This window comes from Blastococcus sp. SYSU DS1024, from assembly GCF_054050795.1.
The window spans coordinates 57,011-103,192 of the sequence record NZ_JBJHAA010000016.1 but is presented as its reverse complement, the minus strand read 5'-3'; the positions used below and the strand labels follow the sequence as shown (position 1 = coordinate 103,192).

The following is a 46,182-nucleotide window of genomic DNA, read 5'->3' as shown; positions in this document are numbered from 1 at the left end:
GGGGCCCCGTCCGAGCCGGACGGGGCCCCGCTGCGTCCGGCGCCACCCTCCCCGTCACAGCCTCGTGAAGGGATCGGCGTACCGGAAGGTGCCGCCCAGCGGGTCGCCGCGGAGCAGCCGCGCCTGGAAGTGCTCGCCCCAGGCCGGGTCGGGCGGGTCGATCCCGAGCCCGGACGCCGGCACGAAGCCGAACCGCCGGTAGTAGGCCGGGGCGCCGAGCAGCGCGACCAGCCACTCGTCGGCGGCCTCGGCCACCGCCACCAGCGCGTGCACCAGCGCGCTCCCGATCCCCCGGCCCTGCCGGTCCGGTCGGACGCCGATCGGCCCGAGGCCCAGCACCGGCGTGCCGTACGGCTCCAGCCGGCCCCGGGTCGCGAGGACGTGCCCCACGACCTCCCCGTCGTCCTCGGCGACGAGGGACAGGTGCGGGAGGAAGCCCGCGTCCTCGCGGAGCTCCGCCACGAGACGGGCCTCGGGCGCTTCTCCTCCCGCGCGGGCGGCTCCGGTGCCCGTGCCGGCGAAGGCGGCCCTGTGCAGGGCGTGCACGGAGGCGTGGTCGGCGGGGCGTTCGCGGCGGACGATCACCGCCGCAGTGTGCTGCTCCCCGGCGCCGCCGGCCCACCGGATTCAGGGGTCAGTCGAGCACGACGGCCGTGCCGGTGAGCCGGTCGTGCAGGCCGCGGCCGTCGGCGTCGACCAGCAGCGCCGGCACCAGCAGCATCAGCAGGGCGGTGCGGACCACCGCCCGCCACGGCGCGAGCCGCGCCCCGGGCCTCGGGTGGGCCAGCCGCATGCCGAGGACCCGGTGCCCCGGGGTCTGGCCGAACAGCACCAGGGTGACGACGGTCAGGACGCCGAACACCAGCAGGCTCCAGTTGCCCGGGGCCTCCGGGGCGGTGAACCCCCAGGCGATCAGCGCGGATCCGCCGGCGTCGACGAGGTAGCCGCCGACCCGCCGGGTGAACGGGGCCAGCGAATCCGACCCGGTGGCCGGCAACCCCAGGGAGGCACCGCGGGCGGGGGCCTGAGAGGGTTGACCCGTATCACTGACCATGACCACCAGCGTAGTGAAAGGACCACCCTTCCCCCCACGCCTCGCTCCGCTCGGCGCGGGCCCTTGAAGGGTGGCCGTGGCCTGCGACACGCCCGGCGCGTTGTTACCGCCCCGAAACACTCGGGACACGGCGGGGCAACTCCCCGCTCGTAGCGTGCCGTTCGGCAGTCAGCCCACACCCGGAGGATCGATGTTCACCAGTCCCGACGAGGTCGCCGCCTACATCCGCGACAACGATGTCGAGTTCGTCGACGTCCGCTTCTGCGACCTGCCCGGCGTCATGCAGCACTTCACCATCCCGGCATCGACGTTCGGTGAGGACACCTTCAGCGAGGGCCTGGGCTTCGACGGCTCCTCGATCCGCGGGTTCCAGGCGATCAACGAGTCGGACATGCTGCTGCTGCCCGACGCCAACAGCGCCTTCGTGGACCCGTTCCGCAAGCACAAGACGCTGAACGTCAACTTCTTCATCCACGACCCGATCACGCGCGAGGCCTACAGCCGCGATCCGCGGAACGTGGCGAAGAAGGCCGAGGCCTACCTGGCCGCCAGCGGCATCGCCGACACCGCGTACTTCGGCCCCGAGGCCGAGTTCTACGTCTTCGACTCGGTGCGGTACGACACCTCGATCAACGAGGGCTACTACCACATCGACTCGGAGGAGGGCTCCTGGCGCACCGGAGCTCGCACCGAGCTCGACGGCAGCCCGAACCGCGGGTACAAGGCTCGCCCCAAGGGCGGCTACTTCCCGGTCGAGCCCTACGACCAGCAGAGCGACCTGCGCGCCGACATCATGCGGAACCTCATCGGTGTCGGGCTCGAGCTCGAGCGCGGGCACCACGAGGTGGGCACCGGCGGCCAGGCGGAGATCAACTACAAGTTCGACACGCTGCTGCGCTCGGCCGACAGCCTGATGCTGTTCAAGTACGTCGTGAAGAACACCGCGTGGGCCGCCGGCAAGACCGCCACCTTCATGCCCAAGCCGCTGTTCGGTGACAACGGCTCGGGCATGCACTGCCACCAGAGCCTCTGGAAGGACGGCGCACCGCTCTTCCACGCCGAGACCGGGTACGCGGGGCTGTCCGACACCGCCCGCCACTACATCGGTGGCCTGCTGGCCCACGCCCCGTCGCTGCTGGCCTTCACCAACCCGACGGTGAACAGCTACCACCGCCTGGTGCCCGGCTACGAGGCCCCGATCAACCTGGTCTACTCGGCCCGCAACCGCTCGGCCTGCTGCCGCATCCCGATCTCGGGCGACAACCCCAAGGCCAAGCGCATCGAGTTCCGCGTGCCCGACCCGTCGGCCAACCCGTACCTCGCCTTCTCGGCGATGCTGATGGCCGGCCTCGACGGCATCAAGAACAAGATCGAGCCGCCGGCCCCCGTGGACAAGGACCTCTACGAGCTGCCGCCCGAGGAGGCCCTGGGCATCGACAAGGTGCCCGCGTCGCTGGACGCCGTCCTCGACCGGCTCGAGGTCGACCACGAGTACCTGATCGACGGCGGCGTCTTCACGCCCGACCTGATCGAGACGTGGATCGAGTACAAGCGGGAGAACGAGATCGACCCGATCCGCCTCCGCCCGCACCCGCACGAGTTCGCCATGTACTACGACATCTGATCTCGCCTGCTGACGCCGCGGCCCCCGACCTCCTGGAGGTCGGGGGCCGCGGTGCGTCCCGACGACGGTCAGTCGCGGTCCCGCCACGGCCCGGGCGCGAGACCGTAGCCCCCGTCCGCGCTGCGGCGTAGCGTCCGGAACCGTCAGGCGGATGTGCATCCGGCGGCGGGCTCCCCGACGCCGGTGGCCATCCCGGTCACGGGGGTCGTGTCGTGGGACGTGTACGTCGGAGCGCGCTGACGATCGGCAGCGTCGTCGCCCTGCTCACCTCCTCCGTCGCCGTGACGCTGGCGACCGGCGCGACGGCCGATGCCTGCCCGGACGTGGCGATCGTGGGTGCCCGAGGATCCACGGAGCCGGTCACCACGGCCAACCGCGGGATGGGGACGAACGCCGACTACTTCGCCGACGGGCTCGAGCGCGAGCTCAGGGCCAGGCACGGCAGCGGGCTGGTGATCGCCGACGTGGCGGTCACCCACTCCCCCACGTCGGTCACCGTCCTGACGCCGACGCGGGCCGAGCTGACCGCGCTGGCGGATCCGGCCCGGCGGGCGCCGGCGATGGAGCGCTACGCCACCGAACGCCTCGGGGCCTACACGCGCAGCGTCGACCAGGGCGTCAGCTCCGCCGTCGACCAGATGGTCGGGCTGCACACCCGGTGCCCGGGCACGGGCTTCGTCCTGGCCGGGTACTCGCAGGGCGCCATGGTGGTGCACCAGGTCATGGCCCGTCTCACGGACGACGGTCGGGCGGGGCTGCTGTCGCGCATCAGCGCCAGCGTCCTCGTCGCCGACGGAGACCGGGTGGGCCAGACCGCCGCCACGCGCCGCGGCACCGCGCCCGCCACCGCGCAGGGCGTCCGCACGGCCCTGCAGCCGGGCGGACCGGACGTGGTGACGACGTCCCCGGTCTTCGATCTCTGCCTCGCCAGGGACGTCGCCTGCGACTTCGACCCGGTGCGCCTCCTGCAGCGGGGCGTCTCCCCGTCCCTGGCGGCGCTCAAGGAGGCGTCGCAGATCCACACCGGGACCGGCTACCGCGCCCTGATGCTGCAGGCAGCGAGGGAGATCGCCGCGTCCTTCACCCCGGCGCCGTCCCCCACCCCCACACCCATCTCCTCGGCGCCGACCACCACGGCACCGACCACCACCACCACCCCCACGACCACGCCACCCACGACCACCACCACCGCCCCCGCGACCACGCCCCCGTCGGGCGGGACCGAAGCGCTCGCCGCCTTCCACGCGGCCCGTGCCGACAGCGCCGCCGGGCGCGGCCCGCTCGATGTCGTCGTCGTCGGCGACTCCGTCACCGAGGGTCGTGACGTGGGCAAGGGCAACCGCTGGGTCGACCACCTGCTCGGGCTCCTGCGGGCCCGCCACCAGCCGCCCGGTGTCACCGGCGGCGAGGGCTACGTCCCCGCCTACTACGCCGCCGGCGGCATGGTCGACCGCTTCTCCTTCGGCGGCGCGTCCACCCTCGGTTCCCAGTACGGCTTCGGGATGCGGGCCAACCACATGCCCTCCGGCGCGGGCAACTCGATGACCGCCGGCTTCACCGGCACCTCGTTCGAGCTGCACTACGCGAGCAGCCTCAACACCGGGACGATCACCGTCTCCATCGACGGCGCGGCAGGCATCCCCGTCCCGACCGCCGGTGGTGGCAACACCCCGAGCGACGGCGGCAGCTGGACCTCTCCCCCACTGCCCCCTGGCTCGCACACGGTCACCCTGACCAACACCAGCGGCCGCACCGTGCTGGTCGAGGGCATCAGCGTGTACGACGGCGACGAGGCCACCGGCGTCCGCCTGTGGGAGGCCGGCCACTCGGGCTGGCAGGCCGAGGACTACGCCAACCGGCCGACCGCGCCGCAGCACGGCCAGGCGGTCGCCGCGGCCGCGCCGCACCTGGTCGTGGTGGCGCTCGGCTACAACGACGTCGTCGCCGGGTTCACCGCCGCCCAGTTCCGCGACTACCTCACCGAGACCATCGGCCACCTCCGCGGGCCGGACGCCGGCCCCGACCCGTCGGTCCTGATCGTCGGGTACCCGCGGCGCACCGACGTCTCCGTCGCCGCCTGGGACGCCTACCTGCAGGCCATGGCCGACGTGGCGGCCGACCAGGGGTACGCGTTCGCCGATCTCTCCGCGTTGCCGGACTTCGGCATGTCGGGCGACGGCGTCCACCCGACACCGACCGGGCACCGCCAGATCGCGGAGGCGCTCGACCGGTTCCTCGCCTCCACCTGAGCCACCGCCGGTGGCGGCGCCGGGCTCAGGTCCGCATCGAACCGGCGTCCTCCGGAGCGGTGCACCAGCGGCTCGACGACACCCACCACTCGGCGTCCAGCCGCCGGACCACGATCTCCCCGACCTCGAACGGCACCTCCGCTCCCCTCCCCGCAGCGCTCAGCGGGTCCCGACGGGGAACCGCTCGCGGGCGGATGATGACAGGACTGTCGCTCGACGCCGGCGAGCACCGGGTTCACCCGTCCTGGGCCAAAGCGCTGCTGAGCGGGCCGATCCGAGGGGAGAACGGCTCACGTACGTCTACGATCACCGCCGGCGACGAGAGGCGGGGCGGCGTGACCGAGGTTCAGCAGGAGGCGGGTGCCACGGCGGCCTCGGCAGCCGAGGGCGCCCCGCCCGAGGGGGCGGACGGGAGCCACCGGGCGCCGGCCTGGTCCGACCCCCGGCGCATCTTCCTGCTCGGCGGGGCGCTGGTCGCCGTGCAGCTGCTCGTGCGCGGCTGGGTGGCGGCGTCCGGGTACTTCGGCCAGGACGACCTGATCCTCATGGGTCGGACCGCCTCGACATCCCTGTCGGCGGACTTCCTGCTGGGCGCTCACGAGCGGCAGGTGATGCCGGGCGGCCTGCTGCTGACCGAGGCGCTCACCTCGCTGGCCCCGTTGCGATGGGGGGCCGTCGTCGCGGGCATCGTCGTGCTGCAGCTCGTGGCGTCCCTCGCCGTCTGGCGCCTGCTGCGCCTGCTGCTCGGTGACCGGCCGGTGACGCTGATCGCCCTCGGCCTGTACCTGTTCGCACCGCTGACCCTCGCGGCCTTCTCCTCCTGGTCGACGGCGGTGCTCACCCTCCCCCTGCACGCGGCGCTGGCCTGGACGTGCGGCGACGCCCTGCAGATGGCCCGCACCGGGCGCCTCCTGCACGCCCTCACCGGCACCCTGGCGTTCGCCGCCGGCCTGGCGTTCACCGAGCGCTCGCTCGTCGTCCCGCTCGTGGCGTTCGCGGTGACGGCCGTCGTGGCCGGCCAGTCGGGCAGCACGGCGCCGGTGCTCACGGCCCTGCGGCGCGGGCTCTGGCTGTGGGGCGGCCTGCTGGCCGTGGCCGTGCTCTGGTTCTGGCAGTTCTCCTCGGTGGCCGGCCCCCTGGTCCTCTCCCCGGACCGGGCCGGCTCGGTGGCCACGGGCGTCGACGCCGTCGGGCTCGGGATCTTCCACGGCGTGCTGCCCGGTCTCCTCGGTGGGCCGCTCTTCTGGACCGAGAACGCCTGGGCATCGCCACCGACGGCGGTCGTCGTCGCGGCGGCCGTCGCCGCACTGCTCGTGGTGGCGCTGAGCTCCTGGCGCAGCCGTGGCGCGGGCGTCGTGTGGTGGCTGGTCGCCGCCTACGTCGTCGGCACCGTGGTGCTGCTCGTCCTGCGGCAGCTCAACCCGGCCGCGCCGGCGGAGCTGGTGCTGGGGCTGCGGGACCTCTCCGACATCGCGGTGGTGGTCGCCGTGGCCCTCGCCCTGGTCGTCCGGGCGCCGGCCAAGGACGACGGCCGGCACGCCGTGCTCGACGGGACCGAGCGCCGCGACATCGGTGTCGTCGCGCTGGCGGTGTTCCTCGGCGCCACGCTGTGGTCGACGCTCACCTACACCCAGCAGCTCGACAACACCCGTACCCGGGACTACCTGACCACCGCCACGGAGTCGCTGGCAGTGCTCGACGTGCCGCTGCTCGACGCCGCTGTGCCCATGGACGTCGTGTGGCCGGTGGCCTATCCGTACAACACGGTGTCCCGGGTCTTCGCGCCGGTGGGGGTGCCGACCGCCCCCACCACGCCGGAGCTGCTGATGCTCGACGGCGCGGGCCGGCTCGTGGCGGCGCGGGTCACCGACGAGCGTGAGCTCTTCCTCGGGCCGGTGCCCGACTGCGGCCACCTGGTCGAGGGCCCCGCCCGTACCGCCGTCCCCTTGAACGGACCGCTCATGTCCCTGGGGTGGACCGTCCAGCTGAACTACGTGGCCAGCGAGGACGGGGAGATCGACGTCTCCCTGGACGAGGGCGAGACCGTGCGGGTCCCGGTGAGCGCCGGCGCGAACAGCGTCTTCGTGCGGCTCTCCGGCTCGGGGAGCTCGCTCCACGTCACCAGCCGCGAGTCGGACCTCGCCGTCTGCATCGACACCGGCCTGGTCGGCCTCGTGGAGCCCGACTTCTGACCCTTCGGAGCACCGCCCGGGTTCGCAGCCGGCTCACACCCGGCGGCGCACCGCTCGCTCCGCCGCCGCCCGGATGCGGCCGGCGTTGGCCGACAGCACCCGGTCCAGCAGGCGGTCCACCGGGGGCAGCTCCCCCAGCCGGGCCAGCCCCGACCAGCGGGGGACCGAGATCGTCCGCGCCCGGGCCGAGGTCAGGCACCCGGCCACCCGGTCGGCGACCCGTTCGGGCGCGATGCCGCGGGACAACCGCCCGCGCGCGTCGGCGTCCGACACCGGGGCGTGCCCGTGGCCGCGGGCCAGCCACTCGGTCGACACGAAGAACGGGTTCACCGTGTGCACGCGGACACCCCGGGCGGTGACCTCCCGTCGCAGCCCCGACGCGAAGCCCTGCACCCCGGCCTTCGTCGCCGAGTACACCGTCAGCGGCGGCACCTGCGACCAGGCGGCGACCGAGGAGACGATCACGACGTCGGCACGGCCCCCCTCGGCGGCCGACCGCAGGAGGTGCGGGAGCGCCAGCCGGGTCAGCTCGACGACCGCGACCAGGTTGGTGGCGACCACGCCGTCGACCACCTCCCCGGGCATGTCCTCCAGCAGGCCGGCCCAGCCGAGGCCGGCGTTGTGGACGACCGCGTCAAGCCGGCCGTGCTCGGCCAGCACCCGGTCGACCAGCCCGGCCCGGTCCGCGGCGGCGGCGACGTCGGCCTCCGTGGCGGTGACCCCGGGCAGCCCGGCCACCGTCGCCCGCAGCCGCTCGCCGTCCCGGGCGCAGGTCACCACCCGCGCGCCGTCCGCGGCGAGCCGGGCGACGGTGGCGCGACCGATACCGGCGCTGCCGCCGGTGACGAGGACGACGCGCTCGGCCAGGCTGGTCATGGCCCGGGCCTACCCGCGGGGGACATCACACCGACCGGCGCTTCGAACCGGCGTTCGTTGGGCATGCTCACGATCATGCGCCTGCCCGAACCCCGGGGCCCCCTCAGCGACGCCCTCGCGCGCGACCTCGCCACCCGCGCCGACCTGTCGGCCGCGACGCAGGAGTGCGCCGAGCGCCTGGAGCCGGGCCACGCCGAGGCCCTCGCCGACGACGACCTGCAGTTGGCCCTCGCGATCTGCTACGAACTGCACTTCCGCGGCTTCGACGGTGTCCCGGAGCACTGGGAGTGGGACCCGGAGCTGCTCCGGCTGCGCGCGGGGCTGGAACGGCGGCACCTCGCCGCGCTGCGCCGGCTGGTCGGCGAGGTGGCGGTCACCGGTGAGCCGATCGACCGGCAGCTGACCGCCCTGATCGCGGCGGACGACGGGCCGTCGCTGTCGGCCTACATGGCCAAGCAGGGCACGCTGGAGCAGTGGCGGGAGTACCTGGTCCTCCGGTCGGTCTACCACCTCAAGGAGGCCGACCCGCACACGTTCGCCATCCCCCGGCTGAGCGGGCGGACGAAGGCCGCCATGGTCGAGATCCAGGCCGACGAATACGGCGGTGGCTCGGCGGAGCGGATGCACAGCGAGCTGTTCGCCGGGCTGATGCGCGACCTGGGGCTCGACGCCGGCTACGGGGCGCTGTGGGACGACGCGCCCGCCGTGGCCTTCGCCTCGGTCAACACCATGTCGTTGTTCGGGCTGCACCGCCGCTGGCGCGCGGCCGCCCTGGGGCACCTGGCGACCGTGGAGATGACCTCCTCCGAGCCCAGCCGGCGGTACTCGGCGGGGCTGCGCCGGCTGGGGTTCGACGAGCGGACCACCGTCTTCTACGACGAGCACGTGGAGGCCGACGCCGTGCACGAGCAGATCGCCTCGGTGGACATGTGCGGCTCCCTGGTCGCCGCCGAACCGGAGCTGGCCGCCGACGTGCTGTTCGGGGCGGCCAGCTCGCTGGCCATGGACGGGCTGGCGGCCCACCACCTGCTGGGCGCGTGGGAGGCCGGCCGGTCGAGCCTGTTCCAGCGATCGGCGCTGGCGGCCTGACCGGTCGCCCCGCCTACCGGGAGCGGCCGGTCACCTCGCCGACGCCCGCGGGGTCGTCCCGGCCCGGAGCGGCGGCACGGTTCCGGGTGATCGCCCAGCCGAACGTCGCGGCGACGGGGAACATCAGCACCCCGTAGACCGCGGCCGGCACGGCCAGCTCGACGCTGCCGAGCACGCTGACGGCGACCGCGATCGCCAGGGTGCTGTTGTGCACGCCGATCTCGAAGGAACTGGCGATCGCCTGCGCCCGGCCGATGCCGAACAGGCGCGGCACGGCGAACCCGATCGCGAGGCTGCAGAGGCAGAAGATCAGCGCCGGCAGCCCGACGTCGCGCAGGTAGCCGCCGACGTTCTCCCGCTCGGCCACCATCGTGCCGACGATGACCAGCGCGAGGACCAACGCCGACAGGGCGCGCACCGGCTTGTCCGAGCGGTCGGCGAAGGCCGGGGCCGACCGGCGCACCAGCATGCCGAGGGCCACCGGGACGAGCACGATCGCGAAGACCTGCAGCGTCTTGCCGAACTGCAGGCCCAGGCTGCCGCCGCCGGCCGGCTCGAAGAAGCCGATCGCCAGGTTGGTGACCACCGGCAGGGTGACGACGGCGATCACCGAGTTCAGCGCGGTGAGGCTGATGTTCAGTGCGACGTCACCCCGGTAGAGGTGGCTGAACAGGTTGGCCGTGGTGCCTCCCGGGGAGGCCGCGAGCAGCAGCATGCCCACCGCCAGCAGCGGGGGGAGGTCGAAGAGGAGCACCAACCCGAAGCAGATCACCGGCAGCGCCAGCAGCTGCAGGGCCAGCGCGATCACCACCGCCTTCGGCTGCCGGGCGATGCGGGTGAAGTCGCCGGGGGTGAGCGAGAGCCCCAGGCCGAACATGACGACGGCCAGCGCCAGGGGCAGCGCGACAGCGGTGAGCGCGGAATCCATCGGTCCTCCGTTCGGGCACCGGCCGGGGAGCCCGCCGGGCAGCACGTTGCGCGCATCCTGTGCGATGCCGGTCACATCCGGCAACCGTCCTCGCCGCAGAGCACCCGGCGGGGGTGCGGAATCAGTCCTCCCGGCGCCCGTCCCGGAGGATCCGCGCAGCCGGTCGCGGCCTGCTCGGCGCGCTCGGCGCGGAGAAGCCCGAGCGCTTGTGGGACCCGTCGCAGAACGGTTTGATGCCGGACTTCCCGCACCGGCAGAGCGCGATGGTGTCGCGCCCCGGGTCGATCTCGGCGCCGTCCTGGTCCAGCAGCCGGAAGCTGCCGCGCACGATCAGCGGTCCGTCGCGGTAGGGCGTGATCGTGGCCCCGTCGGCCGGCCCGCCGCCGGGATCGGTGCCGGCGGTGTCCTCAGGGGGCTCGGGCTCGGCCGACGGTGGTCGCGACACGCCTCCAGCATGCCCTGCCGGCTCCGGGCTACACGGTGCCGGCCCAGCGGATCAGGTCTCGGTGAACTCCAGCGTCTCGACCATGCGGTCCAGGACCCGGACGTTGCGCGCGTAGTCGAACTGCGGCAGGCCCACCGTGTTGACCACGAGGGTGCGCGGGCCGTCGTCCCCCTCGCCGAGGTCGACGACGTAGCTGGTGGTCCGCACCCCCTCCGGCCAGAGGCCCTCACCCGAGGAGACCCGCTCCATCCGCACCGCCGGCCGGCCGCCGACGGTGGTCTCGGTCCGGCTCAGCTCCTCCGCGCCCCCGGGGTCCGCGACCCGGTCGAACGGCGCGGGCTCGACCGAGGCGGTCACCGCGCCCACCCGGGCGTCGGTGCCGGGCGGCACGGTGAACGGGTCGGGCGCGAACCGCGTGCACGCGGGGACCGTGTCCCCCGGGTTCACCGACCACGACTCCGGATAGGACAGGGCGAACCCCGCGGGGCTCTCGCAGCGCTGCGACAGCGCGACCGGCGCAGCCGGCTCCTCCGCGAGGATGTCGACCACGATCCGCTGCGGCGAGTTCAGCAGCCCGACCGCGAACGGCCGTTCCCGGTCCACCCCGGCGAAGAAGGTGTAGTGGCCCTCGAAGAGGGTGTCCTCGACGAGGGTGTCCAGCACGGTCGCCCCGGCGATCGACTGCTGGTCGGGCCCCTCCCAGGGCTGCACGCCCTCGGGCGCGTCGAACGGCAGCGCGATGTTGGTCAGCGTGATGCCGAGGACTGCCTCACCGGGCACCTCCACCGGGGCTCCGGACCCCTGGGCGCGTGGCTCGTCGGTGTAGCCGACCCGCCAGCCGGCCTCGCCCTCACCGGCGACCTCGAAGACGATCCGGTCGAACCCCTCGTGGGCCCCGAGCCGCACGTCGGTGAGAGCGACGAGCGGCCCGTCGCCCGCGGCGATGGACTCGGCGGTGTCGCCGTCGCCGACCGGCTGCAACGTGTCGTCCTGCCCGTCGTCCGACGGGTGACGGACGTCGACCACCAGGCGCGGCGGGTCCGAGAAGGTGGCCACGCCGAACGGCGCCCGCTCCTGCAGGCCGACCGTCCACGCCATGTTCGCCTCGAAGTCCCCGGTCTGGACCACCTCCGTGACCACGGACCCACCCGGCGGCTCGATCCGGTCGGCGCCCTCGTACACCTGCTGGGGGCGCTCGCCGGACAGGTCGACGGTGCTGGCCGGGGTGGTCCGGACCTCCAGGAAGGCGTTGCCCTCGATCTCCACCGGCCGCCCCGAGGCGTCCTGCGTCACGGGCGGCTCGACGTAGGACACCCGGTAGCTCGGCACCCGGTCGCCCTCGAACTCCAGGACCACCCGGTCGAAGCCGTCGTGCCCGGCGGCCCGCACATCGGCCAGGTGGGCGACCGGTCGGCCGGCATCGGGGAAACCACCACCCTGCACCGCGGCGGTACCCGGGTCGCCGACCGGTTCGACGGCCCGGTCGTCGCTCAGCGCCGTCGAGGTCGGCGTCGCCGTCGGCGAGGCGGTCGGCGAGGCGGTCGCGGCGGTGTCGTCGTCGGAGCTGCCACCGTCCGCGGTGCAGGCAGTCAGGAGCAGAGCCGCGCAGACTCCAGCGGGTAGGAAACGCATCGCAGTTCCTGCCTTCGTCTCGGCGTCAGGTCACCTCCGTGCCCTTGCCGTCGCTCCCGGCAGCGAACCCTCACCGTCCCGATGCAACCGGATCGTCATGTACCGGTGCGGCTCCGGTCACGGCCCCGCCCCCGACGGCGGCTGCCCGTAGAAGACCTGCTCGACCACGGCCCGGGCGTGCCGGGTGGTTCGGCGGTAGTCGTCGAGGAACCGGCCCGGGTCGTCGTCCGCGCCGTACCCGCACGCCCGGGCGACGCCGCCCAGCTCCAGCCCCGGCCTCGGCAGCTGGTCGCTGGGGCGCCCGCGCACCAGGAAGATCGCGTTGCGCGCCCGGGTGGCGAGCTCCCACGCCGCGGTGAGCGCCTCGGCCTGCTCCGCCGGGAGCACCCCCTCCTCGGCGAGCGCGGTCAGCGCCCCGGCGGTGGAGGCCACCCGGAGCGCCGGGGTCGTGGCGGCGTGCTCCAGCTGGAGCAGCTGGACGGTCCACTCGACGTCGGCGAGGCCGCCGCGACCGAGCTTGGTGTGGGTGGCGGGGTCGGCCCCGCGGGGCAGCCGCTCGCGCTCCACCCGCGCCTTGATGCGCCGGATCTCGGCGACCTGCTCGGCGGACAGCCCGGTGGCGGGGTACCGGACGGGGTCGACCAGCGCGACGAACTCCGCGCCCAGGGCTTCGTCACCGGCCACCGGGACGGCGCGCAGCAGCGCCTGCACCTCCCACACCGACACCCAGCGCTCGTAGTACTCGCGGAAGGCAGGGAGGCTGCGCACCAGGGCCCCCTGCCGGCCCTCGGGCCGCAGGTCGGCGTCGACCTCGAACGCCGGGTCCGGGGCCGGCTCACCGAGCAGCCGCCGCAGGGTGTGGGCCACGGCGTTCGCCGCGGCCGAGGCCTTGGCCTCGTCCGCTCCCGGCCGGGGCCGCTGGACGAACAGCACGTCGGCGTCGGAGCCGAAGCCGAGCTCGCCACCGCCGAGGCGCCCCATGCCGATCACGGCGAGATCCATCGGCAGATCGGCGACGTCGACGCGCGACTCCAGGGCGTGCGCCCGCAGCGCGGCGTCGAGCCCGGCCTGCAGCGTGGCGACGGCGACGTCGGTCAGCGCCTGCCCCACCCGGTGCACGTCGAGCCGGCCGAGCAGGTCCGCCGCCGCGATCCGCAGCAGCTCCTGCCGGCGCAGCCCGCGGATGACCCGCACCCCGGCCTGCGGGTCGGGCGCACGGCCGGCCGCCTGCCGCCACGCCCGGGCCAGGGTGGCGGCGTTCCGCGGCTCGAGCTCGGCGTCGTCGGCGAGCAGCCGCAGCGCCTCCGGCGTGCGGGTGAGCAGCGAGGCGACGTACTGGCTCGAGCCCAGCAGCTGGGCCAGCCGCTCGGCGACCTGCCCCTCGTCGCGCAGCAGCCTCAGGTACCACTGGTTACCGCCGAGCGCCTCGCTGACCTGCCGGTAGGCCAGCAGCCCGGCGTCGGGGTTGGGGCAGGAGGCGAACGTCTGCAGCAGCACCGGCAGCAGGTACTTCTGGATGGAGGCCGAGCGGGAGACCCCGCCGGTGAGGGCCGCCAGGTGCCGCAGCGCGCCGTCGGGGTCGGCGAAGCCGAGCGCCCGCAGCCAGTCACCGGCAGCCTTGCTGCCCAGCTGAGCGGCCTCCGACGGCACCTTGGCCACGGCCGACAGCAGCGGCCGGTAGAAGAGCTTCTCGTGCAGCCGCCGCACCTCGCGGGTGTGCAGCGCCAGCTCCGCCCGCAGCACGTCGACGGCGTCGCCGCGGTGGTCGGGCTTGTACCCCATCGAACGGGCCAGCCAGCGCAGCTGCTGCTCGTCGGTGGGCAGCAGGTGGGTGCGCCGCAGCCGGAGCAGCTGCAGCCGGTGCTCGACCGTGCGCAGGAAGCGGTAGGAGGCGATCAGGGTCGCGGCGTCGTCCCGCCCGACGTAGCCACCGGCCGACAGCGCCATGAGCGCCGGCAGGGTCCCGCCCACCCGCAGGTTCGGGTCCGACCGGCCGTGCACCAGCTGCAGCAGCTGGACCGCGAACTCGACGTCGCGCAGCCCGCCGCGGCCGAGCTTGAGCTCCCGCTCGGCCTGCGCCGGCGGGATGTTGGCCTCCACCCGGCGGCGCATGGCCTGCACCTGGCCGACGAAGCCGGGCCGGTCGCCGGCCTTCCAGACCAGCGGCCACAGCTCCTCGACGTAGGCGCGGCCCAGGTGGGGGTCGCCGGCCACCGCCCGCATCTTCAGCAGCGCCTGGAACTCCCACGTGTCGGCCCACTGGCCGTAGTAGGCGGCGTGCCCGGCGACCGTGCGCACCAGCGCACCGGCCTTCCCCTCGGGCCGCAGCGCGGCGTCGACCTCCCACGCGGCCTCGTGGCAGATGCGCATGAGCGACGCGGCCACACGGGTCGCGGCGGCGAGCGCCGGGCTCTCCGGGTCGCTCGGGTCCGCCGGCTCGGCCACGAAGACGACGTCGACGTCGCTGACGTAGTTCAGCTCCCGCCCGCCGGTCTTCCCCAGCGCGATGACGGCCAGCCGGCAGGCGGCGGCGCCCGCCGGCTGCTCGGCGACGGCGAGCGCCAGGCCGGCGGTGAGCACGGCGGCAGCGATGTCGGCGAGCTCGGCCGCTGCCTCGTCCGCCGGCACGCCGTCGCCCAGGTCCCGCCCGGCCAGGGAGAGGATCGCCCGGCGGTAGGCGTGCCGCAGGGCCGCGATGCGCGAGGGGCCGGCGTCCGGGGCTCCCCTGCCCAGCCGCACGCCCCACGGGGGGTCGTCCGGGTCGGCCCCGACGGCGGTCAGCATCAGCTGCTCCAGCGCGTGCGGGGTGGGCCGGCTCGGACCGTTCCGGTCGTCGAGCACCTCCCAGTCCAGCGGGTAGGCGGCCAGGTGGTCGGCCAGCCCGGCGCTCGCGCCCAGGACGGCCAGCAGGCGGGCGCGGAGGGACCCCGAGCCACGCAGCCGGGCCAGCAGCGTGGCCGCCGCTCCACCCGTGTCGTCCTCGGCGTCGAGCGCCTCGATCAGCCGGTGCAGCGACCGGACGGCGAGGTCGGGGTCCCCTGCCCGGGCGAGGGCGGCCACGACCGGCCCGGCCTCGGGGTCGGCGGGCTCGTTGCGCTCGAGGTCCCACAGGCCCAGCGCCGGGTCGGACAGCAACCGGGCGGCGCGCTCGCCGTCCTCGAAGCCGAACCGGACGAGGCGGACGACCGCCCGCCGCGGGATCTCCGCCTGCGGCACGCTCACGCCCGCACCTGCGCCCTCGTCCGGACCAGCTCGGCGAACCGTCGGGCGAACGGGCCCCACGCCTCGGCCACGTCGTCGTGGGCCGCGGCGGCCCGGGCGCACAGCGTCTCCTGGTCGAGCGGGGAGGCCGCGACGCCGACGGGGTCGCTGCCGGCCCAGGCCCGGACCATCTCCGGCGTCGTCTCGATGTGGAACTGCAGGCCGTAGACGCACCCGCCGACCCGGTAGGCCTGGTGCGGGTAGTGCGGGTTGCCGGCCAGCAGGGTGGCCCCGGCCGGCAGCTCGGAGATCTCGTCGTGGTGCCACTGGATCACGTCCGGCGACAGCGGCAGCGGCCCGAACACGGGGTCGGCGTCCGCGGCGTCCCGCTTGGCCACCAGCGTCGCACCCACCTCGGGGCCCTCCACCCCGACCCGGGTCCGGCCGCCGCCCACCTGGGCCAGCAGCTGGGCGCCCAGGCAGATGGCGAGGGTGGGCAGATCGGCCCCCAGCGCCTGCCCGAGCAGCTGCCGCACACCGACGAGCTCGGGGCTGGTCTCCTCGTCGTCCAGCGACGACTGGGGGCCACCCAGCACGAGCAGCCCGTCGAAGCCCTCGAGGCCGTCCGGCAGCTGATCCCCGAGGCCGAGCCGGCGCTCGTCGAGCTCCATGCCGGCCTCGCGCAGCCACTCCCCCAGCCGGGCCGGCGGATCGGTCTCGCTCGGGACGACGACGAGCAGGCGGGCGCCGCTGGTGGTCACGCGGGCGAGCGTAGTTCGCCGCTCACCGGTTGCCGGCACCGACGGCCGCTGTCACCAACCGGTCAGCCGGAGGAGGTCGCGCTCCAGCAGCGGGGCGACCGTGCGCATGTACATCGCGGTGACGTGGGCGTCGTCCATGTAGACCCGGACGTTGCCCACCACGGCGGGGCAGCTCTCCTCGGTGCAGAAGTACGGACGGGTGTCGAGCAGCTGCACGCCTTCGGGCAGCGCGGCGCGCAGCACCCGGTCGTCGTAGACCTCGTCGGGCGAGACGCTGCACTCCGCCGCCCGGTCGCCCAGCTCGGCCACGCAGTCGGGGACGTCGCGGTCGTTGCGCGGGTTGTCCCGCATGCCGATGACGGGGACACCGGCCTCGGCGAGCTGCTCCCACGCCTCGACGAAACCGGGCGGGAGGACCTCCCGCTCCCCGGGGTCGATTCGGGTGCCCATCGCCAGCACCACGTCGGGGTCGAAGGCGACGATCCGGTCGGCCACCGTGGCCCGCCACGCGGCGCACTCGCCGTACCGGGCGGAGGTGGGGCGGTAGAACTCCGAACCGGTGGACAGGTTGCAGCCGGGGTTCGGCAGCGAGATCAGCTGCCAGCCGCGCTCGGCGGCGATCGTGGACATCGGCGGCAGCCAGTGGTTCATGTGCGAGTCGCCCACCACCACGACCCGGCGGGTGGCGTCGTCCGGTCCCTGGATGCAGACCGCGATCTTGGCGTCGAGCGGCTCCCGCCGCACCGTCTCCACCCGGCACGACGCCCCCTCGAGGGAGGCCCAGTCGTCCCGCAGCACCGACAGCGGCGGAACGGCCTCGACGTCGGCGACCCCGCCGGTGACCACGTCGGCGGCGGTGAGCGCCCGCGCCCCCGGATAGCGCGGGTCGTCGAGAGCCGGCCCGTGCGCGGCCAGCTGGCGGTCCAGGTAGGTGGTCACCGCCAGGCCCCCGGCCAGCAGCGGTGCCGCGCAGGCGACGACCAGCACCAGCACCCACGCCGGGCGGCGCGAGCGGAGGAGGTTCCCGCCCGGCCGCTCCACCATGCGGTGGGTGAGCGCCGCCAGCACGAGGGAGACCGCGATGACACCCACTGCGCCGACGGGCGACGGGTTCTGCCGGCCGGTGTGCACCAGGTGCAGGACCAGCAGCGGCCAGTGCCACAGGTAGACGACGTAGGCCCGCCGCCCCAGCCACTGCATCGGCCGCACGGTGAGGACGCGGTGGACGCCGAAGCGGCCGCCGGTGTCCGCGGCGACCAGCACGGCGACCGCGCAGAGCACCGGCCAGGCGGCCTGCCAGCCGGGGAAGGTGCGGACGCCGTCGAGGACCGCGCCGCACACCACGAGCGCGAGCACGCCGCTCCAGCCGAGCACCAGGCCCAGGCGGCGACCCGGGCGGCCGACGAGCAGCAGCGCAGCCAGCGCGCCGACACCGAGCTCCCAGAGCCGGGGCAGCGTGGCGAAGTAGGCCGCCTGCTGGTCGGCGCTCGTGGCGGCCAGCGACCAGGCGAACGACGCGGCCGTCGCCGCCGCGACGAGCGCGACCGCCAGCGGCCGGCCGTACCGCTGGGCGCCGGCCGCCCGCAGCCCGGCGAGGACGGCGGCGACGATCAGCGGGACGGCGACCAGCACCTGCACCTGGATCGACAGGGACCAGAACTGCTGCATCGGGCTCGCCGCGGCGTCGTTCGCGGCGTACTCGACGGCCTCGTCGACCAGGTGGAGGTTCTCGGTGAACGTCACCGAGGCGATCAGGTGCTCGACGATCTCCCGCCAGCGCGTCTCCGGCACCACGACCGCGCTGAGCGCGACCGTCGCGCCGAGCACGACGAAGGCGGCCGGCGCCAGCCGGGACAGCGAGCGCGCGATCGGCGTGATCGGGTCGAAGGTGCCGGACCGGAGCCGGCCGGCGAGGCTGTGGACGAGGAAGAAGCCGGTGAGGGCCAGGAAGACGTCGACGCCGCCGGAGACCCGTCCGGTGAACACGTGGTAGACGACGACCAGCCCGACGGCCAGGGCGCGCAACCCGTCGACCTCCGGGCGGCGGGCCGGGCGACGTCCCGCCGGGCGCGGCGGCGCGGGGGCCTCGGCCAGGTCCTCGGGCATGGCGGAATCGCGGACCGCCAGGTCCGTCGCCACGTCGCTACCCCACCCCGTGTTGGCCACCGGACGCAGAGACTACGCAGTTCCAGGGCCTGCGAACCCCCCCCCCAGGACGGGTGAAGCGACGGTTCGCGCGCACCGGGCGTCACAGCAGGCACGCCGGCCACGGGCCGGCCCTGCCCGGCACCGGGCCGAACCGAGCCCGGTGCCGTGCCGTGCGCCGGAGCGGCCTACAGCCCCGGCAGGTAGCGGCGCAGCTCGAAGGGCGTGACGTTCTGCCGGTAGGAGTTGAACTCCTCCCACTTGTTGCGCAGGAAGAACTGGAAGACGTGCTCCCCCAGGGTCTCGGCGACCAGTTCACTGCCCTGCATCGCCGTCAACGCCTCCCCGAGGCTGACCGGCAGGTCCTCGTAGCCGGCCGCCCGGCGTTCGGTGTCGGTGAGCGACCAGACGTTGTCCTCCGCCTCCGGCGGCAGCTCGTAGCCCTTCTCGATGCCGCGCAGGCCGGCGGCCAGCAGGACGGCGAAGGTGAGGTAGGGGTTGCACGCGGAGTCCGGCGAGCGCACCTCGACCCGGGCCGACTGCGCCTTGCTGGGCTTGTAGCTCGGCAGCCGGACCAGCGCCGAGCGGTTGGCCCGCCCCCAGGTCGCCGCGGTGGGCGCCTCGGTACCGGCCAGCAGCCGGCGGTAGGAGTTCACCGTCTGGTTGGTGATCGCGGTGACCTCGCGGGCGTGGGTCAGCAGCCCGGCGATGAACTGCTTGCCGGTGGTCGACAGCCGCATCGGGTCGGCCGGGTCGTGGAAGGCGTTGCGGTCGCCCTCGAACAGCGAGAGGTGGGTGTGCATCGCCGAGCCCGCCAGCTCGGTGAACGGCTTGGGCATGAACGTGGCGTGCACGCCCTGGGCCAGCGCGACCTCCCGGACGACGTGCCGCAGCGTCATGATGTTGTCCGCCATCGACAGCGCGTCGGCATAGCGCAGGTCGATCTCCTGCTGCCCCGGAGCGACCTCGTGGTGGCTGAACTCCACCGAGATGCCCATCGCCTCCAGCGCGAAGACCGCCTCGCGCCGGAAGTCGTGCGCCACGTTGTGCGTGGAGAGGTCGAAGTAGCCGCCGGTGTCGGCGGGCTCCGGCGCGGTGCCGTCGGTGGGCAGGTCCTTGAGGAGGAAGAACTCGATCTCGGGGTGGGTGTAGAAGGTGAACCCCATGTCGGCCGCCTTGGCCAGCGTCCGGCGCAGCACGTGCCGGGGGTCGGCCCACGACGGCGAGCCGTCGGGCAGCGTGATGTCGCAGAACATCCGCGCGGTGTCGCTGGCCCGGCCCTCCCGGGCCGGCATCACCTGGAAGGTGCCCGGGTCGGGCTTGGCGAGCATGTCGGACTCGTAGACGCGGGCGAACCCCTCGATCGCCGAGCCGTCGAAGCCGATGCCTTCGGCGAACGCGGCCTCGATCTCGGCCGGGGCCACCGCGACGGCCTTGAGGTAGCCGGAGACATCGGTGAACCACAGCCGCACGAAGCGGATGTCGCGCTCTTCCAGGGTCCGCAGGACGAACTCCTGCTGTCGGTCCATACCGGCCATGATCCAGTCCGCTCGTTTCGGGTGTGTGACGTCGGCGCAAGCCTGCCCAATCCGGGCGATCCGCACACGGTCCCCGGCCGCGACGGTGCCCGTGTCGCGCCCCCACCTGGCCGTCGGCCCTGGCGGGCGACGAGACTGACGGCGTGAGTGATCAGCAGCCGGTGCAGTTGCGGGTGGCCCTGGCCCAGGTCGACACCCGCGTCGGGGACCTCGCGGGCAATGCGGACCTGGTCGTGCGGTGGGCGGCGGACGCGGCGGGGGCGGGCGCGCACCTCGTCGTCTTCCCGGAGATGACGCTCACCGGGTACCCGCCGGAGGACCTGGTGCTGCGGGAGTCCTTCGCCCGCGCCAGCGAGCAGGCGCTGGTCGACCTCGCGGCCCGGCTGGCCCAGGAGGGGCTGGGCGAGCTCGCCGTCGTCGTGGGGTACCTGGCGCACACCGATGGCAGCGGGCCGGCCCCGGTCGACGAGCCACCCACCGACGACGACCGGCCCAGCGACGCCAACCCCCGCCGGGGCGCGCCCCGCAACGCAGCGGCCCTGCTGCACGGCGGCGACGTCGTCGTCCGCTACTACAAGCGGCACCTGCCCAACTACGGGGTCTTCGACGAGGCGCGCTACTTCGTGCCCGGCACCGAGCTGCCGGTGGTGCGGCTGCACGGCGCGGACGTCGCGCTGACCGTCTGCGAGGACCTCTGGGTCGAGGGTGGGCCGTGCGGGGTCGCCGGCCAGGCCGGGGTCGACCTCGTCGTCTCCCCCAACGCCTCCCCCTACGAGCGGGCCAAGGACGACCTGCGGCTCCCGCTCGTGCGCCGCCGGGCGGCCGAGGCGGGGGCGGCGATCCTGTACTGCAACCAGGTCGGCGGGCAGGACGAGCTCGTGTTCGACGGCGACTCGATGGCCGTCTCCCCCACCGGCGAGCTGCTGGCCCGCGCCCCCCAGTTCGTCGAGCACCTGCTCACCGTCGACCTCGCGCTCGACCCCTCCGCGGTGGCCGAGCGGCGCGCGGGCCGGGTGGGGCCGATGACCGTCACCCGGCACGTGCTGAGCGAGGAGCCGGTGCCCGCCTTCGACCCGCGGCCGGCCACGGTCGCGGAGCCGCTCAGCGACTGCGAGGAGGTCTGGCGGGCGCTGGTGCTGGGCCTGCGCGACTTCATCGACAAGAACGGCATGCCCTCGGTGGTGCTCGGCCTCTCCGGCGGCATCGACTCCGCCGTGGTCGCCGCCCTCGCCGTCGACGCGCTGGGCGCCGGCCGGGTGCACGGGGTGGGGCTGCCGTCGAAGTGGTCCAGCGAGCACTCGCTCGCCGACGCCGAGGAGCTCGCGCGCCGCACCGGCCTGCACTACTCCGTCGTGCCGATCGCGCCGATGGTCGACGCCTACGAGTCCTCGGTGGAGCTCTCCGGGGTGGCCGCCGAGAACCTGCAGGCCCGGGTCCGCGGCACGCTGCTCATGGGGCTGTCCAACCAGCACGGCCACCTCCTGCTGACGACGGGCAACAAGAGCGAGATCGCCGTCGGCTACTCCACCCTCTACGGCGACTCCGCCGGCGGCTTCGCCCCCATCAAGGACGTGCCCAAGACCCTGGTCTGGGAGCTGGCCCGCTGGCGCAACGCCGAGGCCCGTCGCCGCGGCGAGACCGAGCCGATCCCGCAGAACTCGATCGACAAGCCGCCGTCGGCCGAGCTCGCGCCGGGCCAGGTGGACAGCGACTCGCTGCCCTCCTACGACGAGCTCGACGCGGTGATCGCCGACTACGTCGACCGCGACCTCGGCATGGCCCAGCTGCTCGAGCGGGGGCACGACCCCGAGGTGGTGGCGCGCGTCCTCCGGTTGGTGGACGCCGCGGAGTTCAAGCGCCGCCAGTCGGCGCCGGGCACCAAGATCAGCCTCAAGGCGTTCGGACGCGACCGGCGCCTGCCCATCACCAGCCGCTGGCGGGAGACCCTCCCCACCGTGCGGGAAGGAGCACAGGCGTGAGCGAATCGGTCCTCTACGGCGGCCAGTCGACGGCGCGGGTGCGCATCCACCACCTGCAGCAGGCCAAGCAGCGCGGCGAGAAGTGGGCGATGCTCACCGCCTACGACACCTACAGCGCCGCCATCTTCGAGGAGGCCGGCATCCCGGTGATGCTGGTCGGCGACTCCTCCGGCAACGTCGTCCTCGGGCACACCAGCACCGTGCCGGTGACCGTCGAGGACATCCTGCTGATGACCAAGGCGGTCACCCGCTCCACCACGCGGGCGCTGATCGTCGCCGACCTGCCCTTCGGGTCCTACGAGTCGGGCCCGCAGCAGGCGTTCGACACCGCCGTCCGCATGATGAAGGAGGGTGGCGCCCAGGCCGTCAAGCTCGAGGGCGGGGTGCGCGTGGCGCCCCAGATCCGCCTGCTGCACGACGCCGGCATCCCGGTGATGGCGCACGTCGGCTTCACGCCGCAGAGCGAGCACGCCCTCGGCGGCTACCGGGTTCAGGGCCGGGGGGCCGGGTCCGAGCAGCTGCTGGCCGACGCGCATGCGGTGCAGGAGGCCGGTGCGTTCGCCGTCGTCCTGGAGATGGTGCCGGCGGCCGTCGCCGCCCAGGTGACCAAGGAACTCGCCATCCCCACGATCGGCATCGGCGCCGGCGTCGAGTGCGACGCGCAGGTGCTGGTGTGGCCGGACATGGCCGGGCTCAACGGCGGCCGGGTGCCGAAGTTCGTGAAGAAGTACGCCGACCTGCGGGGCGAGCTGCTGCGCGCCGCGCAGGAGTTCGCCGACGACGTCCGCGGCGGGGCGTTCCCCGGGCCCGAGCACTCCTTCGACTGAGCCGGCGGCTAGCTCCGCAGTCGGGCGAGCAGCACCGCCGGCGCCTCCGCCAGGGAGGGGCCGTACCAGGTGAGGTGCCGGCCGCTCACGAACGCGGGCCGCGCCTGGGGCCACGCCTCCGGGCCGTCCTCCGGCGTGAACGCGTAGGGCTCGTCGGGGAAGACGACGAGCTCCGCCCGCACCGTCGCGGGCTCGTCGCGGCCCAGCTTCGGGTACCGGTCGGCGTGCCCGGCGAAGACGTTGCGGACGCCGAGCCGGGCCAGCACGTCACCGGCGAAGGTGTCGCGGCCCAGCACCATCCAGGGGCGGCGCCAGATCGGGACGACCGCGCTCACCTCCGGCAGCCGCGCCGGCGCCAGCCAGGCGGCCCGGGCATCCGCCAGCCAGCCCGGATCGGGCGAGCCGAGCACGGCGCAGAGCCGGGTGAGCGTGTCCAGCGCCTGGTCCACGGTGGCCGGCGCGGTGACCCACACCGGCACGCCGGCGGCCCGGAGCGCGGCGACGTCCTGCTCCCGGTTCTCCTCGGCGTTGGCGACGACCAGGTCGGCGCGGAGCTCCAGCACCCGGCCGACGTCGGGCCACTTGGTGCCGCCGACCCGCGGGACGTCGAGCCCGGCCGGGTGGGTGCACCAGTCGGTCGCCCCGGCCAGCAGCCCGGCGTCGGTGGCCGCGATCGCCTCGGTGAGCGACGGCACCAGCGAGACGACCCGCCGCGGCGGCGGCCCGTCGTAGGGCCGCCGCTGGTCGTCGCGGATGCCAGTGCCGGACACGGCTCAGCTCCCCGTGGCCCCGTCCAGAGGAGGACGGGGTCCATCTAGACGTCGGTGATCCGGACGCCCGCGTGCACCTTGTAGCGCCGGTTGACCGAGACGAGGTTGATCGTCAGCGCCTCGACCTGGCGGGCGTTGCGCAACCGGCCGGCGTAGATGCCGCGCATCCCCGGCAGCCGACCGGCCAGGGCCTGGACGGTGTCCATCGAGGCCCGGTCGTCACCGACCACCATGACGTCGCCGTCGATCGTGGGCTTGGACAGGTCCTCGAGCAGCCTGGCCGACAGGTGGTGGAAGGCGCCGACCACGTGCGAGTCCGGCAGCAGCGCGGCCGCCTGCTGGGCGGCGCTGCCCTCCTCGACGTCGAGCACGTAGGCACCGAGCTCGTCGAAGCCCATCGGCACGACGCAGTCGACGACGATCTTGCCGGCCAGCGGGGTCGCGAGCTCGGCCAGCGTGGCGGCGTGCCCGGCGAAGGGGACGGCGACGATCACCAGGTCCGCCGCGCCCGCGACGTCGACGTTGGAGCCGCCGGTCACCGACACCTCGACCCCGCCGGCCACCGTTGCGGCGCGCTCGGCCACCTCGGCGGCCACCTCGGCGGCGCGCTCGGCGTCCCGGGAGCCCAGCAGCACGCGCTGCCCCTGCGCGGCCAGCCGGACGGCCAGTCCGCGCCCCTGGGGGCCGGTGCCGCCCAGCACTCCCACGACCAGTTCCTCGACCGCGCGACCGTCCGTCACGTCCACCCCTTCCGCAGCGCCGGACGACCCGGCGGCTGGGACCGATCATGCCTGGCCCCCGGGGCGAGGGTCAGCGCTCCTCCCACTCGCGGTCCTCCGCGTCGAGCCGCTCGTTCCGCTCGGCGACGGCCGCGAGCGCCTGCTCGGCCTCCTCCCGGGTCTCGTACGGCCCGAGCCGGTGCCGTTCGGCGCACCCGTCGCGGTCCTCGACCCGGTGGTGCTTGAGACAGAAGAACCAGGGCCCCCCGGCCATGAGCGACCTCCTCCACTCGTCGGACGACCTCAGCCTTCCACCCGGCGCACGGGTTCGCTCGGACGACGACTGCCCGGGCGGACGCCGCAGGGTGACCAGCAGCGCACGAGGGGTGCCGGAACGCCGGTTCGTGCGGCATCCTGCACCCGTGACCGGCTCGGACGTGCGCGCTTCCGCCCACCCCGGGCCGGTCGACCCGGGCAGGCACGAGCACCGCATCGCCGCCGTCACCGTCGCCGTGCTGCTGGCCATGGGCGGTCTGATGGGCTCGGTCAACCTCTTCGTCGCCGGCGTGCTGCGCGAGGGGGCGGCCCGGTGGGCCTACGCCGGCACCATGCTCCTGCTGCTCCTCCTCGCCGCATCCCTCGCCGCCCGCCGCCGGATCGGCCCCGGGCACACCCTCGCCCTGGTGCTGCTCGGCGACCTGACCTACCTCGTCGTGGTCCTGTGCATCCAGGACCCGCTGCGCTACGCCACCCCGCTGATGCTCCTGTTCCCCGCCCTCGCGGCCGCCTGGTTCCTGGAGCTCCGCGCGCTCACGGTCCACATGGCGGTGACGACCGGCGTCTGCCTCGCCGCGCTGTGGCCCAGCTACGACAGCGCCGTCGCCCTCGGCGTCCAGGTCGGGGTCAGCGCCGTCACGCTGAACGTGGCGGCGATGGCGGTCTACCTGCTCCGCCGGCGCGTGCAGCGCCTGCTGGTGGAGACCGCGAACCTCACCCACCTCGATCCGCTCACCGGGCTGCACAACCGCCGCTACCTCGTCGAGCAGGCCGAGCGCCTCTGGGGGCAGGCTCGGCGGGACGGGACCCGGATCTGCGCCATGGTCCTGGACCTCGACCACTTCAAGAAGCTCAACGACCAGTTCGGGCACGCCGTCGGCGACTCCGTGCTCAGCGCCGTGGCCGCCTCGCTGTCGGCCGCCGTCCGGCCCGCGGACGTGCTCGCCCGCACCGGCGGCGAGGAGCTCGTCGTCGTCGGCTCGGTGGGCGACGCCGCGGAGGCCGGTCGGCTGGCCGAGCGGCTGCGGGCCGCCGTCGCCCGGGGACAGGGCGCCGGCGGGCACGGGGTCACCGCGTCGATCGGGCTGGCCGTCACCCGGCCGGGCGAGGGAGAGGACGCCGTCGCGGCGTTGTGGCGGCTGGTCGACGAGGCCGACGCCGCCATGTACCGGGCCAAGCGAGAAGGTCGGGACCGGGTGGCCACCGCGGTGGTCCCGCGCGCCCGCAGCCCCCGGGCGGAGCAGACCAGCTCCTAGCCCGGCCGGCGGCGGCACGGGCCGGACGGTGCTCTCGACCGGTGCGTTCGGCGGATCTCTGCTTCGCTAGGCACATGACGCTCGTCGCGCCTGACCCGACGCGGACGGTGCCTCTGCCCTTGCGCGAGCAGGCCGACGTGCGCGACCGATGGCTCACCCAGCGGCTGCTCGACGTCCTCCCCGGACTCATGGACCGGGCAGGCATCGATCTGTGGATCGTGGCCGGGCGCGAGTACGACGAGGACCCGGTCCTCGCCACGCTGCTCCCGGCCACCTGGTTGTCCGCCCGCCGGCGCACCATCCTGCTGCTGCACCGCAGCGACGACGGCGTGACCCCCGCGGCGGTCTCCCGCTACCCGGTCGGCCAGTTCCTGCCCGCGTGGACCGCCGACGCCCGGGAGCCCGCCGAGCGTGCCCAGTGGGCGGAGGTCCGCCGGTTCGTGGAGCAGGCCGACCCGCGCCGCATCGGCATCGACGTCTCCGAGCACTTCGCGCTGGCCGACGGCCTCTCCCACACCGAGCACCGGCTGCTCACCGAGGCGCTGGGCCCGTACGCGGACCGGCTGGTGTCGGCCGAGCGGCTCGCGGTGGGCTGGCTGGAGACCCGCCTGCCGGAGGAGATCGAGGCGCTGCGCGCGATGAACCGACTGGCGCACCAGGTCATCGCGGAGGCCTTCTCCCCCGCCGTCGTCCGGGTGGGCCGGACCACCGCGCTCGACGTGGCGTGGTGGATGCGGCAGCGGCTCCACGACCTGGGTGTGGAGCCGTGGTTCCAGCCGGCCGTGCTGCTGCAGCGCGCCGGCGTGCCACTGGCCGAGGACGGGGGGACGCTGCTGCCCGCCATCCCCTCCGACGCGGTGGTCCGGGCCGGGGACCTGCTGCACTGCGACGTGGGGCTGAGCTCTCTGGGGCTGCGGACCGACACCCAGCGCAACGCGTACGTCCTGCGGCCCGGCGAGACCGAGGCCCCCGAGGGGCTGCGTGCCGCCATGCAGGCGGCCAACCGGCTGCAGGAGCTGACCGCGGCCGCGCTCCTCCCGGGCCGGACGGGCAACGACGTGCTGGGTGCGGCGCGCGCCGCCGCGGCCGCGGAGGGCATCGACGGGGACGTCTACTCGCACCCGATCGGCTACCACGGCCACGGGGCAGGGCCGGCCATCGGCCAGTGGGACCAGCAGCGGGACGTGCCGGGTGCCGGCGACTACCCGGTGCACCCGGACACCGCGTACGCCCTGGAGCTCGCGGTGCGCCGGCCGGTGCCCGAGTGGCGCGGCCAGTGCGTCCGGCTGGGGCTCGAGGAGGGCATCGCGCTCACCGCAAACGGCGTCGAGTACCTCGCCGGCCGGCAGACGGAGTTCCAGCTCATCGGCTGACGCGCCGCCGCTCCGCTGGTCCGGGGCAGCGGCGGCGCGACGAGCTCACTTCTTCCGGGCCTGAGCGGTCTTCTTGTCGTTCGCCTTCTGGATGGCGTCGACCAGTTCCTTCTTCTTCATCGTCGAGCGGCCGGAGATGTCGAGCTTCTTGGCGACCTCCTGCAGGTGCTCCTTGGTGGCGTTCGCGTCGACGCCGCCCTTGGTCTGCTTGCCGGTGCCGCGACCGCCGGCGGCCTGCGCGTCGGAGGGCCCCTTCTTGCCGCCCTCCTTCTTCTCCCAGTGGTCGCCCACCTTCTCGTAGGAGTGCTTGACCGCCGCCCACGCGACGCGGTTGGCGCGCTCCTCGTCGTCGTACTCGTCCACCGCCGAGTCGTAGGCCTTGGTGAACGTCCGCTGGGCCTTCTTGTCCGAGCGGCGCAGGGTGCTGGGCAGCTCGGACTGCTTCGCGTCGCCCTTCTTCGTCGTCTTCGGCATCGCTCTCTCCTCTCCTGTCCGGGCGTGCCTACCCGCGCGAACGGAGATGATCACCTGATCGAGCCGGCGTCCCACCGAACGGGGCTCCGCCGGACGGGACCGGGCGGCCGCTCCCCCGGTCGAGGGAGCGACCGCCCGGCGCTCAGGCGGGTCCGGCGAGCCGGACCGGACCGGTCACCGCCCGGCCTTCGCCTCCGCGAGCGTCTCGTGCAGGGCCCAGTACGCGGGCTTGCGCTCGTAGTCCTCGAACATCACGGTCGCCGCCCCCTGACCCGGCGAGAAGCTCGGCACCCACGAGTACTTGTCGTTGAAGCCCCAGATGGTGAAGGAGTTGCAGTCGTCGACCGACAGGCAGGCCTCGAGGACCCCCTGGTAGGTGTCCGCCTGCTCGGCGAGCTGCTCCGCGGTGGGCACCCCGCTCTCCGGGAGCGTGAACCGGACGTCCAGCTCGGTGATCGCCGTCTCCAGCCCCAGGTCGTCGAAGCGCTGCATGTTCTCGTCGAGCGTCTCCGGGAAGGGGTACTGGAGGTCCAGGTGGGCCTGGAAGGCGAACCCGTGCAGCGGGACGCCCTCGGCGAGCAGCTGCTTCGCCAGCTCGTAGTAGGCGTCGCTCTTCGGGCCCATGTCCTCGACGGCGTAGTCGTTGAGGAAGAGCTTGGCCTCGGGGTCGGCCTCGTGGGCCCAGCGGAAGGCGTCGGCGATGATCCCCGGGCCGAGCCGCTGGATGAAGATGTTGGCAGTCGCGCCCGTCGAACCGTCCCGCAGCCGCACGCCGCCGTCGTCCCACGTGTCGGCGAAGATCTCGTTGGCGACGTCCCACTGGTCGATGCGGCCCTGGTAGCGGCCGACGACCGTCTGGATGTGCTCCTTGAGGATCGCCCGGAGCTCCTCGTCGGAGTAGTCGCCCTCGGTGACCCAGTCGGCCAGCTGGCTGTGCCACAGGAGCGTGTGACCGCGGACATCCTGCCCGTGGCGTTCGGCGAAGGCGACGATCGCGTCCGCGGGGCCGAAGTTGTAGACCCCGGGCTCGGGGTGGATGAACTCCCACTTCATCTGGTTCTCGGGGGAGACCGAGTCGAACTCCGTGGCCAGCACCTTCCGGTACCGGGGGTCGCGGGTGAACGGATCGGGGTAGCCCGCGTCCACGTGATGCCCCCCGCCGGCGACCGCGGTCCCGATCACCAGGTCGTCGGGGGTGACCGTGCGCAGGCCGTTCCGGATCGCCGGGCCGTGCGACCGGTCCTCCTGGGCCTGGGCCGATGGTGCCGCCTGGTCCTGCGGCGCCGCCGCGGCGGGCAGGACCGCGGCGGAGATCGCGACCGGGACCAGGGCCACCCCGACCGCGCAACGGGCTGCCGCCCGCGAACCGAACCTCACAGAGCGCATGCTGTGCCTTCCCTCGAGACGTCGGAACGGCTTCCGAAAGTTTCCGGAAACCGGAGCCGGACGTTACGTAGGTCACACCAGCGCGTCAACAGATGGACGGGCCGGGGCCCGCCGGCGCAGTGCCTCGCCCATCGGTGGGGGATCCGCCGCGCACCCGGCGGGGACCGCGCCGACCGGCCGTAGGCTGACCGCCTGACCAGGAGGAGGTCCGTTGGCCGACGAGCAGACCGGCGCGGTGACCATCGCGGCGATCGCCGCGGCGGCCGGGGTGTCTGTCCCGACGGTCTCGCGCGTCCTGAACGGGCGGTCCGACGTGGCCCCGCAGACCCGCGAGCGCGTGGAGCAGCTGCTCCGCGACCACGGCTACCAGCGCCGGGGCGGCCGGGCCCGGGCACGGCTGATCGACCTGGTCTTCAACGACCTCGACAGCCCGTGGGCGCTGGAGATCATCCGCGGGGTGGAGGACGCCGCCCACGCGGCGGGCGTCGGCACCGTGGTCACCGCGATCCACCGCCGGGCCAGCGCCACCCGGGGGTGGCTGGACAACCTCGGCGCCCGGGCCAGCGACGGCGCCATCCTGGTCACCAGCGAGCTGGACCCCGAACTCGACGCGGAGCTGCGCAACCTGCAGGTCCCCGCGGTCGTCGTCGACCCGGCCGGTGTCCCGGGGCTGGACGTGCCGACCATCGGCGCGACCAACTGGGCCGGCGGCCTCAGCGCCACCGAGCACCTGACCGGGCTCGGCCACCGGCGCATCGCCTTCGTCGCCGGTACGCCCGACCTCTGGGCCAGCCGCGCCCGCCTGGCCGGGTACCGGGCGGGCCTGGAGACCGCCGGGCTGCCGTTCGACGCCGACCTGGTGGTCGAAGGCGACTTCGGCTACGCCTCGGGAGCACGCGCGGCCGACCGCCTCTTGGGCCTGCCCGACCCGCCGACCGCCGTCTTCGCCGCGAACGACCAGATGGCCCTGGGGGTCTACGAAGGGGTCCGGCGCCGGGGCATGCGGGTCCCCGAGGACGTCAGCGTCGTCGGCTTCGACGACCTGCCGGAGGCCCGCTGGTCCTCCCCGCCGCTCACCACGGTGCACCAGCCGCTGACCGAGATGGGCGTGCTGGCGGCGCGGACGGTGCTGCGCATGGTGGACGGCGAGACCATCGAGAGCCCGCGGCTGGAGCTGGCCACGCGGCTCGTCGTGCGCGACAGCACGACCCCGTCACGGCTGAGCCCCGCCGAGCCGATCTCCTCCTAGGAACGGGAGCAGCCGCCGCTACCGCGGCGGCTCGGCGACCGCCGCACAGCGGGCGTGCGCCGGTAGGTTCCGGCCGTGGACACGAACGCCTTCTGGACGCTGGTCGAGGACACCCGTGCCGAGGCACGGGAGACCGCGCCGAAGTCGGTGGTCGCCGAGCACGTGGCCACGCTCATGGCCGCCCTCGAGGAGCTGTCCGACGAGGACGTCCTCGACTTCTACCGGGAGCTGAGGACAGCCCGCGCGCGGGCGAACCGCTGGGACCTCTGGGCGGCCGCGTCCCTCGCGCTCGGCGGCGCGAGCGAGGACGCCTTCCTCGACTTCCGGAACTGGCTGATCAGCCACGGCCGGGCGGTCTACGAGCGCGTGCTCGCCGACCCGGATTCCATGGCCGAGCTCCGCTGGGACGAGGACCTGGACGACTTCGGCGCCGCCGAGGAGTGGGCCTACGCGCCCCTGGAGGTGCTGGAGGACCGGGGCTTCGCCGAGGAGGATCTGGACCCGGGCCCCGACGAGGTGGACGACCAGTTCGGCGAGCCGTCCGGTGAGCCCTTCCCGGGGGACGACGACGAGTGGTTCGCCGCCCGCTTCCCCCGGCTTTGGGCCGCCTACGGCCGAGCCGGCTAGCCCTCCAGGTACCTGCTCCAGTGGGCGCGCTCGGCGTCGGTCATCGGCCGGCTCGCGTTCGCCGCGAAGTCGAACACCACCAGGACGACGTCGGCCCGGATGGCCACCTCGCCGTCCTGCGCCAGCTCCTGCCGCATCGTGAAGGACTTCGTGCCCAGCCGGGTCACCCAGCTGCGCACGCAGAGCTCCTCGCCGACCCGGTAGTAGAGCTGGCGCAGGTAGTCGACCTCGAGCCGGGCGAGGATCAGCCCACCTCCGGCGTGATCCTCGCCCAGCGCGAGCCGCGCGTCCTCGAGCAGGCTCAGGGCCCGCGCGTGGTTGACGTGACCCAGCATGTCGGGGTCCGACCAGCGCAGCCGGACCGGGTGCTCGTGCCGCACGTCAGGGCAGGTCGGCGGTCTCGGCGGACTGCCGGTGGGCACCCTGGGCGTCGTCGGGATCGGGGTTGACCGTCCGCTCCTCCGACTCGGCCAGGATGACCTCGGCGGCGACCTCCTCCATGCCGCTGCCCTGCAGCGCCGCCTCCTCCGGGAGCAGCTGGGCCCGCGTCTCCACGTTGTCCTCGGTGACGTTGTCCAGCGCCTCGGCGCTGGGCTTCTTCTGCGTGGTCACGTCAGAACCGCTGCTGCTCGGTGCCCAGGCCGAGGGCCTCGGCCACCTCCTGGACGTTCTCGAACTGCCGGCCCGCGGGCAGGCGCTGCAGGTCCGAGAGCACCCGGTCGGCCGCGGGCCCCTCCTGCGCCTTGGCGATCAGCTGGTCGCGGTCGGCGGGCCACACCTCCTTGCCGAGGGCCTCGGCGAGTGCGGCGCGGCGCTCGATGCCGCGCTGATCGGTTCCGGGCGCGGTGCCGGGCTGGTGCGGGTCGCTCACGGTGGTTCTCCTTCGGGCTTCGCTGCGGATGTCAGGCCGACGGGGTCGAGTCGTCGGTGTAGCGGAGGATCGCGGCCACCGGCTCGCCGTCGGGCAGCGCCGCACGGGGCACGACGAGCACCCCGGCCGCGCTGGCGGCGGCAGCGGCGACCAGCGCCCGACCGGCCGGCACGACGGTGCCGTGCACGCCCAGGGAGTCCATGTCCTGCTGCTTCACGCCGAGCTCGAGCGGGCTGTTGCCGACCAGGAGCGTGGCGTCCTCCTGCTCGTCGCCGAGCAGGAGCGTCTCGACCTGCCCCTTGCGCAGCGCCTCGACGACGGCCGCGGTGCCCGTGACGGCGAGGCCGTGGGCGCCGGCGGCCTGCACCTGCTCGGTGGCGGTGGCGATGTCGCGGGCCTCGTGCTCGGCGATCAGCTCCGCGGTGCGGGCGTCGATCGCGGCCCGCTCGGCACCGGCGGCGCGGCCGCCCTCCTCCATGGTGACCACCAGGTCCGACCAGGCGGCGTGCGCCTTGTCGCTCAGGATCTGCCGGGCCCGCACGTCACCGGCGACGAGGATGAAGCGCAGCGGCAGCCGGCGGGCGAGGGAGTCCAGCTCGTCGGCGACCAGCCCGAGGTTCTCCTCCCACTGGTTCTCGGCGGTGTGCATGTACGTGTTGTGCGCCCAGCCGCCGACCTTGACCTTGCGCATGTGGAAGGTGTCGCCCTCCACCTGCTTCTCCTGGTCGGGCTGACCGACCAGCCCGGCGGTGGTGATGTCGGCGCCCACCCGGTCGGCCACGACCACGACGTGGGGCACGCGGCCGGCGAGCTGGGGCAGGATCTGCACCACGTCGGGCTGGTCGGCCCACTCCGCGGTCTCCCGGGCCGGGGCGTCGGCGAGCACCTCGTCGAGCACGACGGAGCCGTCGGAGGCGACGACGACGGCGCGCCCCTTGAGCGTGCCGGCCTCGCCGCCCTCGTTGCCCTCGAGCAGCCGGCCGCGGACGGCCTCGACGACGGTCTCCGGCGCGCCCTGCTCCGCGAGCTGCTCGCTGAGCGCGCGCACGCGCAGCTCCAGCTCCGCGTCGGCGTTCTCGTTGGTGTGCGTGACGTCGGCGCAGACCGTGGCGTAGGGCCCGGGCGCGGCGAACACCGGCTCCAGGAAGGACACGTCCATGTCGGTGGGACAACTCCTCGGTCGATCGGGGGTGTTCGGATGGCGGGGCGGCGTGGAGCCGCGACTCCCGCCGTCGCCGCCTACCCACCGGTCGGAAGCTCACACCCGGTGTCGATTCCGGGAGGCGGGGGTAGGCGGTGCGGCGACACGGACCCGCAGAGAGGACGAGGGATGACGGAGCACGACCAGCTGCCACTGCCCGACTACGACCACCTGCCGGTGGAGGGCCTGGCCTCGCGGATCCGGACGCTGGACGCCCAGGGTCTGGAGACCGTGCTCGAGTACGAACGCGCCCACGCCGACCGCCCGCAGGTCGTGGCGATCATGGAGAACCGGCTCCAGGCGCTCCGCGAGGGCGCGCAGCCCTCCGGCGGCGACCCGGCCGCACCGGCGGCCGACGACCCGTCGCACGCCGCGCACGGCTCGAAGGTCTCCGAGGCGACCACCGGCCCGGCGATGAACCCGCCGTCGCAGGGCGACCCGACCAACCCGGCCCAGCCCCGCTCCACCGGCTGACGCGAGCCCCCCCCCCGGATGTGACGAACTCGTGGTCATCAGCGACTGATGACCACGAGTTCGTCGCATTCGGCGCAGGGTCGGCCCGAGTGGGCCCCGGAGGGGTCCGCGCAGGGACGACGAACGGGCTCAGCCCAGACGGGGGACGCCACGTGGCCGCGGTGTCGTCCGGAGGACGACGATGTGCTCAGCCGCTGAACACTGCGGCGATGTCCATGACCGCGGGGCCGAGCAGCACGATGAACAGCGTCGGCAGGATGCAGAGGATCAGCGGGAAGATCACCTTGACCGGGATCTGCATCGCCTTCTCCTCCGCGCGCTGACGGCGCTTGAGCCGCATCTCCTGCGCCTGGGTGCGCAGCACGTCGGCGATGGAGACGCCGTACTGGTCGGCCTGCACCACGGCGCGGATGAAGCGGCGCAGGTCGGGGACCCCCGTCCGGTCGGCGAGCGCCAGGTAGGCGTCGCGACGCGGCTGGCCGACGGCGATGTCCTGCAGCGTGCGCACGAGCTCCTCCGCCAGCGGCCCCTTGCCGTTGCTCCCGGCCCGCGCCATCGCCGACTCGAAACCGAGCCCCGCCTCCACGGCGATCGTCATCTGGTCGAGCGTGTCGGCCAGCTCGAGGGCGATGGCCTCCTGCCGCTCCTGGCCGCGGCTGTAGAGGAGCAGCTCGGGCAGGAAGTAGGCGACGACGGTCGCCACCACGGCGACCACGACGATCAGCGGGCCCGGCCGGGCGGTGGCCACGAGCAGCCCCAGCGCCCCCGCGATCACGGCCAGCACGAGCTTCGCCGCCACCAGCCTCGGCACGGGCCAGGCCGCCGGGCGACCGGCCGTGCCGGCGAGACGGTTGAGCCGGGCCACCGTCCCGCGGGGGGTCAGGCCCCGGGCGACGCGGGTCAGCACCCCGGGCCCGGAACTCGCCGCGGCGGCCGCGCCGGTCGGGCCGAGGCCGCGCACCAGGTTGTCGCGTGCCTGCGCCGTCGCGGCGGACGGGCGGGCGAGCAGCGACCAGCCGAGCAGCGGGACGGCGACGCTGACCGCGAGGGCGGCCAGCAGGACGGGGACGGGCACGCTGCTCATCAGAACCTGATCGCCACGGTCTTCTTGAGCCACAGGCCCCCGGCCAGCAGCATCACGGCCGCCGCGGCGAGCATCGCGTAGCCGACGAGGCTCTCGGTGAACTTCGCGATGTAGGCGGGGTTGGTGATCGAGATGAAGCCGGTCACGCCGAACGGCAGCGCCATGAGCACGACGGCCGAGAGCTTGCCCTCGGCCGACAGCGCCTTGACCTGACGGCGGATGGCGTTGCGCTCGCGGATGGTGTTCCCGACGGCGTCCAGCACCTCGGCGAGGTTGCCGCCGACCTCCCGGTGGATGGCGATCGCCTGCGCGACCCAGGTGAAGTCGTCGCTGCCCATGCGCGCGGCGACCTCGTCGAGCGCGTCGCTGAGATCGCGGCCGACGCGCGTCTCGTTGACGATCCGCGCGAACTCCTCCGAGGTCGGCGCCTCGGCCTCGTGGGACACCGAGTCGACCGCCCGCAGCAGGCTGTGCCCCGCGCGCAGGCTGCTGGCCATCAGCTGCAGCGAGTCGTCGAGCTGGTCGGCGAACGCGGCCTGCCGCCGCCCGGCGCGGAATCCGAGCAGCAGCTTGGCGCCGACGGGCACCAGCACCACGAACAGCACGGCGAGCAGCGGGCCGCCGAGCAGCCCGCCGACGAGCCCGGCGACGACGGTGGCCAGCCCGACGGCGAGGACGAAGTTCGGCAACGTCGTCGCCATGCCCGCCCGTTCCAGGGCGGCGGCGCCGGCGGCGAGCCGGCCGCGCTTGAGCAGCACCTTCTCGACCGCGGCGCCCGCCGCCGCGCCGGCCCCCGCCAACGCGGACGCGGGGGGTGCCACGGACGGGTCGAGCCGGGTGAGGGGCACCCGGGCGGGGCCGGCCGGGACGACGACCAGGGCGAGGATCAGCAGGGCAGCCGAGATCGCGGCGACGCCGAGCACCAGGAGGAGCTCGGTCACCGTTCCCACCTCGCGGAGCGAGCCGGCTCCGCGGCGCCGAACACCCGCGGCGAGAGGGTGATGCCCAGCTCGTCGAACCGGTCGGTGAACCGCGGCCGGACGCCGGTGGGCACGGGCCTACCGAGGAACCGGCCCGAGGCGTCCACACCGGCGGAGTAGTCGAACAGGAACGCGTCCTGCAGCGTGACGGTCTCGCCCTCCATGCCCTGCACCTCGGTCACGTGGGTGACCCGCCGGGTGCCGTCGCGCAGCCGGGTCAGCTGGACGACGACGTCGACGGCGGAGGCGATCTGCTCGCGGATCGCCCGCAGCGGCAGGTCCATACCGGCCATGAGCACCAGCGTCTCCAGCCGCGCGATCGCGTCGCGCGGCGAGTTCGCGTGCACCGTCGACAGCGAGCCGTCGTGCCCGGTGTTCATCGCCTGCAGCATGTCGAGCGACTCCCCGCCGCGGCACTCCCCCACCACGATCCGGTCGGGCCGCATGCGCAGCGAGTTCCGCACCAGGTCGCGGATGGTGATCGCGCCCTTGCCCTCGATGTTGGGCGGGCGCGACTCCAGCCGGACCACGTGCTCCTGCTGCAGCTGCAGCTCGACGGCGTCCTCGATGGTGACGATCCGCTCCCCCTCCGGGATGAACGAGGAGAGCACGTTGAGCAGCGTCGTCTTCCCGGTGCCGGTACCGCCGGACACGATGATGTTGAGCCGCGCGTCGACGCAGGCGTGCAGCAGCTCGGCCATCTCGGGCGAGAGCGTGCCGAAGCCGATCAGGTCGTCGACCCGGAACGGGTCCTTCGCGAACTTCCGGATGGTCAGGGTGGAGCCGCTGAAGGCCAGCGGCGGGATGACCGCGTTCACCCGCGAACCGTCGGCCAGCCGGGCGTCGACCAGCGGTGAGGACTCGTCGATGCGCCGTCCGACGCGGGAGACGATCCGGTCGATGACCCGGCGCAGGTGCTCCTCGGAGGTGAACCGGGTCGCGGTGCGCTGGAGCCTGCCGCTGCGCTCGACGTAGATCGAGTCCGGCCCGTTCACCATGATCTCGCTGACCGCGTCGTCGTCGAGCAGCCGCTGCAGCGGGCCGTAGCCGAGCACGTCGTCGGCGAGCTCGGCGGTCAGCCGCTGGCGCTCCTCGGTGCTGAGCGGGACGTTCTCCTCCTCGACGACCTCGTCGAGCTCCTTGAGCACCACGGCGCGCAACGCGTCCTCGGCCATGGACGGGTCGTTCATCCGGCTGCCCATGCGCTCGAACAGCGCCTTGCCCACGCGGTCCTTCAGCCGCGCCAGCGCATCGGTCGGCGGCGCCGGGGCGGGCGATCCGGTCGCCCGGGGGGCGGCGGCCGGCCGCACCACCGGGGCGGGCACCGCGGTCGCCGGCCGGTCGGCGGCGGGGTCGGGTGCGGCGACGGGCCGGGCCGCGGGCACGGCGGGCGCCGCTCCCTGGCGCGCGGCCTCGAGCCGCTGGGCGAGGTTCACGCCTCCGCCCGGTGCTTGGCCCGGTAGCGGCCGGCCTTCATCAGCGGGGTGGCCGAGAAGCGCGACACCAGCCGGCGCAGCTCGCGCACCATCGGGTCGCGACGGCCACCGCTGGTCAGGATGGGCACGCCCTGGTTGGTGGTGGCCGGCACCGCCTTCGACCGGGGCAGGACGACGTCGACCCCCGTGCCGATCGTCGTCTCGACGTCCCGGACGGTCAGGCCGCCCTTGGGGTCGGCGAAGTTCATGACGACGTGCCGGCCGGCCGGGATCATGCACAGCTCGCGGAGCACGTCCATCTCCTTGCGCAGCCCGCGCACCCCGGGCACGTCCATGCTCGTGAGCATCACGACGTCGGAGGCGCGGTCCAGCGCCGCCAGGGTCTGCTCCGACAGCCCCGGGGCCGTGTCGACGACGACGTACCGGAACTCCCGGGCCAGCGAGGCCAGCAGCCGGCTGACGTCCTCACCGGTGATCGTGTCGCCGGCCGCCGGCGAGTCGGACCCGCAGACGGCGTACAGCCCGCTGGGGTGCTGGGTGAGGAACGTCTTGAGGACCATGGTGTCCTCGCTGGCCGGCCCGTGGACTGCGTCGGGCAGCGTGTACTCCGGCGTCAGGCTCAGGGCGGAGGCGACGTCGCCGAACTGGACGTCGAGGTCGACGAGCACCGTGGACTGCGGCGCGGCCGCGGTCAGCCCGATCGCCAGGTTCGTGGAGACCGTCGTCTTGCCCACGCCACCCTTGGGCGAGGCGATGGTGATGACCCGGCCGGCGTAGCGGTCGGTCTCGGCGACCGGCCGCAGCACCCGGCGACGACCGGCCGCCGCGTGCCCGGCGCGCTCCACCGCGGCGGCGATCTCGGCCACGTCGGCGTCCGGCGGGAGCAGGTCACGGATGCCGGCGCGCATGGCCGAGCGCCACATGTCCGGCGACGGGTCGGCCATCAGGACGACGGTGATCCCCGGCGACTGCACGTCGAGCCGGCCGGCCAGGGTCAGCACCTCGGGCGCCGGTGCGTGCGGTCCGACGAGCAGCACGTCGGGCAGCTCGTCGTCGACCAGCTGCTCGAACAGCCGCGCCGGGTCGCTGGGCAGCCGGCCCGGCGGCAGCACCTGCAGGTCGCCGCCGGTGGCCTCCTTCACGCGCAGGACCAGGTCCTCGCCTGCTCCGGCCAGGACGACGCGGCTCATGAGTAGGCCTTTCCGTAGATGGTGTCCGGGGTGAGCACCTGGGTGCGGGAGACGTCGGGGTCGGGCGGTTCGAGGGACAGCCAGACGCTCGCGTGCTCGGCGGCGAAGACGACGGCCTCGGCCTGCGCGGCCGTCACGGCGAAGGTGACCATGAGGCTGCCGGAGGGCGCGGGTGCGGAGACGGCCGGCGTCGCCCCGTCGGCGGGCGGGGCCACCGGGGCGGGGGCGCCCTGCACCTGGGTGACCAGGACCTCGTGCAGGACGGCGTGGGTGGTCCCCCCAGCGTCACCGGACATGGAGACGAAGACCCCCACGGTGTCGCCGGCGGTCAGCCGTCCGCCGACGGCGCGCTGGGGCTCCAGGACGATGCTGACCTCCTGCATCCCCTCCGGCACGGGCACCGTGCCGGGCACCTGCCGCTCCTCGGCCCGCACGAACCGGCTGTCGAGCAGCTGCTCGCCGGGTGCGAGGTCGACGGTGGCGACGCGGTCGGCGAGCGCGGCCAGGTCGGTGACCCGGCCCGGCAGCGCCGCCTTCGCCGGCAGCAGCTCGATGCCCACGAGCTCGCCCAGGGCGCTGCCCGGGGTGCCGGCGGGGATGAGGGCTTCGGCCACCAGCACCTCGACGGTCTGCACGCCGGCGAGGGCGCGGTTCTCCGCGCCGCGCACGTAGCCCACGAGGACGACCGTGCCGGCGACGACGAGCGCGAGGGCCACCGCGGTGGCCAGGAGTCGACGTCTCACGTGGGCGCCCCTAACGGATGAGTCTGAGGATCGAGGCCCCGAGCTGCGGGGCGTCCGGGCTGTAGTTCCAGGCGTCGGAGAGCTCGACGAAGCGGGTGTAGTAGCCGGTGACGCACCGGTCGCTGGAGTTGGTGCCGGGCCCGCAGACCTTCGTGCCGCTGCTGATCGAGCCGTTGACGGCGTAGCCGGTGAGGGTGAAGGCGGCGTAGCCGTAGACGCGGTACCAGCCGTTGCTGCCGCCGTCGCCGAACTCGTCGAACAGCGGCAGCAGGACGGTGCGGCCGAGCCACCCGGCGAGGTCGGCCTCGGAGCAGCCGGCCGGCAGCGACACACCCGTGTCGGAGGAGAGCCGCTGGCCGATCGCGGAGGTGGCGTGGCACCTGCCCGCGTCCGGCACGACCCAGCCGAAGCCACCCGGCACGAAGTTGCCCGACGGCCCGGTGCACCCGCCGACGTCGTCGGACTTGCTGAACATGATCGTCTGCAGCGTCTCGGTGGACGGCAGCCCGCCACCGGTCTGCGCCTGGAACGAGCACCAGGAGAAGGTCAGCGGCAGCACCGCGGTGCCCTGGCTCGGAGCACCCCACCCGACCGTCGCGGTCGCCGAGACGTAGCTGGAGTCGTGCCCGATGACGGGCGCGAACCAGTGCTCCTTGGGGGCGCCACCGGTGACGGTGACGCTGAGCGGGTCGCTGCTGAGCACGGGCTGGCCGGCCGTGCCCGTGGGGTCGTTGAGGGTGATCAGCTCCTGGGCGGTGGCCAGCATGTCGCCGCAGTTGCCGCGGGAGCAGTCCTGGGCCACCGCGATGGCGGCGGCGTCCGCGGCGACCTGGAGCCGGGCGCGCTCGGCGTACAGCGCACCGATGTCGACGGCGATGGCCGCGAAACCCAGCATGGGGACCATCAGCAGCGAGAGGACGACGGCGCTCGCGCCGTGCTCGCCGTCCAGCCGGCGCCGTGCCCGCGAGATCAGCCGTTGCATCGCATGACCCCCGTTCCGGTGAGCTCGATCTCCGCGCCGAAGAAGTCCGTCAGGTACGGCTTCGAGTAGGTGATGGTGAGGCGGACGGCGGTGTCGCCGGCGCCGGTGGTGGGGCAGGTCTCGACGGTGCCGCCGACGATGGTGATGTCGATCTGGTCGTCGGTGATCCCCGGGTTCAGCGAGGCGGCGGCGGTGCGGACGACGTTGCGCGCGTCCACCGGGTCGTTGCGCAGCGCCATGGCCCGCACCCCCTCGCGGGCGGCGGCCGAGAGCGTGCCCTGCACCTGGAAGGCGTGGCCGAACTCGACGATGCCGATCACCAGCACGATCAGCAGCGGCACGATGAAGGCGAACTCCACCGCGCTGGCGCCGCGCTCGTCGCGCAGCCGTCCACTCATCCCGATCCACCACCCTTCTCGTGCGACGGCGCAGCGGCCCTCGGGACGAGGGCCGCTGCGCCGGTGCCGCTACGTCGTCGCGCAGCAGCGAGTGGTCAGCCGCCGGTGGTCGTGGTGGTGGTGCCGCCGGCCTTGCCGATCTCCGTCTCGACCTCGGTGAACAAACCCTTGAGCTCGGTGCCGAGCAGCGTCACGGCGCCGATGATCACGACGGCGATGAGGCCGACCATCAGGCCGTACTCGACGGCGGTGGCGCCCTTCTCCTCGTTCTTGAGGCGGTCCTGGGCGACGGCGACGAGGCTGGCCAGGGTGGCGTAGGCGTTGATCAGCATGCGGTTCTCCTCCGGTTGTGGGCCGTCGGGTCCGGATCGGGCGATCCGGCCTCGCGGCGTTGGAGGGAGTTGTCGTGCGGGACACACCCGGCCTTGAGCGCCCCTCACCCGATCAGGGGACAGCGCTCCACCGGTCGAGGGACGGCTCCGGGCCGCTGCTGACGCGGCGTCACCGCTTCGACGCCGTCAGCCGGGGAGCGTTCCGCTCCAGCCGACCGCGATCGCCGCACCGAGCAGCATGGCCGGCCCGAACGGCAGCTCCCCCTTGAGCCCGATCCGCCGCGCGGCGAGCAGGAGCAACGCCAGCGCGGCCTGGACGACGAAGCCGGCCAGCGCCCCCAGCAGCACCGCCTGCCAGCCGAGCCAGCCCAGCGGCAGGCCGAGCAGCCCGGCCAGCTTGACGTCGCCCATGCCGAGGCCGGCGGGCGAGATCAGCGCCATGACCAGGTACCCGCAGAACAGCGCGGCGGCCGCCAGCCCGGCCCGGAGCAGCGCGTCCCAGGAGCCCTGCACCGCCGCGGCTCCCGCCAGCAGCGCCGCCGTCGCCACGACCGCCGGGCCGGTCACCCGGTCGGGCAGCAGCCGGTGCCGCAGGTCGATCACCGCCAGGAGCACCCCCGCCCCGGCGACGACCAGGAAGGCGGGCAGTTCCGCGACCGCTCCCAGCCGCACCGCCACGAGCGCGAACAGCGCCGCGGTGAGCAGCTCGAGCACCGGCGGCCGCACCGCGGAACGCCGGGTGGCCTGGCCGGCGGCGGCCCACGGGAAGGCGCCCGCGGCCCGGTTCGCGGCCGCTCCCACGAGCAGGCCACCGACCGCGGCGACGGCGACGACCGCTCCCGTCACGGGGCGACGAACCGGGCCGGGGTCTCCACGTGCCCACCCTGGCACAGGCCCGCCCCGGGGCCCGGCCGACGCCGCGACGGGCGAGCATGCGGCGGGTGGGTCACACTCCCGAGGGTGACCGCCGACGAGCGCACCACCACGTCCCGGACCGCTGCGACCGGGTCCTACCAGGGGCACGGCATCCACGCCGCCCCGGGAGTGCACGAGTACGCCGTCGAGCTCGCCCGGCGGGCACTGCCCACCGGCGGCCGGGTCCTGGAGGTCGGTGCCGGCTGCGGGGCGCTCGCCTGCCGGCTCCGGGACGCCGGGTTCGACGTCGTCCCCACCGACCTCGACCCGCCGCACGACTGGATCCACCGCCTCGACCTCGACGATCCGCAGTGGACCGAGGAGACCCGCGGCCCCTTCGACCTGGTGATGTGCGTCGAGACGCTCGAGCACGTGGAGAACCCGCGGCAGGTGCTGCGCTCGATCCGGGCCCTGCTCCGCCCCGGTGACCGGCTGGTCGTGAGCACCCCGAACATCACCCACCCGCACTCACGGCTGAAGATGTTCCTGCGCGGCGCCCCGTTCATCTTCGGGCCCGGGCACTACCACCAGCCCGGCCACATCTCGATCCTCCCCGACTGGATGCTCGTCGAGCACATCCGGCTGGCCGGGTTCCGGGACGTCCAGGTGACCACCGGCGGCAGCACCTGGTACGAGGGGCCGCGCAAGCTCGCCCACCGGATCGAGACGGCCCTGCTCTGGCTGATCGGGATACGGCATCGGGCGGACTCCGGCGAGGGCATCTGCACCTTCGTCACCGCCGTCGCCGACTGATCCTCCGGCGCCGCCGGGCCGGGGGTCGCCCGCCGACCGGCCGCTCACCGCTTCGTCAGCTGGAGGACCGGCGGCGACGAGGGCCTGCTCCGCAGGTCGGGACGACGACCTCCCCGTCGCACTGGATCTGGGGGGATGACGGACGAGTCGGCCTGTACGCCGGGTTCTGTCCACGGGCGCCTTGCGGCCTCCCGATGGGCGGTCATCCATCTAGGCCTGCCGTTGCCGGCAGGCTCCAGCGGTCTACCCGCAGGCTCGGGCGGGCCACCCTCGAACGCCTGCGCGGAACGGCGGCGAACCGCCGTTCCTTCTTGACCTAGCTCCGGGTGGGGTTTACCGAGCCACGCCGGTCACCCGGCGTGCTGGTGGTCTCTTACACCACCGTTTCACCCTTACCAGCGCGAGCGCTGGCGGTCTGTTTTCTGTGGCACTGTCCCGCGGGTCACCCCGGGTCGCCGTTAACGACCACCCTGCCCTGTGGAGCCCGGACGTTCCTCGGCGACGGGGTCTCCCCCGCCGACGCGACCGCCCAGCCGACTCGTCCGTCGTGCGGTCCAGTCTACGAGGTCCCGGTCCACACGCGGCCACAGCGATCCGAAGGGTTGGCCGGAACTGTCAGACCCCCTGCCTAGCCTGCGGGTATGTCGGTGGTCGGGTTCGCGGTCGGGGTGACCGTGGCGCCGGTGTCCGACGCGCCCTCGCCGTGGGAGCTGGAGGATCCGGATCCGCAGCGGTGGGACGAGCCGTTGAGTGCCTGGTTGCCGGCGCGGCGCAGTGCTGCGCAGGCGGCGGAGCTGCTGGGGCAGATCGTGGCCGCGGAGGCGCGGCTCGCCGCGCTGCGCGCGGAGCTGGTGATGGACCTGGCCGCCGCCCGCCCCGCCCCGGCCGACCTGCTGCCCGGCGGTGAACGCGCCGGGCAGGTCGGCCCGCCGGGGGCCAGTGAGTTCGTGCCCGATGAGCTGGCCGCAGTGCAGAACTGCAGCCGCACGGCGGCGGTGACGCAGCTGGAGCACGCCCACGTGCTCACCACCGTGCTGCCGGCCACCTTCGCCGCGCTGCGGCTGGGGCGGCTGGACTGGCCCCGAGCCCGGGCGATCGCCGCCGAGGTCGCCGCCACCGGCGCCGACACCGACCCGGGCGTGATCGCCGCCGCCGAGGCGGCGGTGCTGCCGGGAGCGGTCGAGCTGGGGGTGGGGAAGCTGCGGGCGGCGGTGCGCACCGAGCTGCTGGCCCGCGACGCCGCCGCGGCCGACCGGCGGCGGGAGGCCCGCCGGCGCGGGGCGGATGTGACGGTGCGCCCGGTCGGGGACGGGATGAGCGAGCTGCGCGCCCTGCTGCCCCATCCCGAGGCCCGCGCCTGCCGCGACGCCCTGGATCGGCACGCCCGCGCGGCGAAGGACGCCGGGGATGCGCGGCCGATCGGGATGCTGCGCGCCGGAGCGCTGGCCGATCTGCTGCTGCGCCCCTGGCAGCAGCAGCCCGCGGTGACCGCCCAGCTGACCGTGGTCGCACCACTGGACGCATTGACCCCCCGCCGGTTCCTGGCCGCCGGTGGGCCGCGCCCGCCCGCCTTCACCCGTACTGCGTCGGAAGCGGTCACAGGCGGGGCGCCCGCGCCGGTCGGGGAGGTGGACGGGGAGCCGATCACCGCCGCCCACCTGCGCGAACTGCTCACCCAACTCGACGCCTGCAGCATCCAGGCCCCGCCCGGCGGCAGCCTGCAGATCGCGCTCACCGACGCCACCGGAAAGCTGCGGGCCGTCACCGGCCGCGCGGAGCTGGCCCGGCTGGCCCGCACCGGCTGCCCCCACCACCCCGACCACCCCGACCGGTCCTGCGACTGCCCGCTGCTCGGCCCGCCGGCGGCAGTCGACCGCTACCGCCCCTCGGCCGCCCAGCACCGCTTCCTCGAGGCCCGCGACCGCACCTGCCGCCACCCCGGCTGCACCGCACCCGCCGCCTGGGCCGACATCGACCACGTCCTGCCCCACGCCGCCGGCGGGGCCACCGCCTGCGAGAACCTGTGCTGCCTGTGCCGCCACCACCACCGGCTCAAGACCTTCGCCCCCGGCTGGCAGCACACGATGAGCGACGACGGCGTGCTCACCGTCATCACCCCCACCGGCGTCACCCGCACCAGCCGACCACCCGGCTACCGCGTCCTCACCGCACCACCCGAGCCGCCACCAGCCGAGCCGGACGACGACCCGCCCCCGTTCTGACCGCGCTCGTCATCCCCAGTAGAGCGTGAAGCCCACCCGGCGGCCGCCGTCCTCGGTCAGGGTCGACATGTCGATCTGCCGCCGTGCCTGCTCGTCGACCGGCTCGTCGGACAGCGCCGCGAGGTACCGCCGGTGCTCGGCCAGCGACGCGACCGCGGCCTCCACTCCCCCGCTCACGTCCATCGCGTGCGGCGGCTCCCCGCCCATGGCCTGCACCGCGATGTACTGCACGCCCGGCCACGGGTCCTCGGCGAGCTCGGGGAAGATCCACTCGTTGGCGGCGTCGGCGACGGCATCGAGCACGCTGCGGGTCAGCGCCCGGTGGTCGGGCGAGTTCAGGGCTGCGGGACTGACCCCGGGCAGGGTCCAGGTGTCCCCGCCCCAGGTGGTCACCACCAGATCGGGCCGGTGCCGCCGGATGCCGCCCGCGAGCTCGCGGCGCAGGTCGGGCCCGGCCACCAGGACGCCGTCCCGGAGGTCGAGGAACTCCACCTCGCTCACCCCGACGACGGCGGCCGACGCGCGCTCCTCCGCCTCGCGCAGCGGCCCGGCTTCCGCCGGCGGCATCCCGGCGATCCCCGCCTCACCGCGGGTGGCGAGCAGGTAGCGCACCTCCTTGCCCGCCGCGGTCCACACGGCGACGGCGGCGGCGAGGCCGTACTCGATGTCGTCGGGGTGGGCGGCGACGACGAGGGCGCGCTGCCAGTCGTCGGGCATCGGTGCGGGCACGGGTCGAGTCTGCCGTGCCGGCGTCGGCCGCGGGCGGTCAGCGGCGCTCAGCGGCCGCGGGCCACCCGGAGCGCCGCCGAGACCATCGGCACCTGGAGCGGCAGCCGCACCACCGCGGCCGCCAGCACCGCCGGCTTCCCGCGGCCGAGCCGGACGTGGTGCAGGTGCGCGGGCACGAACGCGAGCAGCAGGGCCGCGGCCGACCACCCGCCGGCCCGCCGGGTCCGCGGCGCGGCGAGCAGGGCGGCGGTACCGATCTCGGCCACCCCGCTGGCGAGCACCCACGCCCGGGCGTCGCCGAGCTCCGGTGGCACCAGCCACTCGTACGTGCGCGGCCGGACCAGGTGCAGCACACCGGAGCCGCCCAGCAGAGCAGCCAGCCACGTCGCGTTCCCCGGCGTCCGCATGGGCCCACCGTAGGGTCACCGCTCGTGTCCGCCGCCGAGCTGCTCATCGTGGCCGGCGTCGCGCTGCTGGCGGGAGCCGTCAACTCCATCGCCGGCGGTGGCTCCCTGATCCTCTTCCCCACCCTCGTCGCGCTGGGGCTGGGCACGGTGGCGGCGAACGTCACCAATTCGCTGGCCCAGTGGCCCGGGTACCTCGGCGGCGTCGCCGGGTTCCGCCCCGAGTACGCCGGCCAGCGCCGGCGGCTCCTCCGGTTCGGCGCGGTGGCGGTGCTCGGCGGCCTCGCCGGCAGCGTCCTGCTGCTCACCACGCCGTCGGACGCCTTCGACGTCCTCGTCCCGGTCCTGGTGCTGCTGGCGAGCCTGCTCCTGGCCGTCCAGCCCGCGATCACCCGGCGGCTGTCCGGCGTCGACGCCGCCGAGCCCGGCCGCGACCCGGGGTGGCTGTACGTGGTGCTCTTCTTCGCCACGGCCTACGGGGGCTACTTCGGGGGCGCGCTCGGGGTCATCCTCGTGGGCGTGCTGGGCATCGGCCTGCAACGGATCAAGCTGGCCAACGCGCTCAAGTCGGCGCTCTCCGCCGTCACCGCCACCGTCACCCTTGTGGTCTTCGGGCTCTTCGGCCCGGTCGACTGGGTGGTCGTCGCCGTCGCCGCCCCGGCCGGCCTGGTCGGCGGGTTCCTCGGCGCCCGGATCGCCACCCGCATCCCCGCGACCCTGCTGCGGGTGGTGATCGTGACGTTCGGCGTCGCGGTGTCGGTCTACCTGTTCACCCGGGTCTGACCAGCCCGTCTCCGG

Annotated in this window: 45 protein-coding genes and 1 other RNA gene (1 of these 46 running past the window's edge); 14 read left to right on the top strand and 32 right to left on the bottom strand. The window is 74.4% G+C overall.

What is annotated here, in order from left to right:
- Window positions 1–54: 54 nt before the first annotated feature.
- Window positions 55–585: a GNAT family N-acetyltransferase gene (locus ACI79S_RS15125; protein WP_456594265.1), complete on the bottom strand. Its 531-nt coding sequence runs from the start codon at window positions 583–585 to the stop codon at window positions 55–57.
- Between the two features lie 49 nt (window positions 586–634).
- Window positions 635–1,054: an RDD family protein gene (locus ACI79S_RS15120; RefSeq protein ID WP_456594264.1), complete on the bottom strand. Its 420-nt coding sequence runs from the start codon at window positions 1,052–1,054 to the stop codon at window positions 635–637.
- A 190-nt stretch (window positions 1,055–1,244) separates the two neighbouring features.
- On the opposite strand from ACI79S_RS15120, the gene glnA reads away from it, so the two are divergent.
- The 3 genes from glnA to ACI79S_RS15105 all read left to right on the top strand — a co-directional run bounded on the left by glnA (window position 1,245) and on the right by ACI79S_RS15105 (window position 7,119).
- Window positions 1,245–2,678 carry a type I glutamate--ammonia ligase gene (gene glnA / locus ACI79S_RS15115; protein WP_456594263.1) on the top strand — a complete coding sequence of 478 codons (1,434 nt, stop codon included), beginning with the start codon at window positions 1,245–1,247 and terminating at the stop codon, window positions 2,676–2,678.
- 212 nt (window positions 2,679–2,890) lie between these two features.
- Window positions 2,891–4,927, top strand: a complete 2,037-nt coding sequence (locus ACI79S_RS15110; RefSeq protein ID WP_456594262.1) for a cutinase family protein — start codon at window positions 2,891–2,893, stop codon at window positions 4,925–4,927.
- Between the two features lie 335 nt (window positions 4,928–5,262).
- The gene (locus ACI79S_RS15105; protein ID WP_456594261.1) at window positions 5,263–7,119 is read left to right on the top strand and encodes a hypothetical protein; all 1,857 of its coding nucleotides are present in this window, start codon (window positions 5,263–5,265) and stop codon (window positions 7,117–7,119) included.
- Between the two features lie 33 nt (window positions 7,120–7,152).
- Here ACI79S_RS15105 and ACI79S_RS15100 read toward each other — a convergent pair whose 3' ends face one another.
- A complete protein-coding gene (locus ACI79S_RS15100; RefSeq protein ID WP_456594260.1) occupies window positions 7,153–7,995 on the bottom strand; it encodes an SDR family NAD(P)-dependent oxidoreductase in 843 nt (280 codons plus the stop codon).
- Window positions 7,996–8,070: 75 nt separating this feature from the next.
- On the opposite strand from ACI79S_RS15100, the gene ACI79S_RS15095 reads away from it, so the two are divergent.
- Window positions 8,071–9,084, top strand: coding sequence for an iron-containing redox enzyme family protein (locus tag ACI79S_RS15095; protein WP_456594259.1), 1,014 nt, complete (start codon window positions 8,071–8,073; stop codon window positions 9,082–9,084).
- Between the two features lie 13 nt (window positions 9,085–9,097).
- On the opposite strand, the gene ACI79S_RS15090 is transcribed toward ACI79S_RS15095, so the two are convergent.
- The 7 genes from ACI79S_RS15090 to ACI79S_RS15060 all read right to left on the bottom strand — a co-directional run bounded on the left by ACI79S_RS15090 (window position 9,098) and on the right by ACI79S_RS15060 (window position 19,725).
- Window positions 9,098–10,012, bottom strand: a complete 915-nt coding sequence (locus tag ACI79S_RS15090; RefSeq protein WP_456594258.1) for a bile acid:sodium symporter family protein — start codon at window positions 10,010–10,012, stop codon at window positions 9,098–9,100.
- A gap of 121 nt (window positions 10,013–10,133) precedes the next feature.
- Complete coding sequence (locus ACI79S_RS15085; RefSeq protein ID WP_456594257.1) at window positions 10,134–10,457, bottom strand: CDGSH iron-sulfur domain-containing protein; 324 nt, start codon at window positions 10,455–10,457, stop codon at window positions 10,134–10,136.
- A gap of 51 nt (window positions 10,458–10,508) precedes the next feature.
- Complete coding sequence (locus ACI79S_RS15080) at window positions 10,509–12,089, bottom strand: AMIN-like domain-containing (lipo)protein (RefSeq protein WP_456594256.1); 1,581 nt, start codon at window positions 12,087–12,089, stop codon at window positions 10,509–10,511.
- A gap of 117 nt (window positions 12,090–12,206) precedes the next feature.
- Window positions 12,207–15,311: a bifunctional [glutamine synthetase] adenylyltransferase/[glutamine synthetase]-adenylyl-L-tyrosine phosphorylase gene (locus tag ACI79S_RS15075; RefSeq protein ID WP_456594255.1), complete on the bottom strand. Its 3,105-nt coding sequence runs from the start codon at window positions 15,309–15,311 to the stop codon at window positions 12,207–12,209.
- Window positions 15,308–16,051 (bottom strand): type 1 glutamine amidotransferase, encoded by a 744-nt coding sequence (locus ACI79S_RS15070; RefSeq protein ID WP_456594254.1) that lies wholly within the window; start codon window positions 16,049–16,051, stop codon window positions 15,308–15,310. Before ACI79S_RS15070 ends, ACI79S_RS15075 begins: the two co-directional genes overlap by 4 nt.
- A gap of 51 nt (window positions 16,052–16,102) precedes the next feature.
- Entirely contained in the window at window positions 16,103–18,190 is a 2,088-nt protein-coding gene (locus ACI79S_RS15065) for an acyltransferase family protein (protein ID WP_456594253.1), read from the bottom strand.
- A gap of 194 nt (window positions 18,191–18,384) precedes the next feature.
- Complete coding sequence (locus ACI79S_RS15060) at window positions 18,385–19,725, bottom strand: glutamine synthetase family protein (RefSeq protein WP_456594252.1); 1,341 nt, start codon at window positions 19,723–19,725, stop codon at window positions 18,385–18,387.
- Window positions 19,726–19,877: 152 nt separating this feature from the next.
- Here ACI79S_RS15060 and ACI79S_RS15055 point away from each other — a divergent pair, with 152 nt between their 5' ends.
- Window positions 19,878–21,713: an NAD+ synthase gene (locus ACI79S_RS15055; RefSeq protein ID WP_456594251.1), complete on the top strand. Its 1,836-nt coding sequence runs from the start codon at window positions 19,878–19,880 to the stop codon at window positions 21,711–21,713.
- On the top strand, window positions 21,710–22,540 hold the full coding sequence (gene panB, locus ACI79S_RS15050; protein WP_456594250.1) for a 3-methyl-2-oxobutanoate hydroxymethyltransferase: 831 nt from the start codon (window positions 21,710–21,712) through the stop codon (window positions 22,538–22,540). Before ACI79S_RS15055 ends, panB begins: the two co-directional genes overlap by 4 nt.
- 8 nt (window positions 22,541–22,548) lie before the next feature.
- Here the strand turns inward: panB and ACI79S_RS15045 are convergent, their stop codons facing one another.
- The 3 genes from ACI79S_RS15045 to ACI79S_RS15035 form a co-directional block, all read right to left on the bottom strand.
- Entirely contained in the window at window positions 22,549–23,310 is a 762-nt protein-coding gene (locus ACI79S_RS15045; RefSeq protein ID WP_456594249.1) for a helical backbone metal receptor, read from the bottom strand.
- A 44-nt stretch (window positions 23,311–23,354) separates the two neighbouring features.
- The gene (npdG, locus tag ACI79S_RS15040) at window positions 23,355–24,050 is read right to left on the bottom strand and encodes an NADPH-dependent F420 reductase (protein WP_456594248.1); all 696 of its coding nucleotides are present in this window, start codon (window positions 24,048–24,050) and stop codon (window positions 23,355–23,357) included.
- A gap of 70 nt (window positions 24,051–24,120) precedes the next feature.
- On the bottom strand, window positions 24,121–24,303 hold the full coding sequence (locus ACI79S_RS15035; RefSeq protein ID WP_456589032.1) for a hypothetical protein: 183 nt from the start codon (window positions 24,301–24,303) through the stop codon (window positions 24,121–24,123).
- A gap of 148 nt (window positions 24,304–24,451) precedes the next feature.
- On the opposite strand from ACI79S_RS15035, the gene ACI79S_RS15030 reads away from it, so the two are divergent.
- Together ACI79S_RS15030 and ACI79S_RS15025 are read left to right on the top strand one after the other, a co-directional pair.
- A complete protein-coding gene (locus ACI79S_RS15030) occupies window positions 24,452–25,561 on the top strand; it encodes a diguanylate cyclase (protein ID WP_456594247.1) in 1,110 nt (369 codons plus the stop codon).
- Between the two features lie 137 nt (window positions 25,562–25,698).
- A complete protein-coding gene (locus tag ACI79S_RS15025; protein ID WP_456594246.1) occupies window positions 25,699–26,934 on the top strand; it encodes a M24 family metallopeptidase in 1,236 nt (411 codons plus the stop codon).
- Between the two features lie 45 nt (window positions 26,935–26,979).
- Here ACI79S_RS15025 and ACI79S_RS15020 read toward each other — a convergent pair whose 3' ends face one another.
- Window positions 26,980–27,408: a ChaB family protein gene (locus ACI79S_RS15020; RefSeq protein ID WP_456594245.1), complete on the bottom strand. Its 429-nt coding sequence runs from the start codon at window positions 27,406–27,408 to the stop codon at window positions 26,980–26,982.
- A gap of 174 nt (window positions 27,409–27,582) precedes the next feature.
- Complete coding sequence (locus ACI79S_RS15015) at window positions 27,583–28,785, bottom strand: endo-1,4-beta-xylanase (RefSeq protein ID WP_456594244.1); 1,203 nt, start codon at window positions 28,783–28,785, stop codon at window positions 27,583–27,585.
- Between the two features lie 220 nt (window positions 28,786–29,005).
- Here ACI79S_RS15015 and ACI79S_RS15010 point away from each other — a divergent pair, with 220 nt between their 5' ends.
- Together ACI79S_RS15010 and ACI79S_RS15005 are read left to right on the top strand one after the other, a co-directional pair.
- The gene (locus ACI79S_RS15010; protein ID WP_456594243.1) at window positions 29,006–30,043 is read left to right on the top strand and encodes a LacI family DNA-binding transcriptional regulator; all 1,038 of its coding nucleotides are present in this window, start codon (window positions 29,006–29,008) and stop codon (window positions 30,041–30,043) included.
- Between the two features lie 75 nt (window positions 30,044–30,118).
- Window positions 30,119–30,670: a DUF4240 domain-containing protein gene (locus ACI79S_RS15005; protein ID WP_456594242.1), complete on the top strand. Its 552-nt coding sequence runs from the start codon at window positions 30,119–30,121 to the stop codon at window positions 30,668–30,670.
- Here ACI79S_RS15005 and ACI79S_RS15000 read toward each other — a convergent pair.
- Genes ACI79S_RS15000 through ACI79S_RS14985 form a run of 4 tightly spaced genes read right to left on the bottom strand, consistent with a single transcriptional unit; the run spans window position 30,667 to window position 32,700 of the window.
- The gene (locus tag ACI79S_RS15000; protein ID WP_456594241.1) at window positions 30,667–31,050 is read right to left on the bottom strand and encodes an acyl-CoA thioesterase; all 384 of its coding nucleotides are present in this window, start codon (window positions 31,048–31,050) and stop codon (window positions 30,667–30,669) included. The genes ACI79S_RS15005 and ACI79S_RS15000 overlap by 4 nt on opposite strands.
- Before the next feature lies 1 nt (window position 31,051).
- Window positions 31,052–31,282: a hypothetical protein gene (locus ACI79S_RS14995; RefSeq protein WP_456594240.1), complete on the bottom strand. Its 231-nt coding sequence runs from the start codon at window positions 31,280–31,282 to the stop codon at window positions 31,052–31,054.
- Window position 31,283: 1 nt separating this feature from the next.
- A complete protein-coding gene (locus ACI79S_RS14990) occupies window positions 31,284–31,541 on the bottom strand; it encodes a DUF2795 domain-containing protein (RefSeq protein WP_456589023.1) in 258 nt (85 codons plus the stop codon).
- A gap of 31 nt (window positions 31,542–31,572) precedes the next feature.
- Window positions 31,573–32,700, bottom strand: a complete 1,128-nt coding sequence (locus tag ACI79S_RS14985; protein ID WP_456594239.1) for a baeRF2 domain-containing protein — start codon at window positions 32,698–32,700, stop codon at window positions 31,573–31,575.
- A gap of 171 nt (window positions 32,701–32,871) precedes the next feature.
- Between ACI79S_RS14985 and ACI79S_RS14980 the strand changes: the two genes are divergently transcribed.
- Window positions 32,872–33,216, top strand: coding sequence for a hypothetical protein (locus tag ACI79S_RS14980; RefSeq protein ID WP_456594238.1), 345 nt, complete (start codon window positions 32,872–32,874; stop codon window positions 33,214–33,216).
- A gap of 187 nt (window positions 33,217–33,403) precedes the next feature.
- Here the strand turns inward: ACI79S_RS14980 and ACI79S_RS14975 are convergent, their stop codons facing one another.
- The 9 genes from ACI79S_RS14975 to ACI79S_RS14935 all read right to left on the bottom strand — a co-directional run bounded on the left by ACI79S_RS14975 (window position 33,404) and on the right by ACI79S_RS14935 (window position 41,207).
- Entirely contained in the window at window positions 33,404–34,300 is an 897-nt protein-coding gene (locus ACI79S_RS14975) for a type II secretion system F family protein (RefSeq protein ID WP_456594237.1), read from the bottom strand.
- Entirely contained in the window at window positions 34,300–35,241 is a 942-nt protein-coding gene (locus tag ACI79S_RS14970) for a type II secretion system F family protein (RefSeq protein ID WP_456594236.1), read from the bottom strand. The genes ACI79S_RS14975 and ACI79S_RS14970 overlap by 1 nt, the downstream gene beginning before the upstream one ends.
- On the bottom strand, window positions 35,238–36,716 hold the full coding sequence (locus tag ACI79S_RS14965) for a CpaF family protein (protein WP_456594235.1): 1,479 nt from the start codon (window positions 36,714–36,716) through the stop codon (window positions 35,238–35,240). Before ACI79S_RS14965 ends, ACI79S_RS14970 begins: the two co-directional genes overlap by 4 nt.
- On the bottom strand, window positions 36,713–37,906 hold the full coding sequence (locus ACI79S_RS14960) for an AAA family ATPase (RefSeq protein ID WP_456594234.1): 1,194 nt from the start codon (window positions 37,904–37,906) through the stop codon (window positions 36,713–36,715). The genes ACI79S_RS14965 and ACI79S_RS14960 overlap by 4 nt, the downstream gene beginning before the upstream one ends.
- Window positions 37,903–38,649, bottom strand: a complete 747-nt coding sequence (gene cpaB / locus ACI79S_RS14955) for a Flp pilus assembly protein CpaB (RefSeq protein ID WP_456594233.1) — start codon at window positions 38,647–38,649, stop codon at window positions 37,903–37,905. The genes ACI79S_RS14960 and cpaB overlap by 4 nt, the downstream gene beginning before the upstream one ends.
- Window positions 38,650–38,659: 10 nt before the next feature.
- Window positions 38,660–39,631, bottom strand: a complete 972-nt coding sequence (locus tag ACI79S_RS14950; protein ID WP_456594232.1) for a pilus assembly protein TadG-related protein — start codon at window positions 39,629–39,631, stop codon at window positions 38,660–38,662.
- Window positions 39,619–40,029, bottom strand: coding sequence for a TadE/TadG family type IV pilus assembly protein (locus tag ACI79S_RS14945; protein WP_456594231.1), 411 nt, complete (start codon window positions 40,027–40,029; stop codon window positions 39,619–39,621). The genes ACI79S_RS14950 and ACI79S_RS14945 overlap by 13 nt, the downstream gene beginning before the upstream one ends.
- 95 nt (window positions 40,030–40,124) lie before the next feature.
- Entirely contained in the window at window positions 40,125–40,361 is a 237-nt protein-coding gene (locus tag ACI79S_RS14940; protein WP_456594230.1) for a Flp family type IVb pilin, read from the bottom strand.
- Window positions 40,362–40,547: 186 nt separating this feature from the next.
- Complete coding sequence (locus ACI79S_RS14935; RefSeq protein WP_456594229.1) at window positions 40,548–41,207, bottom strand: prepilin peptidase; 660 nt, start codon at window positions 41,205–41,207, stop codon at window positions 40,548–40,550.
- Window positions 41,208–41,321: 114 nt separating this feature from the next.
- Here ACI79S_RS14935 and ACI79S_RS14930 point away from each other — a divergent pair, with 114 nt between their 5' ends.
- Window positions 41,322–42,029 (top strand): class I SAM-dependent methyltransferase, encoded by a 708-nt coding sequence (locus tag ACI79S_RS14930; RefSeq protein WP_456594228.1) that lies wholly within the window; start codon window positions 41,322–41,324, stop codon window positions 42,027–42,029.
- A 139-nt stretch (window positions 42,030–42,168) separates the two neighbouring features.
- Here the strand turns inward: ACI79S_RS14930 and rnpB are convergent.
- An RNA gene (gene rnpB, locus ACI79S_RS14925) (RNase P RNA component class A) lies at window positions 42,169–42,570 on the bottom strand.
- A 100-nt stretch (window positions 42,571–42,670) separates the two neighbouring features.
- Between rnpB and ACI79S_RS14920 the strand changes: the two genes are divergently transcribed.
- Complete coding sequence (locus tag ACI79S_RS14920) at window positions 42,671–44,251, top strand: DUF222 domain-containing protein (protein WP_456594227.1); 1,581 nt, start codon at window positions 42,671–42,673, stop codon at window positions 44,249–44,251.
- Window positions 44,252–44,260: 9 nt separating this feature from the next.
- Here ACI79S_RS14920 and ACI79S_RS14915 read toward each other — a convergent pair whose 3' ends face one another.
- Both ACI79S_RS14915 and ACI79S_RS14910 read right to left on the bottom strand, forming a co-directional pair.
- Window positions 44,261–44,980: a PIG-L deacetylase family protein gene (locus tag ACI79S_RS14915; protein ID WP_456594226.1), complete on the bottom strand. Its 720-nt coding sequence runs from the start codon at window positions 44,978–44,980 to the stop codon at window positions 44,261–44,263.
- A 47-nt stretch (window positions 44,981–45,027) separates the two neighbouring features.
- A complete protein-coding gene (locus ACI79S_RS14910) occupies window positions 45,028–45,387 on the bottom strand; it encodes a DoxX family protein (RefSeq protein ID WP_456594225.1) in 360 nt (119 codons plus the stop codon).
- 24 nt (window positions 45,388–45,411) lie between these two features.
- On the opposite strand from ACI79S_RS14910, the gene ACI79S_RS14905 reads away from it, so the two are divergent.
- The gene (locus tag ACI79S_RS14905) at window positions 45,412–46,167 is read left to right on the top strand and encodes a sulfite exporter TauE/SafE family protein (protein WP_456594224.1); all 756 of its coding nucleotides are present in this window, start codon (window positions 45,412–45,414) and stop codon (window positions 46,165–46,167) included.
- Here ACI79S_RS14905 and ACI79S_RS14900 read toward each other — a convergent pair.
- On the bottom strand, window positions 46,146–46,182 hold the final stretch of the coding sequence (locus ACI79S_RS14900) for a hypothetical protein (RefSeq protein WP_456594223.1). The gene runs 197 nt beyond the window's last position; the window shows 37 of its 234 coding nt (coding positions 198–234); its start codon lies off the right edge, out of view — the gene reads right to left on this strand; its stop codon occupies window positions 46,146–46,148. The genes ACI79S_RS14905 and ACI79S_RS14900 overlap by 22 nt on opposite strands.

What these genes read in the sequence shown, in the direction of transcription:
- ACI79S_RS15120 (WP_456594264.1), bottom strand. Translation starts at nt 1,054, where the DNA reads ATGGTCAGTGATACGGGTCAACCCTCTCAGGCCCCCGCCCGCGGTGCC.
- glnA (WP_456594263.1), top strand. Translation starts at nt 1,245, where the DNA reads ATGTTCACCAGTCCCGACGAGGTCGCCGCCTACATCCGCGACAACGAT.
- ACI79S_RS15100 (WP_456594260.1), bottom strand. Translation starts at nt 7,995, where the DNA reads ATGACCAGCCTGGCCGAGCGCGTCGTCCTCGTCACCGGCGGCAGCGCC.
- ACI79S_RS15095 (WP_456594259.1), top strand. Translation starts at nt 8,071, where the DNA reads ATGCGCCTGCCCGAACCCCGGGGCCCCCTCAGCGACGCCCTCGCGCGC.
- ACI79S_RS15090 (WP_456594258.1), bottom strand. Translation starts at nt 10,012, where the DNA reads ATGGATTCCGCGCTCACCGCTGTCGCGCTGCCCCTGGCGCTGGCCGTC.
- ACI79S_RS15080 (WP_456594256.1), bottom strand. Translation starts at nt 12,089, where the DNA reads ATGCGTTTCCTACCCGCTGGAGTCTGCGCGGCTCTGCTCCTGACTGCC.
- ACI79S_RS15060 (WP_456594252.1), bottom strand. Translation starts at nt 19,725, where the DNA reads ATGGACCGACAGCAGGAGTTCGTCCTGCGGACCCTGGAAGAGCGCGAC.
- ACI79S_RS15035 (WP_456589032.1), bottom strand. Translation starts at nt 24,303, where the DNA reads ATGGCCGGGGGGCCCTGGTTCTTCTGTCTCAAGCACCACCGGGTCGAG.
- ACI79S_RS15020 (WP_456594245.1), bottom strand. Translation starts at nt 27,408, where the DNA reads ATGCCGAAGACGACGAAGAAGGGCGACGCGAAGCAGTCCGAGCTGCCC.
- ACI79S_RS14985 (WP_456594239.1), bottom strand. Translation starts at nt 32,700, where the DNA reads ATGGACGTGTCCTTCCTGGAGCCGGTGTTCGCCGCGCCCGGGCCCTAC.
- ACI79S_RS14980 (WP_456594238.1), top strand. Translation starts at nt 32,872, where the DNA reads ATGACGGAGCACGACCAGCTGCCACTGCCCGACTACGACCACCTGCCG.
- ACI79S_RS14975 (WP_456594237.1), bottom strand. Translation starts at nt 34,300, where the DNA reads ATGAGCAGCGTGCCCGTCCCCGTCCTGCTGGCCGCCCTCGCGGTCAGC.
- ACI79S_RS14960 (WP_456594234.1), bottom strand. Translation starts at nt 37,906, where the DNA reads ATGAGCCGCGTCGTCCTGGCCGGAGCAGGCGAGGACCTGGTCCTGCGC.
- ACI79S_RS14950 (WP_456594232.1), bottom strand. Translation starts at nt 39,631, where the DNA reads ATGCAACGGCTGATCTCGCGGGCACGGCGCCGGCTGGACGGCGAGCAC.
- ACI79S_RS14945 (WP_456594231.1), bottom strand. Translation starts at nt 40,029, where the DNA reads ATGAGTGGACGGCTGCGCGACGAGCGCGGCGCCAGCGCGGTGGAGTTC.
- ACI79S_RS14940 (WP_456594230.1), bottom strand. Translation starts at nt 40,361, where the DNA reads ATGCTGATCAACGCCTACGCCACCCTGGCCAGCCTCGTCGCCGTCGCC.
- ACI79S_RS14920 (WP_456594227.1), top strand. Translation starts at nt 42,671, where the DNA reads ATGTCGGTGGTCGGGTTCGCGGTCGGGGTGACCGTGGCGCCGGTGTCC.
- ACI79S_RS14910 (WP_456594225.1), bottom strand. Translation starts at nt 45,387, where the DNA reads ATGCGGACGCCGGGGAACGCGACGTGGCTGGCTGCTCTGCTGGGCGGC.